Source organism: Blautia faecis (assembly GCF_027662325.1).
In the GTDB taxonomy this organism is placed as follows: domain Bacteria; phylum Bacillota; class Clostridia; order Lachnospirales; family Lachnospiraceae; genus Blautia_A; species Blautia_A faecis.
Genome location: NZ_JAQDKY010000014.1, coordinates 1 through 57,671 on the forward strand (window position 1 = coordinate 1; position 57,671 = coordinate 57,671).

A 57,671-nucleotide genomic window follows, 5' to 3' on the forward strand; every position below is an offset into this window, starting at 1 on the left:
ACAACTTTCAACACACTAAATAGGTTATAAAAAAATCCGACACATTTCAAAAAACGTTGGAAATCCAACTAATGTCGTTTTTCGTCGGTAGCAATTTTTCATTTACACAATTATACTTATTATACAGAGAAAAACAACTACTGTCTAATATCTTTTTATAATGAATGGGAGAGCAAAAACATGGATTTTTACAACTTTTATACAGGAAAAGAATTTGAAGCATATCAGTACCTTGGTGCTCACGTATGGGATGGCGGAACCACCTTCCGTACATTTGCCCCGGCAGCGCAGCGAGTATCTGTAATTGGTGAGTTCAACGGCTGGACAGAGACTCCTATGAACCGCGTTCATGATGGCAATTTCTGGGAATGCACCATGAATAATGTAGGCTCTGACCTGATGTATAAATACAGAATTTACCGTCAGGACGGCTCCTTCGTGGACCACGCAGACCCCTATGCTTTTTATAGCGAGATGCGTCCAGGCACTGCTTCAAAGACCTATGCTCTTGGCGGTTATGAATTTGGCGACAGCAAATGGCTGAAAAACCGCAAAGCAAGCTACGACAAACCAGTAAACATTTATGAAATGCATTTTGGCTCCTGGAAAAAACGAGGCGAAGGACAGGAAGACTGGTACACCTATGAGGAACTGGCACCGATCCTTATCACCTATTTGAAGGAACACGGCTATAATTATGTGGAGATCATGCCTCTCTGTGAGTACCCATGTGACGAATCCTGGGGGTATCAGGATACAGGATATTTTAGTCCAACCTCCCGCTATGGAAAGCCGGAAGAATTGAAAGCATTTGTAGACCAGTGCCACCAGGCTGGAATTGGGGTCATTCTGGATTTTGTTCCAGTGCATTTTGCAGTGAATGATTATGCGTTGGCAGAATATGACGGAACAGCCCTTTATGAATATCCAAACATGGCAGTTGGCCGCAACGAATGGGGAAGCTGCAATTTTATGCATTCCAGAGGAGAAGTTTGCAGTTTTCTGCAGTCCTCTGCCTATTACTGGATGAATGAATTCCATTTCGATGGCCTTCGTATGGACGCAGTAGGAAATCTGATTTACTGGCAGGGGGACGCAAGCCGTGGAGAAAACCTGGCAGCTCTGAAATTTATCCGTACCATGAATCAGGGCTTAAAGGAAAGAATCCCTGACTGCCTCCTTTTTGCCGAGGATTCCACTCCATATCAGGGTGTGACAAAGCCGGTATGGGAGGGCGGACTTGGATTTGATTACAAATGGGATCTTGGATGGATGCATGATACTCTGTCTTATTTTCAGGCAGATGCAAAAGAAAGACAGGAAAAATATCACAAGCTGACATTCTCTATGATGTATTTTTACAATGAGCGCTATATCCTGCCGCTGTCCCATGATGAGGTTGTCCACGGAAAGGCAACCATCGCCCAGAAGATGAACGGTGGTTATGATGGGAAATTTCCACAGGCAAGAGCTTTCTATATGTATATGTATGCGCACCCGGGTGCAAAGCTGAATTTCATGGGAAATGAGCTGGCACAGCTGAAAGAATGGTGCGAAAAGGATGAGTTGGACTGGATTTTGCTGAAATTCCCTGTTCATGAAGCATTTCATAAATTCATGGCAGATCTGAACCAATGCTATCTGAAGAACAGTGCTTTTTCCCAGAGAGATTTCAGCCAGGATGGTTTCTCATGGGTGGATTGCCATCAGGAGCAGAAGTGCATGTATCTGTTTGAAAGAATCAGTGGGGATCAGAAAATTTTGGCTGTGTTCAATTTCTCCGACGAAATCCAGGAATACACTTTGGAAAAAGATTATGCCGGATATGAGCTTCTCCTTGCAAGTGATATGGTGAAATATGGCGGTAAAAAGCGCTACACGAAAAAAGAAAAGGTAATTACAGGCGGAAAAGCAGTATTTAAAATGGGACCATTTTCTGCCAGATATTATCTGGTGAAATAAGGAAAAGTATATAAATAAAAAAGACCTGTATCCGGATAAAATTCTACAATGATGGAACCTTGTCATTGGTTTTATCTGGAGTACAGGTCTTTATGATTGCTGCGTACAGCAGTCAATGAGCTTCTGTAATTGTAAGAAAATGCAATGCAAAAACGCAATGCGTATAATTTATTTACCAGGAGAGAGATGCTCCTTGATAGCGGTAAAGCTCTCTGGACTGATGACATGTTCGATACGGCATGCATCGGAGGTTGCAGTTTCCGGATCAACACCCAGACTGATCAGCCAAGAGGATAAAAATTCATGTCGCTCATAAATCATATCTGCAATCTTCTGTCCGGATTCGGTAAGATAAATATATCCTTCTGGAGTGACAGTGATATGGTTCTTTTCACGAAGGTTCTTCATAGCAACACTGACGCTTGACTTCTTAAATCCAAGTTCATCAGCAATATCAACGGAACGCACAACAGGTTTCTTTTTGCTGAGAATAAGAATGGTCTCCAGATAGTTCTCAGCAGATTCATTAGATTTCACGATAAATCACCTCAATTTCTTGCTTGTGTAGCAGTACAAGTATAATACCTATAGAATACCATAGTTTACCGTTTGGGGCAATTATTTTTTTGAAATAATCCCTGCTGTTCAATTCTGTGTTGCGATTTGTAGTCAACAATCTGCCAGTTGTTTGTTATTGCTTATTGGTAACGTTCCGGTTACTGTTCACTCCGTGACCAGTAACGCGCTTCGCAATGCACAGAAAGACGAACCTTCTTGTGACAAGCACAAGAAGTAGCGTTTGCTGCGCAAACTTAATTCTCGGGTTTTCTGTGAACTTTGTTCTCAAAAACACCTCGCGGAATATTACCAGTGAACAGTAACACGTTCCGAACAGTAATACCATAAACAGTCATATTTTCCAATGACAAATTATTTTCCGGGTAGTATACTAAAACTAATTATCGTTTTCAGGGAGGTTTTTATTATGTACATTGCTTCAAAGGAACGTTACACCACAATGGAATACAACCGTTGTGGTGACAGCGGACTTATGCTGCCGAAGGTGTCACTTGGACTATGGCATAATTTTGGAGATACGTCTAAATTTGAGAATATGAGACAGCTGTGTTTTACAGCTTTTGACAACGGAATCACACAGTTCGATCTGGCGAATAATTATGGACCGGAGCCGGGGAGTGCAGAGATTAATTTCGGCAGGATTCTGAAAGAAGACCTGGGAAAATACAGGGACGAACTGATCATTACTACCAAGGCAGGATATGAAATGTGGGATGGTCCTTATGGAAACTGGGGCAGCCGCAAGTATCTTCTGGCAAGTCTTGACCAGAGCCTGAAGCGTATGGGACTGGAATATGTGGATATTTTTTACCATCATAGAATGGATCCGGAGACCCCTCTGGAAGAGTCCATGGGAGCGCTGGCCAGTGCAGTGCAGAGCGGAAAAGCCCTGTATGTGGGACTTTCCAATTACGATGGAAAAACACTTTCACAGGCAACGTCGATTTTGCATGAAATGCATTGTCCTTTTGTAATTAATCAGAATCGTTATTCTATTTTTGACAGAACTGTGGAGAAAAATGGACTAAAAAAGACCACAGGAATTCTGAAAAAAGGTCTGATCACTTTCAGTCCTCTTGCACAGGGACAGCTTACAGACCGCTATCTTAATGGCATTCCGGAGGACAGCAGAATTCGTACCGATGGCAGATTTTTGAAGGAAAGCAATCTGACTCCAGAGCGTGTGCTACAGATCCGGGAGCTGAATGATATGGCTGCAGGGCGTGGCGAGAAGCTTTCGGAGATGGCTCTTGGCTGGCTGCTTGCACAGCAGGAGGTGACCAGTGTACTCATTGGAGCATCACGACCACAGCAGATCCTTGATAACATAAAAGCAATCCACTGTGCACCATTTACGGAGGAAGAGCTTGTGAGAATTGATGAAATTGCGGCTGAAAAAATACAGCCAGTATGATCATGAAATCCCAGATATATCCAGTAGCCTGACAGTTATGAACAGTATTACAAAGAAGCAGATAGGGATTTTTACGAGACGAAGAAAAACAATTATATTTTGCATAAGGCGAGGGACAGAAAATGATAATTCGAAAGGGAACACAGGCTGACCTTGTATCAGTGGAACAGCTTTACAATGACATTCATACGGCAGAAGAAACAGGTCAGCAGACCATTGGCTGAATCCGTGGTGTGTATCCTACAAGAGCTACGGCACAGGCCGCATTAGATGCCAAGGACTTGTTTGTTCTGGAGGATGCAGGTAAGCTCCTGGGAGCGGCCAGAATCAATAAAGCGCAGGTGGATTCTTATGCAGAAGGCGATTGGGAATTCGCAGCCAGGGATGAGGAGGTTTGCGTCTTCACACTCTGATAGTTTCCCCCTCCGCTTCTGGAAAAGGCTATGGAAAGAAGTTGGTAAAGTTCTATGAGGATTACGTTTTAAGCCACGGCTGTCCGGAACTTCGGATGGATACTAGAGCGTGTTTGAAAAATCATTCCCGCACTCTGCACGCCTCACTTTGCGGTATATTTTGCCCGAATTCGGTTGGCGTAGCCCGCTACGACGCCCTCATCAGGACAAAATCTCCCACAAATTGTGACGCACATCTTGCAGAAAGCCTTTTTCAAACACGCTCTAACGCAAGAAATGCCGCTGCAAGAGGGCTGTATAAAAAGCTTGGATATAAGGGAATCGGGATTGTGCCTACAGAATTTAACGGGATACCGGATGTGCAGCTGGTATTGTTGGAGAAGCACTTGTAATAGTTGAAATTCCCTTTTAGGAAAAAAGAAAAGAGAGCAGGCGAGTTTGTAGAGATACAGATTTGTCTGCTTTTTTTATATAGAGTTCCATCCCCCCGGGGGGCTTGCGGAAGAAAACTGGTTTTGATAAAATTTTAACATTAGAGTTAAATGCGGAGGAATTACAAGTGGATAAATTACTGGATGAAATAGAGAGTTACTGGAGTACCCGGACGGAGGGGTATTCTGAGGTGAATGAAAAAGAGTTGAATGGGATGCAGAAAAGGGCATGGCTGGAGACTCTGGAACGCGGATTTTTTGGAAAAAGGTCTGGGAAAAATGAGGATTCAGAAAACAATTCTGTGGAAAAAAAAGTTTTCGAAGAAGAATTTTCCGAAAAACAACATACAGACAAATATAAGGACCACTTGAGAATTCTGGATATCGGTACTGGCCCAGGCTTTTTCCCTATGATCCTTGCGGAAGCAGGATATCATGTAACAGCCATAGATTACACTCCGGGAATGTTGGAAAAGGCTGCAGAAAATGCAGCGAAATTTATCGGAGAAAAGAGCCGGAATATTGAATTTAAAAGAATGGATGCCCAGGCATTGGAGTTTGAAGATGAGAGCTTTGACGTGATCATTTCCAGAAACCTGACCTGGAATCTGCCTCATCCGGAAATGGCTTATAAAGAGTGGCTTCGGGTGCTGAAAAAAGGTGGAAAGCTTTTGAATTTTGATGCCAACTGGTATGGATATCTCTATGATGATAAGAAGCGTGAGGCTTACGAGAACGACCGTAAAAATGTGGAAAAAGGAAGCCTGGATGACCATTATCTGTGCACAGATATTGACCGAATGGAGAAAATTGCGCTGCAGGTTCCGTTGTCGGAGACCAAGCGTCCGGGATGGGATGTGAAGGTACTGGAAGCGCTTGGAGCAGCGCAGATTCAGGTAAATGAGGATATATGGCAGCAGGTGTGGAGCGAAGAAGAGAAGCTGAATTATGGATCTACACCTATGTTTATGTTGGAGGTGAAAAAATAATGAGTGAAATAATAAATATAGGTGGCTTAAGTGCGGCACCAGGGCAGCGTGTCCATGGTTTTATTTCCATTGGAAATGGAGAATTTTCTCTTCCCGCAACAATTGTCAGGGGCGAAAAACCAGGTAAAACAGCTCTCATTACAGCTGGTATCCACGCTGGTGAATATGTGGGAATACAGAGTGCAGTAGAGCTTGGAAGAGACCTGAAAATTGAGAAAATGACAGGAACGGTAATTATTGTAAAGGTAGTGGCGAAAGAAGAATTTGAAAATCGGCACGGTTCTCTTTGCAGGGCGACAGGTGAGAATCTGAACCGCCTTTTTCCAGGAAAAAAAGAAGGTACTACATACGAAAAACTGGCGTATGCAGTAGTTGAAGAGTTACAGAAGGTGGCAGATTTTTATATTGATCTTCACAGTGGTGATGACTATGAGAAGCTGACTCCCTATGTGTATTATGCAGGTAAAGCAGCCCCGGAAGTGATGAAAATTTCCCGTCAGATGGCAGAACAGGTGGATGTTCCTTACATGGTAAAATCGGAGGTATCATCGGGTGGAAGCTATAATTATGCAGCATCCTGCGGCATCCCTTCCGTGCTTCTGGAACGGGGCGGAATGGGAGCCTGGGAGACAGAGGAAGTGCGTTCTATGAAGCGTGATGTACGCAGTATTTTACGGTTCCTCGGTATTTATGACGGACATAGAAGTATGCGGAAATATTATCCATTAAACGTAACGGATGTGCAGTATCAATCCGCCTCTTATACGGGACTCTGGTATCCCCAGAAGAAGGCAGGAGACCTGTTTACAGAAGGAGAAATTCTTGGCTATGTAAAGGATTACGAGGATAATATTCTGGAAACCTGTACCTCCTATGGGGACGGAGTAATCCTGTATCAGACTGGTTCCCTGCAGGTGATTAAGGATGGTCCGATGGTAGCTTATGGCCGGATCAGTTATGAGGAAGACGACCGAAAAGAGAAGATTGCGGCCTACTGGACCAAGCGAAGCGACAGCTTTCTGGAGCAGAGAAGGGCAGAGTTACATAGTCCGCTGGCAAAGAGATGGCTGGAAGAAATTGAGAAATACCTACCTAAAAAGGCATTAAGTCCTGAAAAAAAAATTGAGGATGAAAGCAAGGAAAGAAAAGATGCAGTTGCAAAAATTAAGGAAAAAGAGACTGGTAATGGTAAACTTAAAATCCTGGATGTGGGCTGTGGAACCGGTTTCTTTACAATCCTTCTTGCAAAACAGGGACACCAGGTAACAGGCACCGACCTTACTCCGGATATGATCACAAACTCCCGGATCCTTGCCAAAGAAGAGCAGGTAACATGCGACTTCCAGGTGATGGATGCGGAGCATTTAACTTTCCAGGACGAGAGCTTCGACGTAGTCATTTCCCGAAACCTGACCTGGACCTTACCAGAAGCAGCCCAGGCTTACAAAGAGTGGTCCAGAGTATTAAAACCAGGCGGACTTCTCCTGAATTTTGATGCCAACTACGGCGCCACAAACTTCGCCGAAACCTCCGATCTCCCGGAAAACCATGCCCACAACCAGCTTGGAAATTCCCTGATGCAGGAATGCGAAGACATCAAACGCCAGCTTCCAATCAGTTCCTACCTCCGCCCCGCCTGGGATGTGGAAGAGCTTGGGAAAAATGATATGGAACAGATTTCCATTGACCTTGGACTTAGCAAAAGGGTATATAAAGAAAGAGATGAATTTTATAATCCGACGCCGATGTTTGCTATTGCGGCGAGAAAACAGAGCAATTCATAAAATTTTAAATAATATAAACGAAAATGTGCTTGAAAAATATTATTCAGGCACATTTTTTATGCTCTTTATGGAAGAACGGAAACATATTAAATTTCAGAAATAAGGGGATTGGGAAAAATTTTAATGGCATGTCCCTTTTTTGCCCCATGCCATGAGTTATACTATGGGACAGAAGCAAAAGTGAAGGAGCTATAGGAGGAATACTTATGTTAGCGTATAGAATTGAGGGAATTATTGGGGAGAGTCTGTGCAAAGATGAGAATGATAGAAATGCTGTTGCGGAGATGAAACATAAGTATGCAAATAGAAGTGAGGTATTTAACAACAGATTTGGTAAAAATGCGTATATATTTATTGCAGATACTTCAGAAGGAAGTATTACGTTGGGAGCGTTTGTGACGGATTTGCAGAAAATATCGGCTATTGTAGATTCCTATGCTCAGCATATGGGAATACAAATGACAGATATTGTCATATCAGAAGTAACATTAAAGAAATTATACGGACTTCTAAGTAAGGCTGAAAGTCAGAATTTTATCCAGGATACAAATGAAATTCTGGAGGAATTTGGGCTTGATGAGATTGTGGGGGATTATGTCCGGTATTTGGAATATAAAGAATATATTGTAAAGAAGGGCACTGCCAATCTGCTGCGATGCAATGAGGCTAAATATTGGATGAGTGATACCTTCCATTTGGAATTACAGAGAATATTTGCAGGAAGCGGCCATGAATCGGCATTGGGACATCCTGTTCACTATATCATTGAAACTGATGATGAGAGTACTAGGCGAATTATGCAGATTTATCTGCTGCGAAGCCTGTATACTCAAATGAGAATTAGAAGTGGGAGATTTAGTTGTATTGAAGTTGAAACAAGCCGAACTTTAAATGATGGGACATATGAATTGTTGTATAAAGCTTCTTTCGGTGGAAGTGTTGTGGTGAAGGTTCTTATGGAGGATAGTGAGGAAACAGACTATGCTACAGAGTTAAATGAGCAGATACAGCTTATTTGTAAAATGCTTAAAAAATATCGTAATCAGGTACTGACGATTATCTGCCTGCCAAGAGAATGCCAGCGGTTGAAGGAACTGTTCTATGAAGAATTGTCAAATGTATCTATTGTGGAATTAAAGGAGAAATTTGTGAAAGAAAAAGAGGCTGAACGGTTTCTTGAGAATCTGGCAGAAGAAAAGCAAATATCTGCTGATGCAAAGCTTGCCAATAAGATACAGGAAGGAAAAGGATACTTGGTACCAGAGCTTAGAGGAATTTTTGATTCCTGGTATGACCAGAAGCTGAAAACAGAGATTTATCCTCAGTACCAAGATGTTTTAACTATAAAGGCAGAGGAAATAAAGGCGATACCGAAAGGCACTGCCTATGAAAGATTGCAGAAAATGGTGGGAATTACCCAAATTAAAGCGGTAATAGAGAAAGCTCTTAATTATAATAAACTTCAGAAGATATATAGAGAAAAAGGAATAAAAACAGGACGTCCTGTTATGCATATGGTATTTACCGGAAATCCAGGAACTGCGAAAACTACAGTGGCAAGGCTGCTGGCTCAGATTATGCAGGATAACGGTTTACTTTCCAGAGGACATCTGGTGGAAGTTGGAAGATCTGATCTGGTGGGAAAATATGTAGGATGGACAGCAAAATGTGTAAAAGAAAAATTTAAAGAAGCGAAAGGTGGTGTATTATTTATTGATGAAGCTTATTCGCTTCTGGATAATCGGGCAGGTTCCTATGGAGATGAAGCAATCAATACAATTGTACAGGAGATGGAGAATCATCGAGAGGAACTGGTGGTTATATTTGCTGGATATCCTGAAAAAATGGAAGAATTTATTCAGAAAAATCCAGGACTCAGATCAAGAATAGCATTTCATGTTTCGTTTCCTGATTATAATGAATTGGAGCTTTGTCAGATTGCACAGCTTATGGGAAAAGAAAAGGGAATCGAGTTTACTCAGGAAGCTATGGGAAAACTACGGACTGTATTTAGATATATGGGAAAGAAAGATGACTTCGGAAATGGGCGATATGTACGAAGCATGCTGGAGCAGGCGCAGATGAATCAGGCGGAAAGGTTATTAAAAAAAGATATTTCTACTATTACGGATACGGAACTCTTTACAATAACGGCAGAAGATATTGAAATCCCCCTTATGGAAAGGGAAGAAAGAAGAGTGATTGGCTTTGCGTGTTAATGAGATAAGGCTTGCTTTCGCTCTGGGCGATAATTATAATTTAACTAATAATAGAGCTTACTGAAGGCATGCTCTGGAGCTGATTGGAGGAGAAAAATGGGTACAGCATATTCCAAGAAATTATTAGTTCTTTATATTCTGGATATTTTGCAGAAGTATACAGATGAAGAACACAGGCTAAGCCAAAAGGAGATACTGGAAATTCTGCGCAAAGAATATGAAATGATAGTTGATCGGAAAACTGTGCGAAGAAATCTTCTGAATCTGATGGAGTATGACTGTGAGATTGAGTGCAGGGAAGTGCTCAGGAAAAAAACTGATAGAAGTGATTCTTCTTATTTAGGAGAATGTGAAGAGGAAGAAGCGATTTGGACAGATTTCTATCTGAAACATAAATTTACAGATGAAGAACTGAGATTGCTGATTGATAGTGTGCTATTTTCCAGGCACATACCGTACCGTCAGGTAAAGGATCTGGTTGAGAAGCTGGAATCTTTATCAAATGTATATTTCAAATCCCAGTCCCAGTACATTTATCCTCCTTCTGAGAACCGCACAGATAATAAGCAGCTGTTCTATAATATTGGTGTATTGGATGAGGCTATTCGTAAGAATCAGAAAGTTTCTTTTGAATATGTGGAATATCACACAGATAAGAAACTTTATTCCAGAAAGAGAGAGGATGGAACGATTAGAATATATATTGTAAATCCATATCAGATGGCAGCACAGCAAGGCAAATATTATTTGATCTGCAACTATGATAAGTATGACGATATTTCCAATTATCGCATTGACAGAATCCGAAATATTCAGCTTTTGGATGAGAAATGTAAGCCCTTCGAATCCCTGACACAGTCAGGACATCAGCGTTTGAATCTTGCAGACTATATGAAAGAACATATCTATATGTATTCAGGCGAGAATTCGTTTGTAAAATTCCGAATTGCGAGGGTAATGCTTTCTGATGTGATCGATATGTTTGGAAAAGAAGTTGTCTTTTCTGACGAAACAGACACTCATGTGTCAGTAAGTGTAAAAGTAAATGAACGCGCTGCTGAGCAATTCGCCAAAAGCTACGGCCCGGATGTGATTATTCTTCAACCAGAACGATTGAGGGAGAAGATGAAGAACGATATGAAAAGATTGTGGGAAGCGTATAGGGATATGCAGGAAAGCGGGGAAGCTTGATGGATATTTATAAATTTGTAGTTTCAAATTCTATTCGAAATTATTTGAAAAGAATAAATTATAAGTTCAGTACGCAGGAAGCAGCATTTTTGGTTTGGTATTGTGAAACAGCAACTTTAGAAGAAAAATTTGGGGCATGGGAAGAAATTATTAATACTATGCCGAATTGCTCTATGCAGGAACGAATTGACATGGAGGCTATCCCAGATTTCCATAAATTTCTAATAGATTATATAAAGTTGCAAAAAAAGTTGTTGAATAAGTTTAAGACAGCAGAAAAAAGTATATATTCTTGCGAAATGTATCAAAGAAAATATACTGGTATTCATTATGAGTATAAAGTATTTAATCAGTATGATGAATGCGTTGCTTATGGTATAAAAGAATTTGATTCTGAATTGTGTGATAGAGCTGTTATTACCAAACACAAATGGGGGTGCAAAGAAGGGGAACGGCAAGACGAAAAATGCTATATTAACTCTTCTGGAGCTGTGTTGAGTATGGATTGTATGGTTAAAAATGTTCAGGAGAGAAAGATAAATGCTGCATTTGATGGAATGTGGTTTGATTTTCCAACACCGTTTCATGCTGGAGATATAGTGTGCTCTCATTATAAACAGGCAGAACCATATGTACTGACTGGAATTTGTACATGGAATGCGAGCAGAATAAAACAAGAGTTGCCCAAGACAGAGTATACGGAAAGATATCTTTCAATGCGTGGGGAAATTCAGAAAAGAATTTATAAAGATGGAGATACAAGTGATATGGAGTGCCGTGGTTATGGTATTTCAATGGATGAATGCGTGGGGATATCTGTATGGAAAGAAATTCTGCCAATGCGTAGTTATTTAGACTTGGAGTATTATAGTTTGTCTCTAAGCGGAACAAACGATGTATTGGCATTGATAAGTGGGACTCTAAGAGGAGAATATAATATAGAATTCTTGCTTAATGCATACAGTATGCTTATATTTAAAAATAGCTTCGAAAAGAAATTGATGGAGCTTCAAACGAACTTTGGGAAAGATCAGGTGGCAGATATAGGAATATTTAAATAAGAGCATTTTTATATCTGCGATACATAGGAAGGGGAAAATAGAATATGGAAATAAAAAAGTTGGATGAAGATAAGTGTAAGAATTTGAAAGATTTATTTATTGAGTGGCATGAAAGACACGAAGAAGATGTTAATGAATTACGTATAGAAGTAAATAAATTAAAAGAAAGAGAATATAGTTGTCCTTCACCAAGAAAACTTACTAAGCTTTTAAAGGAGTTTGGGATTCCTGGATGTTTTTCTGAATGGTTTATAAAAGATGTTGATATGGGGAATGTTCCTAAAGCAGAGAATTGGGAATATGTTTTGAAAAATGCTTTTAATCTAGATGGTGGAAAGAAAAATTTTGAACCTGAACCCGGAGATTATCAAAATATTTTCCTTTTTAAGGAAGCAAATGATTCAGATAAAATAAGTTCAAATAGTAAAGATAGCTATCCATGTTTTGCAAGTGAGTTGGAAAAGGGAAATGTAAATCCATGGATTTATGAATGGAAAGATAAAACTTTTAAAAGCGGAATTCCGCGTAAATTACCTAAAGCGCTTTCTAAATATTTGACTGGAACAACTCAGGATGAGATACATAATAATTTTTTGAAATATGCTGCTTATATGAATATAAATAAACGAGGTGGGGAAAGTCGTACAGATGAACGGACTTTATTGAATTATGCATATTATTATAGAAATTATATCTTGAAAGAAATTGAATTGCTTGGAGGTGAGCAGAAACATATTAAAGTTTTTGTGTGTGGTAGCAGATATTATTTCGAAAATCTAATTAAAAATCTTGGGCTTGGGTTCAATGCCAAAGACATACAGCATGCGAAGTATTGTTTCATTAATATTACACACCCTTCGGCAAGAATAGGGGCTGATAAATTGTTTGAAGAAATGAACATGGAGGAAGTATTTGGTGCAAGATTAAAAAAAGGAAATCCCGTTTGTGTGGATAAATTTGTTTACTATTAAATTTTTATTTGAAAAGGATAAAACTACATGAATTATGTGATATCAGATATCCATGGATGTTACAAGGAGTTTAAGACACTTTTAAAGAACATAGGGTTTTCTTCAGCAGATACATTATTTGTTCTAGGAGATATGGTAGATCGCGGACCAGATCCAATCGGAGTACTGAGATTGATGGCTTCTTATCCGAACATCTATCCACTTGCAGGAAATCATGAATTTATTATGATGAGTATTCTTCAAAAGTTAATGCAGGAAATTAGCGAGGATAATATTGAATCTACTCTTACAGAAGAATTTTTGCATAAATATAATTTATGGATAGAAGATGGTGGTGCCACTACTATAAATGGATTTAAAAAGCTCCCAAAAGAAGAACAGGAATTTTTATTAGATTATTTGAATGACTTGTCTGTTTATGAAAGGATAACAGTAAATAACCAAAACTATATACTTGTTCATTCTTTGCCAGATAATTTACAGAATGGAAATGATTTAAATTATCAGATTGAAGAAATTATATTTGGAAGACCTGATTTTACAGCATCGTGGAATCAGGAGGATATCTATATTATTGGACATACTCCTACTTTCAAAATTCCAGGAGCAGAATCTGGAAAAATATATAGAAGAAATAATTTGATTGATATTGACTGCGGATGTGTTACCGGACATGCATTATGTGCGTATTGTATTGATACAGGAGAAACGTTTTATGAACCGTTTTTTGTCTGAAACTGGTAATAAAGTACAGGCGCATAAGGGAGTATTTTGGCTTATTGAGGATAAATTGCTTACTTTTCCTTTCGAGAAAAACAGATATCAATCCTCAGTTTCAAAATCGGGCGATACATATGTTCACAAATATTTGTGGAAAGAGATTTCTAATTCAAAAGTTTCATACAACTTTTATCCAAGAGGCAGAGTTGAAATTAAGAAATGTGGAAGTTCAATTGTTTATATGAATCCCAATATTGCAGAGGAGTATGTGAAGCAAATTATGGATGATTTTGGACTATATGAGTATCCTAAAATAATATATGATAATAGCTTGCATTATAAATGTTATCTGGATGATGGTTGGCGAGCAGAGTGAATACAAATGTATTTTTGTGATAAACAAAAGAAATCTCATACTATTTATAAATAGCAAGAGATTTCTTTGATGAAAACTTATAAAAGAATTACAGGAAATTCAAATCACATAATCCGAACTTGTCATATGGAGGAATGCCATTGTTTTCTCACTCTTGGGCTGTGAGAAGAACTCTTTGGATGGTCCCTCTTCTACGATAACACCGTCCTCCATGTAGACTACCCAGTTGGCAACTTTTCTGGCAAAATCCATTTCGTGGGTGACTACGACCATGGTGGTTCCTTCGTCGGCAAGCTTTCTCATAACATCCAGAACCTCGCCGGTAAGTCTGGGGTCAAGGGCGGAGGTGGGTTCATCAAAGAGAACTACTTCCGGATTGTAGGCAATGGCTCTTGCGATAGCCACACGCTGCTGCTGACCACCGGAAAGCTGGTCCGGATAGAAGCTGGCGCGGTCTGCCATGCCTACTTTTTCCAGCATTTCCATAGCTTTTTTCTTCGCTTCTTCCGGAGAATTCTTACGGGCAATGGTAAGACCCTCCAGTACATTGTCAAGTGCTGTTTTGTTGCGGAAAAGATTGTATCCCTGGAAGACAAAGCCCATTTTCATTCGTAACTGCCGGATCTCTTTCCTGGTAACAGCAGTGATATCTTTGTGGAAATCATCGAAGGTGATTTCTCCTTTATCTGCCTGCTCCAGAAAGCTGATACAGCGGAGAAGGGTTGTCTTTCCAGAACCGCTGTTTCCTAGAACTGCGATCACAGAACCTTTTTCAACTTTGAAATCAACACCTTTTAATACTTCGTTTGATCCGAATTTTTTATGGATATTTTTTACTTCCAGCATATTTTTTTCTCACATTCTTATATAGAAATTTGGTAATTGATAACAGGGTATTATGAAGAAGCTTAAAAGTCTTTCTTCTGTAGTAAATGATATAAAATACGAGTTGTTCACATATGGTGATGCTGCCGAAGGCGACATTGATTATACTTCGATCTTTAAAATATCATTAAAGTAGTTATTGGCAACCATCAGCACACCCATAGCTGTGATAACTACGATTTCTTCTTCTGTGAATTCTTCTTTTAATTCAGTATAGATTTCATCCGGAATGTTTTTCGGATCTTTTGCAAGAGCGCGGCCAAAAGAAATAAGTAATTCTTCCTTCTTTGTAAATTGAAAATTGTCGAAATCAATACCATTATCTTTCAGAAGCTTTCTAAAATAAGTACTGCATACCAGGCAGTCATTTTCTTCGGAAATTGCATATTCAAAGAAGTCACCAGCTCTTTTTCCAATCAGTCTCTGCAGTTCCCGGTCGAGGGAGTAGGAGCTGTCTTCAATGGCTTTAAAGGCTTCTGCATTATGGAGAAGAGTAAGCTTTTCATTAGTGAGCCTGTATCCTTGTGCAAGATGGTCCCTGATTACTTCTTTCTCTTTTTCGCCTGCTGTTTCCGGGTCGATTTTTGAAATATAAGACATGATTATTCTCCTTTCACTGGTGCTGGAGCATTCCATACCAGCTTTTTCTCAAAATAGTTTTGTACCCATGTAAGGACGGTACAGATCATAAGGTAAATAACAGCAGCCTCGCAGTACAGGGCGAAGGGCTCGTAGGTTCTGGCGGCAATCTGCTGTGCGGTGGTGAACAGCTCCACAACTGTGATACTGGAGGCAAGGGAAGTGTCCTTGGTAAGTCCGATCAGTGAGTTAAATAGTGGTGGAAAAGCGATTCGGAATGCCTGGGGCATTACAATCCTGGTCATGGTCTGGCGGTAACTCAGACCCACCATATAAGCAGCTTCTGTCTGTCCTTCTGGTACCGCCTGGATCGCAGATCGGAAAATCTCAGCGTTGTAAGCGCCAAGGTTTAGGGCAAAGGCAATCACAGCGGATGGAAAAGCGTCCAGGATAATTCCGACAGACGGCAGGCCAAAGAAGATGATGAAAAGCTGTACAATAAGTGGGGTTCCGCGGAAGACCCATATGTAAAATCTTGCGAACTGCTTCAGTCCTTTTACATTGGCAATCTGTACCAGGGCCAGAAAAAGGGCGATGATGCAGCCAAAAACAAAGGATAATAAGGTAAGGGGGATTGTAACTTTAATTCCGGGTATGAGAATCCTGGTGAAAGAAGATACCAGAATCCCTGCTAAACGTTCACTCATAATTGTTTCCTTTTACTTTCAATTGTTGGATGATAGTCTGTTGTTCTGGACAACAGCTGTGGAAAAGTAATTAGTTTTCATCAGTGCTTTCTGTTGTTGCATCCTCAGAAGCGGTGTCTGTATTTGCTGCATTTTCATCCTGTGGCTGTGTGAAGTCTGTGCCGAAGTAATCCTCAGAAAGCTTGCTTAAAGTTCCGTCTTCTTTCAGTTCGTCAATAGCGTTCTGAACTGCATCATATAAAGCTGTTTCCCCTTTTTTGATGGGAACCGCATAGGTATCAACCACATCTGGAATCTCAAATGCAACCTTCAGATTTGCGTCAGGGTGCTGTTGGAGATACTCGTTAAATACAACGGAATTGAAGGTGGTGAAATCGGCACGTCCGGATTCAATCAGGGAAACCGCTTCGTCTGCTGTGCTGATCTGTACAAGAGAGGCACCGGCGTCTTCCAGAATATCAAGGTAAGCGGTTGTGGCAGTGTTTGCTACTTTTTTGCCATCCAGGGAAGCCATATCTACGATATCATCATTGTCCTTGGCTACTACGATCTGCTGTGTGATGTAGAAATATGGTCCTGCGAAATCGTATTTCTCTTCACGCTCAGGTGTGATACTTACTGCATTGATAACTGTATCAAGACGTCCACTGTCGATTCCTGCAAGAAGGGAATCCCAGTCAGATTCTGTGAAATCTGCTTCCACACCAAGCTTGTCTGCAATTGCCTTTGCTACCTCCACGTCAAATCCGGTAAGCTCTCCGTTGTCGTCATGATAGGTGTATGGAGGATAGGTTCCTTCCACACCGACTTTCAGTTTTCCTGATTCCTGAATCTGTGCAAGCTCGTCATCAGCTGCATAAGCCATACTGCATGTTGCCAGAACTCCTGTTAATACTGCTGCAATTCCTAAAGTCAAGATGCTTTTTCTCATAATTGTATCCTCCTCTTATTTTGTTTCCTATTTAGCAACTAGGATTAATATGAATTGAATGATAGCATAGAAATCTGGCCTTGTCTAATATGGAATAAAGATAGCTGGCTATAGGAAATGACTATAACATGCTTAAATTGAAAGTACACAGCTTGACTTAATAGGAAGATATGGTAAAGTGGAAGAAAGAAATCTGGTGGGAGTGAGGCTTGATAATTCTCTTTGGGGCAAGGGCGCGTGGAGATTTCAAAAGGACGAGTGACATTGATCTTGCAGTCAGTGGAGGGGATTTTTGCAGATTTGCACTGGATGTAGATGAGGAAACATAAAAACAGAACGAAAGCAGATGTAAAAAGACTGAAGCTTTCGCCAGAGAGGGAATAGCTATGTTAGATCTGAAGCAACTGAAATATTTTATAGTGTGTGCTGAAACTGGCTCTATCAGCGAGGCTGCCAAGCTGCTTTATACAACCCAGCCCAGTGTGAGCAAGGCAATCAAAGCGCTGGAGGAGGAAATGGGAATTGTATTGTTTGAGCGTATGCCAAGGGGAATTGCGCTTACGGCGAAAGGCCGGGAGGCATACCGATATGCGTGCAGGATTATAAATGATTCCCGGATACTGGAAGAGATGAGCCATGGGAATATGGCAAAATATCTACGGATTTCATTGAATCCCAGTTCCTGGTTTACGAATCAGTTTGTGGAGTTTTATAAGGAAAATTATGACAAGGATTATCATTTTGAAATCTATACAGCCGGTGTGCGCACGGTCATGGAACGTGTGCGGGATTACCTTTCAGACATTGGCTTTGTATACGTGATGGAACAGCAAAAAAAGGAATTCCAGTATGAGCTGGCGAAAAACAAGCTGGTTTTTACCGTTATGCAGGAAAGTACGGCGACATTTTATCCGGGAAAGTTGAATATATTGGATCAGGAAGCAGCTGACAGAGAGAATGCACAGACCGTAAATATGGAAGCGATGAAGAACTTCCGATTTATCCAGAACTTCCGTGATGAGTTTCTGGAATTGGGAGAGAAAGAAAAACGTAGTGTGTTCAGCTGGGAAAATCTGAATGTTTCCATTATTACAAACAGCGACTACATTATGGAAAAGATGCTGAAAGAGACCGGACTTTGCAATATCAGCGGCAGTTATCTTTCCAATGATAAAAAGGCAGCAAACAAAGGCATTCCGCTGGAATTCAAAAAGAATAAGGTGGTTTTCGGATACATCAGAAGAAAGAATGACGAGACGGATGAGCTGATGGAGGAATTGCTGGGATTTTTAAGGGAAAAATTGAAGCTGGAGAATGGCAGCTGAATATGAGAGGGATAAAAGAAAAACGGAAGCAGAATCGGCTAAAGGAACGTGTGCCGGTCTGCATAAATAGAGAAAAGGTATTCCTGAAAATTGAAAATATATTCCAAATAAGAATAGCTTATAACCCCCTGGGCGGGTTGTAGGCTGTTTTTTATTTTGCTAAACTACACCAAGGGATGAAAGAATGAGTAAAAACCTACTTGTACAGTATGGAATGGAGACAATTAAATGAAAAAATATGCAATCAAACGTATCCTTCAGCTGATTCCCATTCTGTTTGCAATTACTTTTCTTTCTTATGGAATGATGCGTATTGCAGGAAGTGATGTTGTAACGCGGAAAATGGAGAATACAGGAGGGGTAGTGTCAGAAGCTGCACTGGATGCGGCAAGAGAAGAGCTGGGGCTGGATAAGCCATTTTTAACCCAGTATTTTGTATGGCTTGGAAAACTGCTGCGTGGAGATATGGGAAACAGCTATGTATCAGGAGTTTCGGTCTTTGATACTTTTATATCAAAACTGCCGGCAACCCTGCTTCTTACGGCTACTTCCATTCTGCTTACTATTATTATTTCGATTCCTTTGGGAATTTTGTCTGCGGTGAAGCAGAATACAATTGCTGATTACCTGATTCGTTTCTGCAGTTTTATAGGAAACAGTCTTCCTAATTTCTTTGTATCACTTTTGCTTATGTATTTTCTTGCAATCCGGGTCAGGATTTTCCCTGTTATTGCCAAGGATGTGAGTCTGAAAAGTGTTGCAATGCCGGCCATAACCCTGGCCATTGCCATGTCTGCGAAATATCTGCGGCAGGTAAGGGCTACTGTGTTAGATGAGCTGAGTAAGGATTATGTAGCAGGCGCCCGTGCCCGTGGGGTGAAGTTTTCTGTTACCTTATGGAAAAGTATTATGAAAGCATCCCTGGTTACGGTCATTACCCTGTTAATGCTGTCAGTGGGAAACCTCCTTGGCGGTACGGCAATTGTGGAGTCCATCTTTATGTGGGACGGTGTTGGAAAAATGGCAGTAGATGCTATTTCCATGCGCGATTATCCCATTATTCAGGCGTATGTTATGTGGATGGCGATCATTTATGTGCTGGTGAATCTGCTCACAGACCTGTCTTACCGGTTCCTTGATCCGAGAATCCGTCTGGGAGGTGCGAAGCAGTGAGTGTAAAAAAAATGGACGAAGTGCCAGAAAAGAAAACGGAAAGTAAAATACTGGCAAAGATGGGTAAGAAAGAACAAGGTAGATGTCAAAAAGAAAGTGTAGTGCTGAAAAATGGGCAAAGCACAGATAATGGAAAGCACGTAACCGTGCGTGTGCAGAGGATTAGAAAGATCCATATAAAACAAAAGCTGATAATTTTCAGCGTTCTGGCTGTCTGTCTTGTAGTCCTGGCAGTTTTTTCAGACCATCTCTGTCCTTATGACCCTTACGCCCAGGATCTTTCCAGCGCCCTTCAGGCACCCAGTCTTCAGCATCCAATGGGGACAGATACTTATGGCAGGGATATGCTGTCCCGGGTGATCAGCGGAGCAAGAGCCAGTATTTTTTCCACTTTTATACTGGTGGCTGTGATTTCCATTTTTGGTACGATTGTGGGATTATGCTGTGGCTATTATGGCGGAATTCTGGATTCTGTTATGATGAGAATTTCTGATGTCTGTCTGGCATTTCCAGGGCTGGTGTTTGCAATGGCGATCGCGGCCATTCTTGGGGGAGGTATCCAAAATGCTATTATTGCGCTGGCAGTGGTCAGCTGGCCAAAGTATTCACGTATAGCCAGAAGTCAGACACTGGCTTTGAAAGAGGAACCTTACATCCATGCGGCGATATTGGCTGGGGACAGCTCTGCTCAGATCCTTGTTAGACATGTTCTTCCCAATATGATCGGACCGGTACTGGTAACAGCTATGCTGGATATTGGAACCATGATGATGGAGCTTGCAGGACTTTCCTTTCTGGGTCTTGGAGCGCAGATTCCAATGGCTGAGTGGGGAAGCATGATGAGCGGTGGACGAAGTATGATCCAGACATATCCATGGGTGGTTCTGTCGCCGGGAATTGCGATTTTTATATCGGTGGTTATTTTTAATCTGCTGGGAGATACCGTCCGGGATTACCTGGATCCGAAGAATAGCCGGATCAAGTGATGCGAGACAGTCAGAGGCTGAAATACGCGGCTTCCAAAACACAATTTTGGACTCTTTTGTGCTGGCAAAGCGGAAATGAAATATGTAAGCTTTGGAAAAAAACATGTTAAATATAAGAGTATGAATAAACACGAGGAGGAATGTAAATGAAAACAAAGAAGATTCTTGGAATTGCACTGGCTGTCTGTATGACAATGGGATTAACTACAGTGCCCGCAATGGCGGAAGATAAGAAAACATTTGTATTTGGTGATACCACCTTTAATGCGGAGAATGAAGAAGCGGATATCAATCCACAGAACACCTACGCCGGCTGGGCCTGCATCCGCTATGGTGTCGGCGAAACCCTGTTCCGCTATTCTGATACCATGGAAATTGAACCATGGATTGCCAAAGAATATGAAAATGTAGATGAGCTGACCTGGAAAATTACTTTGAACGATGGTGTTGTATTTTCCAATGGGCGTGTCTGTGATGGACAGGCGGTAAAGGAAAGCCTGGAGTCTCTGGTTGAAAATCATGAAAGAGCAGCGGGTGACCTTTGCATTGACAGTATTGAGGCAGATGGAAATGTGGTTATCATTAAGACTACAGAGCCGAAACCGGCACTGATTAACTATTTAAGTGATCCCTATGGCTGCATTATTGATGTACAGGCTGGAATTACGGACAATGGAATTGTAATCGGTACAGGCCCTTATGTGGCTACAGATCTGGTAACGGACGATCATCTTACACTTGTAAAAAATGAAAACTATTGGAACGGTGATGTAAAGGTAGATGAAATCACTGTTCGCACGATTTCCGATGGTGATACACTGGCATTTGCACTTCAGGCAGGTGAAATCAATGCTGCCTATGGTATGGCATATGCAAGCTATCCTTTATTTGAGAATGATGATTTTACGTTCTCCAGTGCTGCAACAAGCCGCGCATTCTATGCATGGATGAATTTTGAAAGTACGGTAACTTCTGATCCGGCAGTCCGCAAGGCAATTGCCATGGGAATTGACAAAGAGAGCTTCGTATCCGTACTTCTGAATGGATACGGATATCCGGCAGTTGGTGCATTCCCGGATACTTTTTCATTTGGCGGACAGAATCTGACTACAGAGAGCTATGATCCGGATGGAGCCAAAAAGGTTCTGGAGGATGCAGGCTGGGTTGATTCAGATGGTGACGGAATTCGTGAAAAGGATGGCGAGAAGCTTGTAATCCGCTGGCTTACCTATCCAAGCCGTCAGGAGCTTCCGCTGCTGGCAGAATCAGCCCAGGCAACTCTGAAAGAGATTGGTATGGATGTTCAGGTTAACTGCACATCTGACAGCAATACCATCCGCAAAGATCCTGCGCAGTGGGACGTATACGCAAGTGCCATGGTAACAGCCCCAACAGGAGATCCGGAGTATTTCTTCACAACCTGTGCTCTGGATAACTCTGTTTCCAATAATGGACATTATCACAGTGATAAGCTGGAAGAGCTTGCAAAAGAGATGGGAAAAGAATTTGATGTGGAAAAACGTTCCGAACTGGGAATTCAGATGCAGCAGACCGTTCTGGACGACAACGCTTATGTGTTCTGTTCTCATCTTAAAATGAGCATGATCATGCAGTCAAATGTAACCGGTCTTGTGTCCCATCCTTGTGATTACTATGAGTTGACAGCAGATCTGGATATTAACTAAGGAAAAATATGCTTTGTGAGTTTGACCTGCCTATGGTGTAAATGAGAGCCAGCTGCCATGTATGGATAATACAGGCAGCTGGCAGAAATATTTTTTGGATATCAAGGAGGAGTTTGCACGACAATGGAGAATAAAATACTGACCTATGATTCGGTGGAGATATCCTTTGACGGGGAAGCGGTAGTCCATGATGTAAGCTTCTCACTCACACCGGGCGAAATCCTGGGGCTTGTAGGAGAATCCGGAAGTGGTAAAAGTACACTGATCAAAGCTGCTATGGGACTTCTTGGTTCAGGAGGCCTGGTAACCAGAGGCGACATCTGTTATATGGGACAGAATATTCTGGATATTTCAGAGAAGGAAAAAAGAAAAATCCGGGGATCAGGAATCGGCATGATTTTTCAGGATGCAGGAGCCTCTCTTTGCCCCATCCGTACGATTGGTGACCAGATTTATGAGAGTATGCGCGCCCATAAGAAAGTGAGCAGAAATGAAGCAAAGGATCGTGCCATGGAATTGTTTGAAAAGCTGAATTTTAAAGACAGCCAGCGCGTGTGGGACAGCTATCCCTTTGAATTATCCGGTGGAATGAATCAGAGAGCAGGGATTGCCATTTCCATGCTGATGAATCCACCGATTCTTTTGGCAGACGAACCTACAAGTGCACTGGATGTATCGGTTCAGCGTCAGGTAGTAAGAGAAATGTTAAAGCTCAGGGAATTGTTTGGAACAGCAATTATAATTGTAACCCACGATATTGGTGTAGTTCGGGCAATGGCGGATACCGTTCTGGTTCTGAAGAATGGAAAAATGGTGGAATATGGAGAGGCAAAAAAGGTGTTGAACCATCCACAGGATCCCTATACGAAGAAGCTGCTGGCAGCAGTTCCAAGGCTTAAGAGAAAGGAAAGATCATGAACACACTTTTGGAAGCTGAACACTTAACGAAGGTATTTGCGCAGAGGGGAAAAGAGCCTTTTAAAGCTGTGGATGACGTAAGCTTTTCTTTGAAGGCAGGAGAAACACTTGGAATCGTTGGCGAATCCGGCTCCGGAAAAAGTACACTGGCGAAGATGATCACAAGGCTGACGGATATTACAGATGGTACTTTGAAATTCCAGGGAAAAGACATTACGAAATTGAAACAGAGCCAGTTGAGGGACGTATATGGAAATATCCAGATGGTTTTTCAGAATCCGGCAGGTTCCTTTGACCCGAGAAGAACTTTGGGGGATGGAATCGGAGAGAGCCTTCGAAATCGCGGCATGAAGAAGGCCGATATCGCAATAAGGGTGAAAGAACTGCTGGAACAGTGCGGACTTGAAGAAGAACTGGCTAAAAGATATCCACATGAGGTCAGTGGAGGACAGTGCCAGAGAGCTGCAATTGCAAGGGCACTGGCAGTGGAACCGAAGGTGCTGATCTGCGATGAAGCTACCAGCTCACTGGATGTGACCATTCAGAAGCAGATCATGGAGCTTCTGGAAGAGCTGAAGGATACACATGGCTTATCCTTTATATTTATCTGCCATAATCTTGCACTTGTACAGAGCTTCTGCGATAAGGTGCTGGTTCTGTATGACGGAAAAGTGGTGGAGAGCGGGAAGCCGGATGATATTATCAATGAGCCGAAAGAGGCGTATACAAAGAAGCTGGTGGATGCAGTATTTGAGTAAAATAAGCACAGAAGAAAGCCCTGCCGGGCAGGATTGCACTGCGATGAAAGGGGAGTTGCCGTTCGAGGCAACCCGCCGCAGTCGGAGAATCCTGCAAGCAGGATTTTTTTTTCTTGAAATTTCCTTGTAAGATATTCCATAAAAGCAGAAAAATATGCAAAATGGGAATGGGTAAATATCCCCCTGGGGAGCTTGTGATACCTGTTGATTTTGATACAATAGGTTTCAGCAGCAAGGCAGAAAACGCCTGAAATGCGAATTTTTATACATAGTTACATGTAACACCTCCACTCATTATTACATGTAAATACAGACCTTCTATAGAAAGACAGTTATAGGACAAAAGCTTATAACTGCCTTTCTTATCTGGAGCGTATTTGAAAAAAATTCCGCAGTCTGCACGCCCCACTTTGCGGTATATTTCACCCGGATTCGGGAAAAATCTCCACAAATTGTGATGTGCATCTTGCAGAAAGCCTTTTTCAGACACGCTCTGAGAAGAAATGAGGGATGGAGAAAAAAGAGTCAGTAATCTTCAGAAAATAATATTTCTGCTGATAATAAAAACAAGAGGGAGAACTGCTATGAAAATCAAGAAAGTAATCAGTTTATTATGTACAGCGGCCATGCTGCTGGCTGTACCAGCCGGGAATGTTTATGCGGGTGCGGAGGATCAGTCTGTGGTAGTTACAATGCCAACCACATCAGAACCGGAATCCGGTTTTGATCCGGCTTACGGATGGGGAGCCGGAGAGCATGTTCATGAGCCATTGATCCAGAGTACCCTGGTTCGTACCACCAAGGACCTTGGAATTGAAAATGACCTTGCCACAGAGTATTCCTGTAGTGACGATGGTCTTACCTGGACTGTAAAAATCCGTGATGATGTGAAGTTTACAGATGGAGAGCCATTGACCGCCTCTGATGTTGCTTTTACCTTTAATACCTGTCGTGATGAAAGCTCTGTAAACGATTTTACCATGTTGAAGGAAGCGGTTGCAGTGGACGATACGACGGTAGAGTTTCATATGAATGAGCCATATTCCATTTGGCCATACACCATGGCAATTGTGGGAATCGTACCAGAGCATGCCTATGATGAAAATTATGGACAGAATCCAATTGGTTCCGGACGCTATATTATGAAGCAGTGGGACAAAGGACAGCAGGTTATTTTTGAAGCAAACCCGGATTACTACGGAGAAGAACCAAAGATTAAAAAACTGACCGTGCTGTTTATGGAAGAAGACGCAGCCATGGCAGCGGCAATGTCCGGACAGGCAGATGTAGCTCACACAGCAGCATCTTACAGTGATCAGAAAATTGACGGATATGAACTCCTGAGTGTGGCAACTGTGGATAACCGTGGCTTTAATCTTCCATGTACAGAACCAGAAGAAAAGGACGGTATCACATATGGAAACAGTCTGACTTCCGATGTGAAGGTACGACGTGCAATTAATCTTGCTATTGACCGGGAAGAGATGATCAAAAATGTACTCAATGGTTATGGAACAGTAGCCTATAGTGTTTGCGACAAAATGCCATGGTACAACGAGGAGGCTGTTACAGAGTATGACCTTGATGCAGCGAAGGCTCTGATGGAAGAAGCAGGCTGGATAGAAGGCGATGACGGAATAAGAGAAAAAGATGGGGAAAAAGCAGAGCTTACCATTATGTTTTCAAATGGAGATTCTGTGCGCCAGGCACTTGCAGAAGACTCTGCGAATCAGCTGCGTGAGCTTGGAATTGATGTAACTACTTCTGGTGTTGGCTGGGATACCGCCTACGATCAGGCACAGTCAGAACCGCTTATATGGGGATGGGGAGCACATAGCCCTATGGAGCTTTACAATATTTATCACACCATCAAAGATACCGGAAGTGCGGAATATTCTCCATATGCAAATGAGACAGTTGACAAATACATGGACGAAGCACTTGCAAGCAGCAACCTGGAAGAATCCTACGATCTCTGGAAAAAAGCCCAGTGGGACGGAACCACAGGAATTACACAGGAAGGGGATATTCCGTGGATCTGGCTGTGCAATATTGATCATCTTTATTTTGTACGTGATGGTCTGAAAGTGGCAGATCAGAAATTACATCCTCATGGCCATGGCTGGTCTATTGTAAACAATATAGACCAGTGGGAATGGGAATAAAGAGTAAGAAAAAACGAAACGGATAAATTAAGATGAAACGCATAGGTATTTACGCAGGAAAGAACCTGCTACGAATCATATTACTGCTTTTTGCAGTAAGCATTCTTACCTTTGCCCTTGTATCAGCTTCCCCCATTGACCCGTTACAGGCCAATGTGGGGCAGGCTGCTCTGGGCAGTATGAGTGAAGAACAAAAAGAAAAGCTGCGCTCCTACTGGGGCGTGGATGAACCGCCAGTGCAGAGATATCTGAACTGGCTGAATGCATTTATAAAGGGAGATGGAGGAATTTCTCTGTTATACCGGCAGCCGGTGACAAAGGTCATTGCAGTGAAGCTGGGAAATTCTCTTTTTCTTATGGGACTGGCGTGGGTGGTTTCCGGACTTGTGGGCTTCCTTCTGGGAGTACTTGCAGGGGTGTTTCAGGGCAGGCTGCCGGATAAGATCATAAAAGGCTATTCGCTGGTGATTGCCAGCACTCCTTCTTTTTGGCTGGCACTTTTGCTGTTGATCATTTTTGGAGTCTGGATGAAAATCCTTCCCATTGGACTTAGTGTTCCTATTGGAGTAGAAGTCAGCGGTGTTACCTTTTTGGACAGAGTGCGTCATGCCATTCTTCCGGCAGTCACTTTAAGCATAACCGGAATTTCGAATATCACATTACATACCAGGGAAAAAATGATTGATATAATGGAAAGCGATTACATCCTTTTTGCAAAGGCGCGGGGAGAGCAAACCGGAAGCATCATTTTTCACCATGGCATTCGTAATGTGCTGCTTCCGGCCATGACCCTGCAGTTTGCATCTGTCAGTGAGATCATAGGAGGTTCCGTTCTTGTGGAGCAGGTATTTTCCTATCCGGGACTGGGACAGGCGGCTGTAGCGGCGGGAACTGGCAGTGATGTGCCTCTCCTTATGGGGATTACATTAATAACAGCAGCCATTGTTTTTCTGGGAAATTTCCTGGCAAATGTACTGTATGGAGTTGTTGATCCCAGAATCCGGAAGGGAGGGCTGGGGCTATGAACGAAGGTGTAATGAGAAACAGTTGTTCAAAGGGCAGCCCGGGAGCCGTGGAAAAGCAGAGGAAAAGGCTGAATCAGCGGCAGAAAGCAAGGATTTTGCTGATTTTTTCTGTAGCTTTTCTGGCGGCGACAGCCATATTTGGAGTGGTGCTTCATGATGCCGCTATGGTGACTGATTTTTCCAGAAAAAATATTGCTCCCTGTCTGAAATATCCTTTTGGTACGGACTGGCTGGGCAGAAATATGTTTTACCGTACTCTTACCGGTTTATCTATGAGTATTCTTATTGGCGTGCTGGCAGCAGGTGTAAGCGCAGTTATGGCACTGATTCTTGGAATTTGTGCAGCAACTCTTGGGAAAAAGGTGGACTCTGCCATCTCTTTTGCAATTGACACTGTTATGGGAATTCCGCATATTCTGCTGTTGATCCTGATTTCCTATGCTATGGGAAAAGGGCTGAAGGGAGTGATCGCAGGTGTGGCGCTGACGCACTGGACATCTCTGGCAAGGCTGATCCGAGGAGAGGTTATGCAGCTTCGGGAAAGTGAATATATTCAGATTGCAGGAAAGCTTGGGCTGGGCAAATGGGAGATTGCGAAAAAACACATAGTTCCCCATGTTCTACCCCAGTTTATTGTTGGATTGGTATTGCTTTTCCCGCATGCAATTCTTCATGAGTCCAGTATTACATTTCTGGGCTTTGGGCTTTCCACAGAGCAGCCGGCGATTGGAGTTATTTTATCAGAAAGTATGCGCTATCTGATCATGGGCAAATGGTGGCTGGCTGTATTTCCTGGAATGATGCTGGTTCTTACGGTTGTGCTGTTTGAAAAAGGAGGTACAGCTCTTCGTCAGCTTCTGGATCCGGGAAGTGTGCACAAATAGAGAATAGCAGGAGGGGCTGTCCGGTAAGAGACAGCAGCGTATGAAAAAATATGAGTTGTACAAATAAGAAAAAAATACTGGAAATAGAAGAGCTTTCCGTTTCCTTTCTCCAATATAAAGGAAAAACCAGCAGACAGAGCTGGCTTCCCGTGATTTCAGGCCTATCTGTTGCAGTGAGGGAAGGGGAACTGGTGGCTGTAGTCGGTTCCAGCGGTTCCGGAAAAAGTCTTCTGGCACATACGATTTTGGGAATTCTGCCTTATAATGCAAATGTATCCGGAACTATGAAGTTCCAGGGTGAATTGATGGACGAAAAGAAGATCAGTGAACTTCGTGGAAAGGAAATTGCTTTCGTACCTCAGAGCACCTTATATCTGGATCCGCTTATGAAAGTGGGGAAACAGGTCCGGGGAAAAAGAGGGAGAAAAGGGGCAGAAAAGCAATCGGAATTGTTCCGCAGGTATGGTCTGCCTGAGGAAACGGAAACGAAATATCCTTTCGAGTGTTCTGGAGGAATGACCAGAAGAATTTTGCTGTCTACTGCATTAATGGAAAATCCAAAGCTTATTATTGCGGATGAACCTACGCCTGGCATGGACCTGACACTTGCGAAAAAGTCTATGGAGGATTTCAGAAAATTTGCAGATGAAGGAAATGGAGTTCTTCTGATTACTCATGATATTGAGCTGGCACTGGAAGTTGCTGACAGGATCGTTGTTTTTTATGCAGGAAAAACAGTAGAAGAGGCCCCGGTTTCAGATTTTTGTTCAGAAGAGACCTTGCGTCATCCTTATACGAAAGCATTGTGGCGAGCACTTCCACAGAATGGCTTTACCCCTCTTGACGGAACCCAGCCTTATGTGAAAGACATGCCGCAGGGATGTCCTTTTGGACCAAGGTGCAGCTGGTATCGGGAAGAATGCACAGGGGAGATACCTATGGTGGAGGATGGATGCGGAAGTGTCAGGTGTATCCGGTATTGTATGTAAAACGGAAATACCACCTATCGGCGACATTACTATATAGGAAAGTCAGCTGTTGTGTGCCTGTGGCACTCCCACAGCTGCCGACAGCATTCGTAATCCGGGACTTTCATAGTAAAGTCAGATAGGGGATAACTTTAATGCATATTGCCTACTGAATAGTTATAACAGGAGATGTAAAATGATTCTGGAAGCACGAGATATTTCATTTTCTTATGAGAGAAAAGGCGCAGAACTTTTTTCAAATATAAAATTTAAAGTGGAAAACAACGAAAGAGTGTGGGTGCCAGGACCAAGTGGCTATGGAAAAACCACATTGTGTAAAATTCTGGCTGGCTATCTGGAACCTTGCAAAGGACAGATTTTGCTGGATGGAAAGCCTTTGCCGAAGAAAGGGTATTGTCCGGTGCAGATGATCTGGCAGCATCCGGAAAGGGCTGTGAATCCCAGACTGAAAATGGAAAATATTTTGTCTGATGGAGGGCAGGTTGAAAATCGGATCATAGAGGAGCTGGGGATAGAAGAAGATTGGTTGAACCGGTATCCTCAGGAATTATCCGGTGGGGAATTGCAGCGTTTCTGTATTGCAAGAGCACTGGGAAAAGAGACAAGGTTTCTGATTGCAGACGAGATCAGTACCATGCTGGATCTCATCACGCAGAGCCAGATATGGAATTTCCTGCTGGATGAAGTAAAAAGGCGGGAAATCGGGTTGATCGTGGTATCTCATAGTGAGGCATTATTGAAGCAGGTTGCAGAGCGAAAACTGCCTTTTACGGCAGAGAAGACAACTGCCTGAAAATTTTGAGTGATTCATTTATTTTATACTTCCATTTTCCAAGAAAAACAAGAGCAGATTTTAACAAAAAAATCCCTTAAAAAAAGTTATGTTTGGTTAATCATAATTGAAACAAGTGACTATAATAAGGGACGTAAAAAGAAAAAAGAAGTACTTAACAAAACCTCTTTGTTGAAGGCTGCTAAGCGTTTCAGAATTTTGGAGGAAAAGATAAATGAATACTTTAAAAGCTGAAAAAAGAAGCATGGATGTCAAAGCAAAGAAATTAAGAAGAGAAGGATTTGTAACAGGTAACCTGTTCGGCAGAGAAATTGAAGGTTCCATTCCCCTTAAGTTCACCAAGAAGGAAATTGAAGTTCTTCTGAAGAACAATAACAAGGGCAGTCAGGTAATGCTGGAGCTGGATGGCAAGACCTACGATGCGCTGATCAAGGAAGTTGATTATAATCCACTTGCACATACAGTAGAAGAGGTAGATTTCCAGGCACTGGTTAGCAATGAGATGGTTCATTCCACTGCTGAGATCATACTGGAAAATGAAGAGAAGGTTCTGTCAGGTGTTCTGCAGGATGAGTTGAAAGAGGTTGCATACAAAGCACTTCCGGCAGATCTGGTTGACAAGATCAAGGTTGATGTGGCTGGTATGAAGATTGGTGATACGCTTCGTGTGAAAGACCTTGAAATCGCCAAGAATAAGAATATCCACATCACAACTGATCCGGAAGCAGTTGTCGCAACTGTAACACCAGTTCACAACGTAGTTCCGGAGACTGAGACAGAGGCTGAAGAGACTGCTGAGGAGAAATAAGCTGGCGGCAGTTGCTGAAATTGAATTTTGAATATGTGTGAATGAAATGGGAAGCTGTTCACTGGGAAATTGGTGGGCAGCTTCCTTTTGTCTGGTATTTCTGAAAGCGGTTATTAGAGTGTGTTTGAAAAATCTCCCATAAATTGTGACGCACATCGTGCAGAAAGCCTTTTTTAAACACGCTCTAATAAAAATTTGTTACGAATTTTAAAAACTGCTTCACATGTGGCTTCAGAATCCGGTTCTTACTGTACACAATGTAGAAGGTTCGCATGGCGGATTCGTGATTCAGGGGAAACATGAGAATCTGGTGGGTGTCGGCCAGATCTTTGGCAGAGCAGGCAGAGAGGATGGAGATTCCAAGGCCGCCGGCTACAGACTTGCGGATGGCCTCCAGATCGTTCATGCGGGCTACAATGTGCAGGGAAGAAGCCGGGATATTTCGTTTTTCCAGATAGCGGTCAATTTCCTTTTTGGTTCCAGAACCAGTTTCGCGCATAATAAAGGGTTCTCTTAGAAAATCAGAGAAATCAAGGGTACCGGAATCCATTTTTTGCTGATATTGCAGGTAATGCTGGTTGACCGGGGTGGCAATTACAAGTTTATCTTTGCAAAAAGGGATAAAACAGCAGTCTGGTTCGTCAAAGGTATTTCCCACCAGAGCCAGATCCACGCTGCCATCTAGAACTCTTGCCACAGCGCCGAGACTGTCGGATTGCCAGGAGTGAAAATATACGTCTGGAATCTGGCAGGTGAAGGCACTGAGAATACCTGGCAGAAGGTAGGAGGAAGGAATGGTGGAAACAGCCAGGTCAATGATCTTTTTATTTTGTCCGGTGAACTCTTCTATAATGTTGCTGCGCATGTTCAGCATATTGGAGGCGCAGTCATAGAGCAGAAGACCGCGCTGGGTGATATTCAGCTTCTTGGTGGTGCGGATCAGCAGCCGCGAGTTCAATTCCTGTTCCAGAGAATTGATGTGGGCACTGATGGTGGGCTGGGTCAGGTTCAGCTGGCGGGCGGCTTCGGAGAAGCTTTTATTTTCGACTACGGCTACGAAGGCCTCTAATTGTTTAAATTCCATAGGATAAAAATACTGGTTCCTTTCTCAAAGACTAATTAAGTGTTACTAATGCTGAATTTATAAGTCTAAAATTTTCTTTAATCCCTGGATGGCAAAATCCAGCTCATTCTTTGTATTTTCCGGTCCAAAGGAGAACCGGATAGTTCCGGCAGGATAAGTACCAAGCGTCTTGTGGGCGTTTGGAGCGCAGTGGAGTCCGACTCTGGTCATAACACCATACTCATTGTCCAGCTGCCACGCCACCTGTGACATGTCGATTTCTGGTGTCTGGATCGAAACAACTGCATTTCGGTCAGTGAGATCTTTTTTTCCAATAATACGGATATGTCTGCCAGTATCGTCCAGTGCCTGCAGCTGTTCCAGAAAATAACCAGTGAGAGACAATTCTTTTTCATTTATCGCCTGCAAAGAATGCGTTTTCAAGTACAAAAGTGCTTCATGCAGTCCATAAATTCCAGGCAGATTAGGTGTCCCGGATTCAAAGCGATCCGGCATAAAATCCGGAATTTCTTCCGTATGAGATACACTTCCGGTACCGCCGGAAATCAGTGGTTCCATTTGTTCTGCCAATTCCTGGGAAACCAGGAAACCACCTGTCCCTTGTGGTCCCCGAAGTCCTTTATGTCCGGTAAAAGCTAACGCGTCAATATGCATTTTGTCCATATTAATTGGTACGATCCCAGCCGTCTGTGCAGAATCCACAACAAAATAAAGCTGGTGCCTCTGACAGATTTCCCCAAGGGCATCAAGGGGCATCCTGGTTCCGCATACATTGGAAGCATGTAAAGTGACAATAGCTTTCGTCTCAGGGCGGATCAGTTCTTCTACTTTTTCCAGAATCATAGAGCCGTCCGTTCTGCAAGGAATCCGGTCAAAGGAAATTCCTGAGGAAGCCAGCTGTACTACAGGTCTCATAACTGCATTGTGCTCCATGGCGGATACCAGAATATGGTCTCCTGGTTTTAAGAATCCTTTTAAAATAAAATTGAGACTGGTGGTGACATTCGGTGTAAAAATTACATTTTTGCATTTGGAAAAGTGGAAAAGTTCTGCCAGCAGCTGGCGTGTCTCATAAATAACTTCTTCTGCTGAGTAAGCACTGGAGTAGCAGCCGCGGTTCACGTTAACTCCGTTCATAGTCAGGTAATCCATCATAGCTTGTGCCACACCTGGAGCCTTTGGAAAAGAGGTGCTGGCCTGGTCGAGGTAAATTCGGTTCATGATTATATCCTTTCGCTTGGAAAATGGTTATTTAATATATCTATAATACCACGATTTATCGACGATATCTATAAATGCTTAAAATAATCCCACATAATCAATTAGAGTTTTCTGACAAAAAATGCTAAAATAGAGGAAAGATTTGACAGTTATCTAAGGAGGAAAGAGTATGAAAGAAACATTGTCAAAGAAAGAAACACCCATAATCATCGGAGCCGGTGTCATCATCGGAATCATTGCAGTGGCTCTGGTATATTTCGGAAACCCTGCAAATATGGGCTTCTGCATTGCCTGCTTCCTGCGTGATACTTCAGGAGCACTGGGATTCCACAGTGCAGCTGCGGTTCAGTACATCCGCCCGGAAATTGTAGGACTGGTACTTGGCTCCTGCATTCTTGCTCTTGCAACCAAAGAATTTAAGCCAAGAGGCGGCTCCGCACCTGTTACCCGTTTTGTGATCGGAATGTTCGTTATGATCGGCTGCCTGATGTTCCTTGGCTGCCCATTCCGCATGATCCTTCGTCTGGCTGGCGGCGATTTCAACGCCATCTTTGGTTTGATCGGATTTATTGCTGGAATCCTTGCCGGAGTATTTTTCCTGAAAAAAGGCTATACTCTGAAACGTTCCTATAAAATGCAGCCGGTTGAAGGCGGCATTTTCCCAGTAGTGGAAATCGGAATTCTTCTGCTTCTCATTGCAGCACCTGCATTCATCCACTTCACAGAAGCTGACGGTGGTCCTGGAGCAAAGCATGCAGCAATTGCAATCTCCCTGATCGCAGGGCTTCTGGTAGGTGCACTTGCACAGAGAACCCGCCTGTGTATGGTTGGAGGAATCCGTGACGTGGTACTGTTTGGAGAGTGGAAGCTGCTTCTTGGATTTATTGCAATTCTGGTAAGTGCGTTGATCGGAAACATGATCCTGGGATATTTTAATCCAGGATTTGCAGGACAACCTGTCGCACATACAGATGGTCTTTGGAATGCACTTGGAATGGCGCTTGCAGGATTTGGCTGTGTCCTTCTTGGAGGCTGCCCGCTTCGTCAGCTGGTTCTGGCTGGTGAAGGAAACACAGACTCCGCCATCACAGTATTTGGTCTGATGGCTGGTGCAGCTGTAGCACATAATTTCGGACTGGCATCTTCTGGAGAAGGCCCGACTGCAAATGGCAAGATCGCTGTTGTGATCGGTTTTGTGGTTCTGATCGTGATTGCGACAGTAAATTCCATGCGTAAGAATGAAGCGTGAAGTTGATTAAGGACGCTCATTTATAGTATATCTGTGTAAACAGACAATTCCGTTTAGTTGAAATAATGAAAAATCTAAGGAGATTAAGTGTATGAAAACAATAGATGCAAGAGGGCTTTCCTGCCCGGAACCTGTGATCCGTACTAAGAATGCGCTGGCATCCGGTGAGAAGGCATATACGGTAATGGTAGATAACGTAACAGCCAAAGAAAACGTATCCCGTTTCGCCCTGCATCAGGGATATAAGGTGTCTGTAAAAGAGGATGGGGAAGACTTTGTCCTCACTCTTGAGAAATAATGGGAGATTACATAGCCACATTTTTTTCCCATTTTGGAGCTATGTCTTTCAAGAAAAAATGTGAGAAAGAGGGATATCCGGCTACGATCATGCCGGTGCCAAGGAATTTAAGCTCTTCCTGCGGAACCTGCGTGAAATTCACAGGGGAAGCACAGACTGCGCAAAACTGGAACTCCGATGAAGTGGAGCAGCTGGTAAAAATACTTGAAACAGGAAGCTTTCAAGTTATATGGCATAGCTAAAGGTAAATAGCGGATAAGAGGAGAATGTATTATGCCAGAAAACAGGCAGTCTAATTATGACCAGGTAATCGAGAACTGGAGATTGAAATTCCTGGAAATGGATCAGGAGGAACTGATTCGCAAATTTCAGCTGGAAGCTGATGAGGAGTTTCTTTATATCATCTACTTTTCAAAAAGATTTCGAATTGACCGAAAAAACGGATTCATTACAGAAGATGGGAAAAGCCCTGGATTTGATACGGTGATGAATATTTATAATACGTTTTACTATTCAGCAGCTCATCCTGTGGCATCGGGCAATCTGGTGGCTTTTCGCCAGGTGAAGAGAGTGTATCCTTTTGAGGCTGCTTACAGAAGGACGATTATTTTTAGGCTGCAGGAGCTTTTCGCCGGGAAAACAGAAGAATTAAGAAAAGCCTGTGAGGCTCTTGGGGGAACTTTGCTTCCTCAGGGAGATGTGGGGTATGTGCTTCCGGTATTTCCTTTTTTGAATATTGCAGTTTTGTTCTGGGATAAGGATGAGGAATTTGAAGCACAGGCAAACATGCTTTTTGATTCGGAAATCACAGAGTTTATGCATGAGGAAAACGTAGTGTGTGTGGCGGCGGACGCGGTGTATTATCTTACATTGGCTGCCGGAATGACGCCAGAGAAGATATATGCCCAATAGGGGATTATAATATAAAAAAGGTCGTATATGTCAGCGGCCTTTTTATATTGCAAAAAATACTGACCAAATCTTCTATATCATAAAGAGTTTTGCCAGATGAAATTTTTTTCTTGCAAACTTTATGTGACAACCTTACAACATTGTAAGATTCTGCCTGCATTTTGTAATCTGATTCGATGGCAGCAAGTGACTTTTTTAAGTATACTGTTTTTTGCAAGGAAGCGTATGAAAAAGCTCATTGATAAAGGAGAGGAGTAAAAAATGTCATTACTTGAAGTTACAAATCTGAAAAAAATATATACCACCCGTTTTGGCGGAAATAAGGTGCAGGCATTGACCAATGTGAATTTTTCTGTGGAAAAAGGTGAATTTGTTGCAATTATGGGAGAAAGCGGTTCCGGAAAAACTACACTTCTGAATATTCTTGCAACACTGGATAAACCTACTTCCGGAGACGTACTTCTGGATGGAAAAAGCCTGGGACACCTTTCTGACAAGGAGATTTCTACATTTCGAAGAAAAAATCTGGGCTTTGTGTTCCAGGATTTTAATCTTCTTGATACCTTCAGCCTGAGGGATAATATTTATCTGCCGCTGGTGCTGGCTGGTGAAGATTACCGGGAAATGGGGCAGAAAATCCGCCCTATTGCACAGGCTCTTCATATTTATGAACTGCTGGAAAAATATCCTTATGAGGTCTCTGGAGGACAGAAACAAAGATGTGCAGTTGCCAGGGCTCTGATTACACAGCCGCGCCTGGTCCTTGCGGATGAACCCACAGGGGCTCTCGATTCCAAGGCTGCAAATGCTCTTCTGGACGTTTTCGGAGAGATAAACAGACAGGGACAGACCATTCTCATGGTTACTCACAGCGCCCAGGCAGCTAGCCGGGCATCCAGGGTTCTGTTCATAAAAGATGGTGAAGTTTTCCACCAGATCTATCGCGGCGAGAAAACAAAAGAGGAGATGTATCAGATGATTTCCGATACCTTAACCATTTTGATGACGGGCGGTGAGTATCATGCGTAAGGGATTTTTTGCCAGGCTGGCAGTTGTAAACATCCGAAAAAACAAACAGATCTATGTGCCCTATATTCTGGCGTGTCTGTTCAATGTGGCAATGCTGTATATGATGCTTTTTATCAATCATAATGCAGGAATGAAAACGATCCGTCACAGTGGTGACGTGTTGATGATCACGACTATGGGAGTTGGCGTTATTGTTATTTTCTCCTTTATTTTCCTGTTGTACAGCAACAGTTTCCTCATGAAAAGAAGACAAAAGGAACTGGGACTTTACAACATTCTCGGTTTGGAAAAGAAGCATATCAGCAGGGTTATGATGCTGGAGAATCTGTTTAGTGCCTTGATCAGTTTTGTTGGCGGAATCCTTGTGGGAATTCTGGGAAGCAAGCTGGCGCTTCTGCTGCTCTTGAAACTGATCAAGGTTCCGGCGTCCTTTGGGTTCGAAGTCAGCGTTCCGGCAATCAGAATATGCCTGGAAGTGTTTGGAGCTATTTTTGTTTTGATCCTTCTGGTAAATATCCGAAAGGTTTACAAAACAAACCCGATTCAGCTTCTTCATGCACAAAATACAGGGGAAAAGGAACCAAAAGCAAAATGGCTGATGGCGGTTGCTGGTTTTATCTGTCTGTTTATCGGATATTATATTGCCATTACCACAGAGTCACCTCTTTCGGCGCTGGCGCTGTTCTTTGTGGCAGTGGTTCTGGTAATGGCAGGAACGTATCTTCTTTTTACAGCAGGAAGCATTGTGGTGCTCAAAGTCCTGCGCTGGAATAAGAAATTTTATTATAAAACCAAGAATTTTACTGCTGTTTCCGGTATGCTGTACCGCATGAAACAAAATGCAGTTGGACTTGCAAGTATCTGTATTCTGAGCACAGGCGTACTTCTGATGATCTCTTCTACGGTGTGTCTGAATTCCGGACTGGATGATATTATGAACAAACGCTGTCCGGCGGATGTGAATGTGCTGTACCGGGGAAATTCTTATGAAGATCTGGAAAAAATGAGAGAGAAATTACTGGGAAAAATTGAAAACCAGGTTTCTTATGAGAAAATTAACACCGAAATTGCTTTTTCATCTACGCTTGTGGGAAGCGAAGATGGGAGCTGGAAATTTGCAAATGTTGATGGGAGTTCCCTTATGGCAATGCCAGCCTCATTGGAAACCCTTACCGTGGTTCCACAGGAAGAGTATGCCAGGGTTACGGGAGAAGAGATTTCCCTTGCGCCAGGTGAAGTTCTTGCTTACCACAATGGAAAAACAGACGGTGAGACTCTGGAGATTCATAACAAGGTTTACCAGGTGAAAGAATGGCTGAAAAATTATCAGTATGTGGGAGATAATTTTTCTTCTATGGATTCTTTGAAGCTGGTTGTAAATGACGAAGACTTTTTTGCTTTGTTTTTGCAGCAGGAGGAAGTTTATCAAAGTGCAATGTCTCTGATGGAACTGGAAACGGATGTGTATCTGTCTGGAAGTGAAGAAGAAAAATATGCATCTGCCATCAAAGTAAGCGATCTTGCATCGGAGCTTCTGGATTCCGAAAAAGCAGCTGGAACTATAGAAGTGGGAATGAACTACAGTACTATAAAACAGGAACTGTATAACAGTTTTTACAGTATGTTCGGTGGAATTTTGTTCCTTGGAATTTTCCTTGGACTGCTGTTCCTGATGGGGGCGGCCATGATCATTTACTACAAGCAGGTTTCAGAGGGCTATGAGGATAAGGAACGGTTCGAGATCATGCAGAAGGTGGGCATGACTCATAAAGAGGTGAAATCTTCCATTCACAGACAGATCCTTATGGTATTTTTCCTTCCTCTTGGAATGGCAGCACTGCATATTGCTATGGCATTTCCTATGGTAAAGAGACTGCTGGCGCTGTTTAGCATGACAAACAGCGGTTTGTTTGCCAGATGCACGGTGGTGACATTATTGGTGTTTGCTTTGGTTTATGGCGTGATTTATGGGCTGACAGCGAAGGTTTATTACAAGATTGTAGAGAGAAAGTGAGAATACAAGGGATAATAGTTGAATTTATTAGTGTAAAGTGCTACAATGAGAGAGCCTGGGAGGCCAAAACTGTTTCCCAGGCTCTTTGCGTGACTACAGAAGAAACCGGAGGAAATCTCTCATGAAAAAAGAGAGCTTTAAACAAGGAATTACAGATGGAATCCCCATTGCCCTGGGGTATCTGGCTGTTTCCTTTACGTTTGGTATGATGGCGGTGCAGGGCGGACTGTCTATCTGGCAGGCGGTCTTGATTTCTTTGACGAATCTTACGTCAGCGGGACAATTTGCAGGTCTTGATATTATCATAGCAGGAGGTTCCTTATGGGAAATGGCACTTACTCAGCTGATTATCAATCTGAGATACTGTCTGATGTCGTTTTCCCTTTCACAGAAGCTAAGACGTGATGAAACTTGGGGGCATCGTTACGGAGTTGCATTTGGCGTAACAGATGAGATATTCGGAGTCAGTGCCAGTAAACCGGGGAAAGTCAGTGCGTTTTATAATTATGGTGTAATGAGTGTAGCAATCCCGGGATGGACCATTGGAACCCTGCTTGGAGCTATTTCAGGAAGTATTCTTCCTGATTTTATTATGAGTGCACTTGGAGTTGCCATTTATGGAATGTTTTTGGCTGTCATTATTCCGCCATCCAAGAAAAACAAAGCAGTGCTTCTGGTTGTTCTTGGAGCAATGGCAGTGAGCGCATTATTTGCCTGGGTTCCTGTATTATCGAAAGTCTCATCCGGATTTGTGATTATTATTACTACAATTCTGGTAGCCGGACTGGCAGCATGGCTTTGCCCGGTTGATGAAGAAAATGCCAAGGAGGAAGCTCATGAAGCCTAATGTTTATATTTATATCCTGGTTATGGCTGGCGTTACATATTTGATCCGTATGCTGCCATTGGCACTGGCGAAGAAGGAGATTACCAATCCTTTTATAAAATCATTTCTGTTTTATGTGCCCTATGCCTGTCTGGCAGCTATGACGTTTCCGGCGATTTTGTCGGCAACGGCAAGTGTAATTTCAGCTGTAGTGGGATTTGTAGTGGCGCTGATTGCAGCGTACAAAGAGAAGAGTCTGCTGACTGTGGCGCTTCTTGCCTGTGGTGCAGTATTTATTGTAGAAAGAATAATGGCCTTTGCGGTGTAAGCATTACAAAATGCCTACGGTCCGCAAGGGCCTTTTTATTGAGTCATTCTCCAAGAAATCCCAGATCAATTTCCCCATCAAATACAGTAGTCGCCGCACCAGTCATATAAACCTGATCGTCATTTTCGTCCCAGAAAATATTAAGATCGCCACCAAGAAGCTTCACGGTAACCGGCTGATCACGGTCAACCAGCCCGTTCAAAATAGAAGCAACTGCAACTGCGCAGGCACCTGTTCCACAAGCCAGAGTCTCACCGGAACCGCGCTCCCAGACTCTCATCTGGACAGTGTGTCGGTCGATGACTTTTACGAATTCGGTATTGACGCGGTCAGGGAAATTTATATGGTTTTCAAAAGATGGACCGATCTTTTCGATTTCCAGCCCGTCTACGTCATCCATGTATACGATGGCGTGAGGATTTCCCATGGAAACAGCTGTAAAGTGATAAATCTGTCCGTCTACTTCAATAGGGGCATTTACGACCTGCTCAGATTCAGATACAACTGGAATCAGAGAAGCCTGAAGAATAGGGGCGCCCATATTGACCTTTACCATACTGACTTTTCCGTCACGGATAGAAAGATCCAGATATTTCACGCCGCTTTTGGTCGCTACGCTGATACTGGTCTTGTTTACAATGCCGTAATCGTAAGCATACTTGGCTACACAGCGGATGCCATTGCCGCACATAGCACCCTGGGAACCATCCAGGTTGTACATATCCATCTCACAGTCTGCAATGTCAGACGGCTTAATCAGAATCAGTCCGTCTGAGCCAATTCCAAAATGTCTGTCACTCACAAATTTGGCAACTGCTGATGGATCTTTCACAGTTTCTTTAAAACAGTTCACATATACATAATCGTTGCCGATACCATGCATTTTTGTAAATTTCATAATAAATACCTCCTGTTTGGGCGGTTAACGCCTTGGTCATTCAATTATTTAATTACTCCACACAAATCATATCATAACACAGATCTGTTATCAAAAAGTGAATTTTTCCAAATATTGACAAAGAAGTTGGGGAAATTTATTATTTTCCATAAGAAGTTTTTATTACTGTTCACTGGTAGCATTCCGCGAGGTGTTTTGTGTGACCAAAGGTCACAGGACACCTGAGATTTGTGGCGCGAAATCATGCGAATGCATGATTTCTGTGCATCGCGAAGCGTGTTGCTGTGAACGGAGTGAACAGTAAGAAGTTTTTCATTCATGGTGATGTCTACGTAAGCAGATATGTCCGTTTAGAAAATAATAAAGGAAGGAAAAGGAGTATGAAAAAGAAAAATTTATGGCCCAAAAGAATCATGGCTGTAGCTATTTGCGCAGCAATGGCAGCAGAACCGGCAGTTATTTATGCAGAAGATTTTTCAGACGGATTTTACAGTGAAAATGAAGAGTGGGAAAATCAGGAAGAAACGCAAACAGAACTGCAAGGGGAGGAACAGACAGAGGCACCGTCAGAAGAGAAAGCAGAAGAGCAACCAGAAGAACAAGAGGCGGAAACTAAGAATGCGGTGGATTCGGAGAATCACTGGGATGAATCAGATGCAGACCTGCTTTTAAATGGTGAAAGCGGGGAAGGAAATTTATCCGACTTTTCTTCCGAGGATTCGGCAGAACTGGTTACAGATGAAGAAGGTTTTTATGGCGCAGCTGAGGAAAATGGAGAGACAGATGCTCTTATACTGGCAAAGGATTGGCGTGACGGGAACGGAGAATTATAAGTATGCATTTGAAGTGTTGACGCTTGTAAACAAAGAAAGAAAAAAGGCGGGGGTGAAACCGCTTACAATGGATAAAAGTCTTTTAACAACTGCTATGCTGCGAAGCTTTGAGTGTGCATTGTATTTTGATCATACAAGACCAAGTGGAAGCGACTGTTTTACTGCAAATTCCTTAATGTCGGGAGAAAATATTGCAGCAGGCCAGATAACTCCGGAGATGGTAGTAAATGGTTGGATGAATTCAGAAGGACATAAACGCAACATACTGGATTCTTCGTTTAAATCAATTGGAATTGGATGCGTCAATGTAAATGGACTGTATTGCTGGGTACAGTGTTTTGGAAGAGGATCTGCCAGTGAGGCGAAAGCGGGTTCCTATTCCAATAAAACAAGTACCAGAAAAGTATTGGCTGCAAAGGGGTTAGTAGCTCAGGCTGCTTCCTTTAAGCTTGCAGATACAAAATTAAAAGTCGGAGAATCTACAAGCTTAAAAACCTTGTGGGGAGGAAGTGAACTGAAAAACGCTGGTGCAGTTGCGGTTTCCTCAAACACTTCTGTGTGTACAGTAAAAAATGGAAAAATCAAAACTGTTGGTGCTGGAAAAACAAAGATTACTATGTATTTTGAGGGCTACAAGGAAAAAGGAGTAACTAAGACTATTACAGTTACCGGTGGAAAAGTACAGCAAGTGAAAGCTCCGTCAAAAGGAAAAATCAGTAAGCTTGTTAATAAGAGTGGAAGAAAATGCCAGGTTTCTATTAAGAAAATCAGTGGTGCTTCCGGCTATCAGATCATGTATTTAACAAGCTCTAAATTTAGTGGCGCAAAAACAAAAACTACATCCAAAACTTTATTAACTATTAGTGGACTTAAGAAAAACAAGACCTACTATGTAAAAGTAAGAGCATACAAAAAGGACTCTCAAGGCAAAAAAGTATATGGTTCATACAGTGCTGTTAAGAAAATCAAGATAAAAAAATAAGGAATCTTATGGAAAGTCTTGCATTTTTCAAAAAAACTGATAAAATGAGGAAAAGATAGATGAATGAATATGCAGAAAGCATGAATAATTATGTCCCCATCTTGTGAAGTCGGTTGTTGTGGAAGAAATAAATAGCAACAGCTTACTATGTGGATGAAGATATAAGGAACTGGTTCTGTATATGAGATTAAGAGGAGGAAAAGAATATGAAAAAATTAGTAGCTCTTGCACTTGGCACAGTAATGGCAGTTTCCATGACTGCTGGCGTATCTGCTGCAACTGTTGAGTCAAAGGATGATCTTAAGAATGCAACAATCGGTGTACAGCTTGGTACAACCGGTGATATTGAAGCTAGTGAATATGAGGCTGACGGAGCAACTGTTAAGCGTTACAGCAAAGGAAGCGAAGCAATCCAGGCACTTATGGCAGGCCAGATCGACTGTGTGATCATCGACTCCCAGCCAGCTCAGAAATTCGTTGAGAATGCAGACGGACTGAAGATCCTGGACGAGCCATTTGTTGAAGAAGAGTATGCAATCTGCCTGAAGAAAGGCAATGATGAGCTTCTTGACAAGATCAACGGCGCATTAAAAGAACTGAAAGAGGACGGAACTGTTGATGATATTATGAACAACTACATCGGCGACAACATTGGCGAGACACCATATGAGTCTCCGGAAGATGTAGACCGTTCCAACGGAACTCTTGTAATGGCAACAAACGCTGAGTTCGAGCCATATGAGTACCGTGACGGTGATGAGATTGTTGGTATCGACGCTGATATTGCACAGGCAATCTGCGATAAGCTTGGATATGAGCTTGAGATCGACGATATGGAGTTTGATGCAATCCTTGCTGCAGTGCAGTCTGGAAAAGCTGATTTCGGTGCTGCCGGAATGACCGTTACAGAGGATCGTCTGGAGAGCGTTGATTTCACAGACACCTATGCAAATGCAAGCCAGGTTATCATTGTAAAAGCTGACTGATAGAGAGAACAAAGTATAAGCTGCCGGAACCTGGTACTGGCTGACTGAGTTGCATCAGACAGCCAGTGCTTTTCCGACAGCTTTTCCTATAATGCAGGCATAAACAGAAATGCTTTTTCAAACACGTTCAAGGCTGCGTTATAAAGATATCAGGATAAAAAGGAAAAAAATATGTTTGAAAAATTTGGACACGATTTTTATATCAATTTTATAAAAGATGACAGATACACCTGGCTGCTGGATGGTTTGAAAAATACCATGATCATCACAGTTTTCGCCCTGTTGATCGGTATCTGTATCGGTTTTCTGGTGGCAATTATCCGTTCTTCCCACGATAAATCCGGGAATTTTAAAATTGCCAACTCCATCTGCAGAGTTTATCTGACTGTGATCCGTGGAACACCTACTGTGATCCAGCTTCTGATCATGAACTTTGTAGTTTTTGGTTCTGTAAGTGTCAATGAGATTCTGGTAGGAAGTCTGGCATTTGGTATCAACTCAGGTGCCTACGTTGCGGAGATTGTCCGTTCCGGAATCATGTCAATTGACCAGGGACAGACAGAGGCAGGACGTAGCCTGGGACTTAATTTTACCCAGACCATGCGTCTTATTATCATTCCACAGGCGTTTAAGAATGTACTTCCTGCACTGGTAAATGAGTTTATCGTGCTGATCAAGGAAACTTCTATTATCGGTTACATTGGAATGATGGACCTGACCAAGGGTGCAATGCTGATCCAGAGCCGTACCTACAATGCTTTTATGCCTCTTCTGGCAGCAGCTGCAATTTATCTGATCGTGGTCATGGTATTGACCTTCTTTATGAATAAACTGGAGAGGAGACTGAGAACCAGTGAGCGTTGATAAGAGTAAAGTTTTGATCCAGGTACAGGATCTGAAAAAAGCGTTTGGATCCAATCAGGTTCTGGATGGAATTTCCACAGATATCTGTCAGGGCGAGGTTGTTGCCATTATCGGACCATCTGGCTCTGGTAAATCCACTTTCCTTCGTTCGCTCAACCTTCTGGAGGAGCCTACAGGAGGTAAAATCCTGTTTGAAGGAACAGATATCACAGATCCCAAGGTTGACATAAATCGACATCGCCAGAAGATCGGAATGGTTTTCCAGCAGTTTAATCTGTTTCCACACAAGACGGTAAAGCAGAATATTATGATGGCACCGGTTGCTCTGAAACTGATGACAAAGGAAGAGGCTTCCAGACGTGCGGACGAGCTTCTTGCCCGTGTGGGACTTCCAGATAAGGCAAATGCTTATCCGGATATGCTTTCCGGTGGTCAGAAGCAGCGTATTGCCATTGCAAGATCCCTTGCCATGAATCCGGATGTTATGCTTTTTGACGAGCCTACTTCTGCACTGGACCCGGAGATGGTTGGAGAGGTACTGGAGCTGATGAAAGAGCTTGCAAAGAGCGGCATGACTATGGTTGTGGTTACTCACGAGATGGGATTTGCAAGAGAGGTTGCAACAAGAGTTTTATTTATTGATGATGGCAAAATTCAGGAACAGAATGCGCCGAAGGAGTTTTTTGAAAATCCGCAGAATCCGCGATTGAAGGAGTTTTTGTCTAAGGTTCTGTAAAAAGAAAAAAGACAACCTTTTCCATTGGTTTAAATGGGACTGAGGTTGTCTTTTTTTTGTGTGAAAAAACGCGGTGATTTAAAATCCTATGCGTTTTTCTTCATTTCTTTATAACAATATTTGATGATTTCTTTCCTTGTGACAATTCCGATAAAGTGATCCTGATCATCTATAACCGGAACAAAGTTCTGGTTGATTGCGCGGTCCAGGAGATCCTCCATGTCGCAGTCAACGTGTACCGGTTTGTAGGTGGCTCTTCTGGAGATAGCCATAACCGGTACTTCCTCGGCTGTTTTCATATCCGTGATGTTCAGATTTTTCATTCCCCAGAGAAGGTCACCCTCAGAAATAGTACCTACGTATTTTCCCTCTGGATTCAGAATAGGAATACAGGAAAACTTCCGGTGTTCCATTTTCTCAAGAGTCTGCCTCAAAGTTTCATTCTCGAAAATGTAGGCAATATCACTTTTCGGTGTTAAGAAAAAAAGTATATTCAATTTGATCCCTCGATTCTATTTTACAGAAGTGGAATACCGCCTTTAGCAGCTTCTTCCTGCATTTCCTTAGGCCACAGGGAAACATGTACTTCTCCAATATGAGCCTTGCGCAGGAAGAACATACAGATACGGGACTGACCGATACCGCCGCCGATGGTGTATGGAAGTTCTTTATTCAGAATGGCCTTCTGGAATGGGAGCTCTCTGCGGTCGTCACAGCCGGCTTCTGTAAGCTGTTTGTCAAGTGCTGTCTCGTCTACACGGATACCCATGGAAGAAAGTTCAAGGGCAATGTCCAGTACAGGATAGTATACCAGAATATCGCCGTTTAATTCCCAGTCATCATAGTCTGGAGCACGTCCGTCGTGGCGCTCGCCATTTGTCAGTTTCTTACCTACCTGCATAAGGAAAACAGCGCCTTTTTCTTTGACGATCTTGTATTCTCTTTCCTTAGGGGTAAGATCCGGATACATGTCTACAAGCTCTTCTGTGGAGACAAATGCAATCTCTCTTGGAAGAATTTCTTCTATGTAGTCATACTGTACTGCCATGTATTTCTCTGTCTTGCGGAGTACGCTGTAGATAGTACGGACAGTGTTAATGAGAGTTTCTACATTTCTCTCTTCTTTGGTGATGATCTTCTCCCAGTCCCACTGGTCTACATAGATGGAATGGATGTTGTCAACATCCTCATCACGGCGGATGGCAACCATATCGGTGTATAAGCCCTCACCTACAGAGAAACCATATTTCTTCAGTGCATAACGCTTCCATTTTGCAAGAGAATGTACGATTTCAGCGTTGCAGTCCATGCCTTTGATGTCAAAGCTTACCGGACGCTCCACGCCGTTCAGGTTATCATTGAGGCCGGAACTTGGATCTACAAATATAGGTGCGGAGACACGCAGAAGGTTCAGCTTCTGTGCAAGTGTCTGCTGGAAAAAATCTTTCACAGTTTTAATTGCTACCTGAGTATCATGAAGATTAAGGTCTGCATGATAGCCCATAGGAATTTTTAATTGTTCCATGGGAATCCTCCTTGTTGATTGTGTTAATCTCTGTTTTCTGTTCACGATAATTTCTAGTCAGACCGTGAACAGGAACAATCTTGGTTTATTATAACAGGTATTTTCCCGCTTGGCAATTTAGACCTTGCAAGAAATATGCAAAAAAGATACAATAAAAGACAAAGAATGTGATGATTTTTCCCTGTTGGAGCAAAAACAGGAATTACAGGTTGCAGTGAAACAGAATAACCAGAGAACCGGGAGGATGTCTATGGAGAAAAAGAGGTGCCAGGTCTGCGACGGGCCTGTTGTAAATGGCAGATGTAAGCTGTGTGGAATGCCTTATAGAAATGATGAGACTTTGTATCATCTGAATGAGAACAGAAGTGACCATTACCGTCATGCTACCAGCCGGGCGCGGGCAATCATGCGCCAGGAGGAAATCCCGCTGGGAGATAAGAAGGCTGGAAGTGCTGCATATAAGACCGGGACCGGAACAGGCGTGGCAGGAGCCGGAAATAAATATGATCAGAAAACGGGAACTGGAAGTTCTAAGTCACTGGCTGGTGCAGGCACAGGGAATTTTTATAATAAGGGAAGTGTGAAAGCTGGAAGTACATATGGAGGCAGCACTGGCGCTGCTAAGAATGGAAATAAGGTCTCTGTCCCTGCTGGGAATTATAATTCCAAGAGCAGACAAAGTACAGCTGGAACTTACAGCACTACAGCTAAAAAAAGCAGTGTTTACACCCAGAAACCGGTAAAAAAGAAAAAAGGCTCCCTTTTTGGATGGCTCATGGTCCTGGTGATCATTTGCGCAAGCTTACCGGAAATCCGGGATTCCCTAAAGGACAGCCTTGCTCCGATACTTGAAGAAGAATTTGGAGATATGTTCGGCTCTGGGGCTGATTCAGCCTCTTATAAACTGATGGCGGGAGATGTGCTGGAGGTTGGGGAAAATGTGGATGGAGGCATTGTCCCAGGATATTACATTGCTTCCTGTTCAAATGGTTTTGTGAGTTTTATGATCATGGGAGAAGATGGTGAAAACGGAAGCATGACAGTGACAGATGGCGTGGAGCGTAAGATTACCCTGAAAGAGGGAGATCTGATCGGGATCATAAATATAGAGTCGGAAGATTCCTCACTGCTGCTTACTGCACGCTGAGACTGGGAAAAGAATTGTAAAAAAGAATAGTAAAAAAAGAATAGTAAAAAAAGGAACCTCGTCAGATGAGTACTTATTTCGTCAGAGGTTCCTTTTTGTATGTTTAAAGCGTGTTTGAAAAAGCATTCCCGCAATCTGCACGCCCCATTTTGCAGAAAGCCTTTTTCAAACAGGCTCTAGTACATCGAAAATTAAGCTTCTGCTATATTGACGTAGGATGATTTCTTCATATGCAAGGCGGAGGAAGGAGGCGTAGCGGTGGCTACGGCGACTGACGACAACGCAGCAGATGAAAAATCAGACAAGTCAATATGGCAGTTACTTAATATTCGATGTACTAGCGGATGGTAGTTCCTGTTTTTCCTTCATAGCCCTCTTTGGCATGAGCCATATCGGTAATCACAGTGCTCCGGCCTTCCCCTTTCTCAATAAAGGAAATACCTGCTTCGATTTTGGGAAGCATGGAACCGGAAGCAAACTGGTTCTCTTCAATGTATTTCTTAGCGTCCGCTACAGTGATGCTGCCAAGCTTCTGCTCATTTACCTGACCGTGGTTCAGACTTACGTTCTCTACACTTGTGAGAATCAGAAGAGTATCGGCATTTAATTCTTCCGCAAGAAGTCCTGCAGCAAGATCTTTCTCAATGATGGCACTGGCACCGTGAAGGTTGATGCCCTGCTCAAGCACTGGAATTCCACCGCCGCCGGCTGCGATAACAACCTGGTCTGCATTGAGAAGTGCTCGTATGGTCTCAAGCTCTACAATTCTCTGTGGCTTCGGAGCTGCTACGATTCGTCTGTATCCGCCATCAGCAAGTCTGGTGACAAAGTTTCCTTTTTCTTCTTCTGCTTCAGCTTCTTCCTCAGTGAGAACACGTCCGATAATTTTCTCCGGATCTGCAAAAGCGTCGTCATATGGATCAATAACAGTCTGGGTAAGAATGGTAGCAACAGGTTTGTAAATTCCGCGGCTGATAAATTCAGAGCGGATCGCATTCTGAAGGTCATATCCAATGTAGCCCTGGCTCATTGCGGAGCAGACTGACATAGGAGCGAATGTATAATCCGGGTGTGTCTTTCCAAATTCATTCATTGCAGTGTGGATCATGCCAATCTGTGGGCCATTGCTGTGGGAGATTACCACCTTGGCACCCTCTTCAACAAGATCTGCGATTGCTTTTGCTGCTGCTTTGGTGGCTACTTTCTGCTCTGGAAGTGTGGTGCCGAGAGCTCTGTGACCTAATGCAACTACTACGATTTTTTCACTCATAGGAGATACCTCGTTTCTGTCAAGAATATAATGCGGATATCAGAGTTAAGTGGATTACTGTGAAAGTATTCACAGCAACATGAATGATTTCTCCGGACATCCTTGTGTAATATCTTCCATTATAAAAGCTAAGGGTGGGAATTGCAATAGAAAAGTCCTTGAAACAGGAAAAGCCATCCGCATCAGGCAGATGGCTCATTTCCTATATTTTTGAGGGGGGAGATAGAGAGTGGTTTTTCATCTATCCGAAATTCATTATATCGGCAATTTGTGAGGAAAATGTGTCTCAAATCTAAAAGAAATCGAAAAAATATGAAATGAAAATAAAATCCGACCCTTTATTGCATTTAAAGACCAAGTGTGGTAAAGTAAACCTATCTTGTTTCTGCATTCTGCAGAAAAGAATTTCTACCGCGCCGGTTCGGCGCAAGATAACCCGTTTTTTGAAGGAAACCTGTTAACCTGGGCGTTTTATACGCTTTTTTGAAAATGGATGCATACAATGGCAAGGCAAATTTGCTTCGGAATGCTGTGAATAGAATCTGTTTAAGTGAGAAAGGTGTGATTCCCATGTGCTGTCAGTGACTCATTTATATGGTGATGTCGCCAGTAGGCGGCAAGTCCGTTTTGTAAAATAGTAGTTTAATAACAGAGATTAGTGAAAAATAGGGGTAGAAAAGGAGAAGTTATAATGAAAAACAGAATATGGAAAAAGATACTGGCAGTGGGAGTAAGTCTGCTTGCAGAAGCTGGGATGCTGGTTGGATGCACGGCGCAGCCGGCAGTGGCATATGGAGCAGAAATGGAAGGCGGGTTATCTGTTGCCCAAGATGCGGCATGGACAGATTTACAGAAATTTCAGGCGGTGATTTCTGTAAAGGCAGATGGGCTGGCGTCACTTACGCGGGAAAATGAAAACCAGGAATATGAAAGTGACGATGAAAATTTATTCAGCAGTGGAAATCAGGACGGGAGCCTGGAAAATGATCAATATGATTTTTCGGATGAAACAATACCTCATCCAACATCTTACGAACTGGTAGTCTGGCTTTCTGAATATTTTCAGCCAGATGCTTCGTTTATGGCACCTGAAGGCTGCCTGAAAGAGGAGCTTCCTATCGAGACTGCTGACGGAAGATCCAGCAGTATAACCGGATTCCGCTGGAAAATAAATCCGGGAGAACAGGGCAAACAGCTGAAAATTCCGGTTACCTTGCGGGATGAATATCGTTTTCCAGCAGAAAAACATACAGTTCCTACCTGTCAGGATATTTTGCATGCAAATGGTGCTATAAGCGGAGAAGAAAATGGAGGTGGAGTTTACATTGTAAAAAAAGTGGAAAATGAAAAAACCATTTTGTGTAAAGCTTTATCTAAGAATCTGGAGATACCAGCTGCACACATGGATTTTTCAGTGGAAATGGAAGCCAAGGAAAAGGCGCTTTATACTGGAAAACGCATTCATATGGCAGTGAATCTGACAAATAACGGTCAGGTACCTTTTTATAAAATTTCCCTTCAGGCCAAAGTAAAAGAACAGGAACTGGTACCTGTGTGGGAAAAGGAGCCTGGCCTTGAAGTTTTGGAAAGTGGTGCAGTGCTGGAATGCCTTTCCGCAGGGGAAACACGAACCCTGTCTTTTTATATAGATCCGGACATGAATCAGAAAAGTAATCTGGAGCTGGAGCTTTTTGCAAAAACAGAAAATCCGGTTTCGTTGGAGAAAGCAGCAGAAAAACAGTTAACATTACAGCAGGGAAAAGCCTCTTTTACGGTAAAGAAAACAGCTGACTGCGACAACGCCAGCCCTGGGGAGACTGTGACTTATCAGATCAGTATTCACAATACCGGAGAGGTGACTCTGCATTCCGTAGTTACTACGGAACGTTTCGGGCTTGCCGGAGTAACAGCTACTTTTCAGGAACAGAGAGGTATAACCCTGAATAAAAGCAGAACTCAGGCGAAAATCCAGGAAATCGCACCTGGTGGCTGTGTGAATTTAAAGGCAAAAGTTGTACTTCCAAAAGATCTGAAAGACCAGAATCTGATGAATCAGATTATTGTAGTTACTGACGAGACTGGTGAGGAAAGCGCAGTGCGGGATCAGGCAACCATCCGTGTGGAAGATAAGGAGAAGGATGGAAATGGAAGCGGAAACGGAAATGGGGGTGGAAATGGAGATGGAACTGGCATAGGCAGTGGGAATAATGATGGCAGCACAATGGCTGCGTCCACCTCTCCAAAAACAGGGGATACTTCCCACAAAGAGCTGTTTCAGGTACTGATTCTGCTTTCGTTTCTTTTTTCCGCTGTAGCCGCCAGAAGAATGTTTGGAGGCAATGCTCACAGATGACTCGTGAATGGAAACTATAATGTGAGGTGAACGGTTACTGCTTTTTTAACAGGAAAGATTGAAAACAAATTCTGTGTGTGATATTCTATAAAAGAGTATGCGTTGCTGTATGATGTCACCAGATTAGAGCGTGTTTGAAAAATCATTCCCGCAAATTGTGACGCACATCTTGCTGAAAGTCTTTTTCAAATAAGCTCTGGCGTGATTTTAAAGCAACGTCAATATAGGGAGGCATATATTATGAAATTATCATCCTTATTAGAGAAGTTAGAATACACCTGCGTGCAGGGGAGCACAGAGCAGGAAGTCACTGGTGTTGTTTATGATTCCAGAAAGGTAACAGACGGCTCTCTGTTTATCTGTATCAGAGGTGCTGTTGTAGATGGACATAAATTTATCCCGGATGTAACAGCAAAAGGGGCTAAAGTTCTGATAGTAGAAGAGGAGGTTTCTGCACCGTCAGATGTTACGGTTATCCAGGTGACAGACACCAGATATGCTATGGCATTTATTTCAGCGGCCTGGTTTGGACATCCGGCAGAGAAGCTGAAAACAATCGGAATTACCGGAACCAAGGGAAAAACCACTACTACCTATATGGTAAAATCCATTCTGGAAAATGCCGGATACAAGGTTGGTCTGATCGGTACTATTGAGGCAATTATCGGAAATAAGATAATACCTGCTTCTAATACCACACCAGAATCCTATGTAGTTCAGGAGTATTTTCACGAAATGGTGGAAGCTGGCTGTGATTGTGTGGTTATGGAAGTTTCCTCACAGGGGCTGATGCTGCATCGTACTCAGGGATTTGTGTTTGATTTTGGAATTTTCACAAATATTGAACCAGATCATATTGGTCCAAACGAGCACAAGGACTTCGATCATTATCTGTCTTGTAAAGCTATGCTTCTCAAGCAGTGCCGAGTAGGAATTGTAAACCGTGATGATGAGCATTTTGACAGAATTGTAGAGGGACATACCTGTACTCTGGAAACCTATGGCTTTTCAAAAAAAGCAGACCTTCGCGCTGAGGATGCCAGACTGATTGGCGGAAAAGGCTATCTTGGAATTTCCTATCAGCTGAAGGGACTTATGGATTTCCCTGTTGAAATCGACATCCCGGGTAAATTCAGTATTTACAACTCTCTTACCGCTATTGCAATCTGCCGTCATTTTAAGGTTTCCCAGGAAAATATCCTGAAGGCTCTGAAGGTAGCAAAAGTAAAAGGCCGTATTGAGATGGTGAAAGTATCTGATGAATTTACTCTGATGATTGATTATGCACATAATGCAATGGCTTTGGAAAGTCTTCTTACTACATTGCGTGAGTATCATCCACACAGACTGGTCTGCCTGTTTGGTTGTGGCGGAAACCGCTCCAGGCTTCGCCGTTATGAGATGGGAGAAGTTTCCGGTCGTCTGGCAGATCTGACCATCATTACTTCTGATAATCCGCGAGATGAGGAGCCTCAGGCTATTATTGATGACATCAAGGTTGGCATGGCGAAGACAGAAGGTAAATATGTGGAGATTCCAGACCGCAAGGAAGCAATCGCTTATGCCATCCATCACGGAGAACCAGGGGATATTGTGGTGCTGGCTGGTAAAGGGCATGAAGATTACCAGGAAATCAAAGGTAAAAAATATCCTATGGATGAGCGTGTGTTGATCGCAGATATTCTTGCTGGAAAGTAAAACATGACATATGCAGATATTATTGTAGACATTTCCCATGAGAAGCTGGATAAAAGCTTTCAATATCTGGTTCCGGAGAAACTGAAGGACGAGATACAGGTGGGAATGGTGGTTTCCATTCCATTTGGAAGAGGAAATCATGTGCGCAAGGGATATGTAGTGGGGATTTCTGATGAGCCCAAGGTAAAGGGAATCCAGCTTAAGTCTGTTGCCGGTATTGAAAATGATCAGGAAACCACAGAATCCAGGCTGATCGCGCTGGCAGGGTGGATGAAAGAAAATTATGGCTCTACCATGATCCAGGCTCTGAAAACAGTTCTTCCTATTCAGAAAAAGATGAAAGCCCAGGAAAAAAGGTGGATAACCCTTCTGATTTCCAGAGAAGATGGGGAAAAGCTTCTGGAAGAGCTCAGCATGACCAGATTTAAAGCACGTATCCGCCTTCTGGAAGCACTCTTGCAGAATGAAAATGGGAAAATTGAGACTGCCTGGGCTTCAAAGGAGCTTGGCACTACGGCTTCTGTCCTGAGATATTTTGAAGAACAGGGGATTGCTTCTGTGGAGTCAGATGAAGTGTATAGAAATGCAGTTGCAGATGCAGAGAATATTCCGCATGTGGCACCAGCAGTATTAAGTATATCCCAGCAAATGGCTGTGAATCAGATCTTATCAGAATGGGAACACCCGGATCCGAGACCGGTTCTTCTTCACGGAGTTACCGGCAGTGGAAAAACGGAAGTATATATGGAGCTGATCGATAAGGTGATAAAGGAAGGCGGTCAGGCAATCGTGCTGATTCCGGAAATTGCGCTGACTTATCAGACTGTACGGCGATTTTATGGTCGTTTTGGTGATAAGGTGTCGGTAATTAACTCCAGACTTTCCCTGGGAGAGCGTTATGACCAGTTTAAAAGAGCCAAACAGGGAGAACTGCAGGTTATGGTGGGACCCCGTTCAGCACTTTTTACTCCTTTTGGAAGGCTGAGGCTGATCATTATTGATGAGGAGCATGAATCTTCTTATAAAAGTGAAAACAGTCCAAGGTATCACGCCCGGGAAACGGCTATCCACAGAGCAAAGCTGGAAGGCGCAAGAGTAATTCTTGGTTCTGCAACTCCATCTATGGAAGCGTATTACAGGGCGAAAGAAGGAGAATATGTCCTTGTAAAGCTGGAAGCCAGATTTGAAGAAAGACCTCTTCCCAGGGTATCAATTATTGACATGAGGGAACAACTAAAAAAAGGAAACCGCCTTGCCCTCAGTCTGGAACTGAGAGAAGACCTGAGCCAGTGCCTGAAAAAAGGGGAGCAGGCCATGTTGTTTCTCAACCGCCGTGGCTACGCAGGGTTTGTTTCATGCCGTTCCTGCGGTCATGTAATGAAATGTCCTCACTGTGACGTTTCCTTAAGTGAGCATAATGGCAGAAAGCTGATCTGTCATTATTGTGGTTATGAAACTGTGAAACCGGACAAATGTCCAGTCTGTTCTTCCCCATATATAGGCGGTTTTAAAGCGGGAACCCAGCAGATCCAGCAGGTGGTAGAAAAAGAATTTCCAGAGGCAAGAGTTCTTCGAATGGATTACGACACTACAAGAGCTAAGGGAAGCTATGAAAAAATTCTGTCTGCTTTTTCCAGGCATGAGGCCGATATTTTGATTGGAACCCAGATGATCGTCAAGGGACATGATTTCCCGGATGTTACGCTTGTGGGGATCCTTGCTGCAGATTTATCCCTGAATGCTGATGATTATCGCAGTGGTGAGCGCACTTTTCAGCTTCTTACCCAGGCGGTGGGACGAGCAGGAAGAGGAAGGAAAGAAGGCCATGCCTTGATCCAGACTTATAGTCCGGATCATTACAGCATACAGACAGCTGCAAAGCAGGATTACGAAGAATTTTACCAGGAAGAGATGGGATACCGTCTTCTTATGGATTATCCCCCGGCTGCCCATATGATGGCAGTGCTTGGTTCTTCGGAGGATGAGAAGCTTCTTGAGACAGCCATGCACTATCTTGGTCTGTTTACAGGAAAAATATATGCGGGAAAAGATCTTCATGTGATCGGTCCCGCCCCTGCGTCTGTAGGGAAAGTAAAGGATGTATACAGAAGAGTACTTTATCTGAAACATGAGAATTATGATCTGCTTGTCCGAATAAAGGACAGGCTGGAGGAATATATAGAAATCAATTCCGGCTTCAGAAAAGTTAATATACAATTTGATTTTTCATAAGGCGAAATACCGGAAATAAAGGGCTGCGTTAAGGTGCAGGGCTTTGAAACAACGGGTATTTCCAAATTCAAAGATAAAGGAGATAACACAGAGATGGCACTTAGAACAATCAGAACAGAGGGAGATTCCGTTTTAGAAAAAATCTGCAGACCAGTAGAGAAAATCGACAAACGTACAAAGGATCTGGTAGGAGACATGCTGGAAACCATGTATGACGCATGCGGTGTTGGCCTTGCAGCTCCCCAGGTGGGTATATTAAAGAGAATCGTAGTGATCGATATTGGAGATGGTCCAATTATTCTTATCAATCCGGAAATTCTTATGACATCCGGTGAGCAGACAGGCGAGGAGGGATGTTTAAGTGTTCCGGGAATGTCCGGTCAGGTTACCCGCCCAAATTATGTGAAGGTAAAAGCTCTTGATATGGATATGAATGAGCAGATATATGAAGGAGAAGGACTCCTTGCCCGTGCATTTTGTCATGAGCTGGATCATCTTGACGGAAAAATGTACACACGTCTGGTTGAAGGTGAATTACATCATGTAAGTTATGACAATGAGGAGGAAGAGGAATAAATGAAAATTGTTTATATGGGAACGCCGGATTTTGCAGTTAATCCCCTTCATGCACTGGCTGAAGCTGGCTATGAGGTGGCAGGTGTTATAACCCAGCCGGATAAGCCGAAGGGAAGGGGAAAGACTATGCTTCCCACTCCTGTAAAGGAAGAGGCAATGAAACATGGGTTCCCGGTTTACCAGCCTGTGAAGGTACGCGATCCGGAATTTTTACAGGTTCTGGAGAAACTGGATCCCGATATTATTGTGGTAGCTGCCTTTGGACAGATCATTCCCAAAAGCATTCTGGAGCTTCCGAAATACGGATGTATTAACATCCATGCATCCCTGCTTCCGAAATACCGCGGTGCAGCTCCTATTCAGCAGGCAGTTATTGATGGGGAAAAGGAGTCAGGTGTTACGATCATGAGAATGGGAACAGGTCTTGATACAGGAGATATGATCTCAAAGATCGTAGTGCCGATTGCAAAAGATGAGACGGGCGGAACTCTGTTTGATAAGCTTGCAGAAGCAGGAGCGAAGCTTCTTGTTGAGACATTGCCTCACATTTTTGATGGCACAGCTGTTTACGAGAAACAGCCGGAGGAAAGCCCTACTCCCTATGCCGGTATGATCACCAAACAGATGGGATTGATCAATTTCGGGAAATCAGCCGAGGAACTGGAAAGACTGGTGCGAGGTTTAAATCCGTGGCCAAGTGCATTTACTTTCTGGAATGGAAAAACTTTGAAGGTATGGGAAAGCTTTGTAGTAAAAAGTGAAGAAGCTGGCGCAGAAAAGTCAGAACCTGGAACGGTAGTAAAAACAGACAAAAAAGGAATTTACGTGGCTTGCGGTGAGGATGTTCTGGTACTTTCACAGGTACAGCTAGAAGGAAAAAAGAGAATGGATGCGGATGCATTCCTTCGAGGATGTCATATAGAAACCGGAAGCAGATTCACAGATAAAAAGGAGTGATCTTATGTACGGATATGGGTATCCTTATGGATTTTATGTTGATCCTACTTATGTATTGCTGATCATTGGAATGGTGCTGGCACTGGCTGCATCTGGAAAGATGAAAAGCACTTTTGCACGTTATCAGCAGGTGCGCAGCCATTCAGGTCTTACAGGAGCTCAGACTGCCCAGAGGATTTTAAATGCAGCCGGAATTTACGACGTAACGATTGTTCCAATTTCCGGAAGCCTTACAGATCATTATGATCCGAGAACAAAGAGGCTGGCACTTTCACAGGACGTATATGGAAGAACTTCTGTGGCAGCTGTATGTGTCGCTGCCCATGAGTGTGGTCATGCCATTCAGCACAATATAAATTATGCACCGCTGAATATCCGTTCAGCTATTGTTCCGGTGGCAAATATCGGATCTTCCCTTTCCTGGCCGATTTTTCTTCTGGGACTGATCCTTTCCATACCGGCACTTACAACTGTAGGAATTGTGCTGTTTTCACTGGCGGTACTGTTTCAGCTTGTAACACTTCCGGTAGAATTCAATGCTTCCTCAAGAGCTTTAAAAATGCTGGAAAGCACAGGAATTTTAAGCCGCGAGGAAAACAAAGGTGCGAAGAAGGTTCTTACAGCGGCAGCCCTTACTTATGTAGCAGCTCTTGCTTCTTCCATTTTACAGCTTCTGAGACTGATCATACTTTCCGGAGGTAGAAGACGGGATGATTAACGGAATCAATTCCAGGGAGATGATCCTGGAAATTTTACTTGAAATCGAAGAGGGCGAGCACAGCCACGTGGCAATTCGGAATGCCCTTTCCAAATATCAGTTCCTTCCCAAACAGGACCGGGCATTTATCACCCGTGTCTGTGAAGGAACGCTGGAATACCGGATCCAGATTGATTACATTATCAATTCTTTTTCCAAGGTGACAGTTGATAAG

General features: G+C 42.9%; 56 protein-coding genes and 3 pseudogenes (1 of these 59 running past the window's edge). 46 read left to right on the top strand and 13 right to left on the bottom strand.

What is annotated here, in order from left to right; all coding sequences use genetic code 11:
- Positions 1–180 precede the first annotated feature (180 nt).
- Positions 181–1,962: a 1,4-alpha-glucan branching protein GlgB gene (gene glgB, locus PGQ38_RS08510; protein ID WP_187565079.1), complete on the top strand. Its 1,782-nt coding sequence runs from the start codon at positions 181–183 to the stop codon at positions 1,960–1,962.
- Positions 1,963–2,130: 168 nt separating this feature from the next.
- Here glgB and PGQ38_RS08515 read toward each other — a convergent pair whose 3' ends face one another.
- The gene (locus tag PGQ38_RS08515; protein WP_118578152.1) at positions 2,131–2,499 is read right to left on the bottom strand and encodes a metal-dependent transcriptional regulator; all 369 of its coding nucleotides are present in this window, start codon (positions 2,497–2,499) and stop codon (positions 2,131–2,133) included.
- A 448-nt stretch (positions 2,500–2,947) separates the two neighbouring features.
- On the opposite strand from PGQ38_RS08515, the gene PGQ38_RS08520 reads away from it, so the two are divergent.
- The 11 genes and pseudogenes from PGQ38_RS08520 (at position 2,948) to PGQ38_RS08570 (ending at position 14,110) form a co-directional block, all read left to right on the top strand.
- On the top strand, positions 2,948–3,955 hold the full coding sequence (locus tag PGQ38_RS08520; RefSeq protein ID WP_207758496.1) for an aldo/keto reductase: 1,008 nt from the start codon (positions 2,948–2,950) through the stop codon (positions 3,953–3,955).
- A gap of 233 nt (positions 3,956–4,188) precedes the next feature.
- Entirely contained in the window at positions 4,189–4,368 is a 180-nt protein-coding gene (locus PGQ38_RS08525) for a hypothetical protein (RefSeq protein ID WP_270431330.1), read from the top strand.
- A 41-nt stretch (positions 4,369–4,409) separates the two neighbouring features.
- Positions 4,410–4,583, top strand: a pseudogene (locus tag PGQ38_RS20565) (DUF6783 domain-containing protein); the annotation flags it as partial.
- A 344-nt stretch (positions 4,584–4,927) separates the two neighbouring features.
- Entirely contained in the window at positions 4,928–5,788 is an 861-nt protein-coding gene (locus tag PGQ38_RS08535; protein WP_226854648.1) for a class I SAM-dependent methyltransferase, read from the top strand.
- Positions 5,788–7,572, top strand: a complete 1,785-nt coding sequence (locus PGQ38_RS08540; RefSeq protein ID WP_204452674.1) for a methyltransferase domain-containing protein — start codon at positions 5,788–5,790, stop codon at positions 7,570–7,572. The genes PGQ38_RS08535 and PGQ38_RS08540 overlap by 1 nt, the downstream gene beginning before the upstream one ends.
- Positions 7,573–7,778: 206 nt before the next feature.
- Positions 7,779–9,791 carry an AAA family ATPase gene (locus PGQ38_RS08545; protein ID WP_204452676.1) on the top strand — a complete coding sequence of 671 codons (2,013 nt, stop codon included), beginning with the start codon at positions 7,779–7,781 and terminating at the stop codon, positions 9,789–9,791.
- A 96-nt stretch (positions 9,792–9,887) separates the two neighbouring features.
- Positions 9,888–10,982, top strand: a complete 1,095-nt coding sequence (locus PGQ38_RS08550) for a helix-turn-helix transcriptional regulator (RefSeq protein WP_195700395.1) — start codon at positions 9,888–9,890, stop codon at positions 10,980–10,982.
- Complete coding sequence (locus PGQ38_RS08555; protein WP_204452678.1) at positions 10,982–12,043, top strand: hypothetical protein; 1,062 nt, start codon at positions 10,982–10,984, stop codon at positions 12,041–12,043. Before PGQ38_RS08550 ends, PGQ38_RS08555 begins: the two co-directional genes overlap by 1 nt.
- A gap of 44 nt (positions 12,044–12,087) precedes the next feature.
- Positions 12,088–13,014 carry a hypothetical protein gene (locus PGQ38_RS08560; RefSeq protein WP_204452679.1) on the top strand — a complete coding sequence of 309 codons (927 nt, stop codon included), beginning with the start codon at positions 12,088–12,090 and terminating at the stop codon, positions 13,012–13,014.
- 27 nt (positions 13,015–13,041) lie between these two features.
- Complete coding sequence (locus PGQ38_RS08565) at positions 13,042–13,749, top strand: metallophosphoesterase (protein WP_195700398.1); 708 nt, start codon at positions 13,042–13,044, stop codon at positions 13,747–13,749.
- Complete coding sequence (locus PGQ38_RS08570) at positions 13,730–14,110, top strand: hypothetical protein (protein ID WP_195700399.1); 381 nt, start codon at positions 13,730–13,732, stop codon at positions 14,108–14,110. Before PGQ38_RS08565 ends, PGQ38_RS08570 begins: the two co-directional genes overlap by 20 nt.
- Before the next feature lie 99 nt (positions 14,111–14,209).
- Here PGQ38_RS08570 and PGQ38_RS08575 read toward each other — a convergent pair whose 3' ends face one another.
- The 4 genes from PGQ38_RS08575 to PGQ38_RS08590 all read right to left on the bottom strand — a co-directional run bounded on the left by PGQ38_RS08575 (position 14,210) and on the right by PGQ38_RS08590 (position 17,212).
- On the bottom strand, positions 14,210–14,956 hold the full coding sequence (locus tag PGQ38_RS08575) for an amino acid ABC transporter ATP-binding protein (protein WP_204452681.1): 747 nt from the start codon (positions 14,954–14,956) through the stop codon (positions 14,210–14,212).
- Between the two features lie 141 nt (positions 14,957–15,097).
- Positions 15,098–15,595 carry a carboxymuconolactone decarboxylase family protein gene (locus PGQ38_RS08580; RefSeq protein ID WP_195991824.1) on the bottom strand — a complete coding sequence of 166 codons (498 nt, stop codon included), beginning with the start codon at positions 15,593–15,595 and terminating at the stop codon, positions 15,098–15,100.
- A gap of 2 nt (positions 15,596–15,597) precedes the next feature.
- On the bottom strand, positions 15,598–16,281 hold the full coding sequence (locus PGQ38_RS08585; RefSeq protein WP_148461103.1) for an amino acid ABC transporter permease: 684 nt from the start codon (positions 16,279–16,281) through the stop codon (positions 15,598–15,600).
- A gap of 70 nt (positions 16,282–16,351) precedes the next feature.
- The gene (locus PGQ38_RS08590; protein ID WP_195991826.1) at positions 16,352–17,212 is read right to left on the bottom strand and encodes a transporter substrate-binding domain-containing protein; all 861 of its coding nucleotides are present in this window, start codon (positions 17,210–17,212) and stop codon (positions 16,352–16,354) included.
- A 212-nt stretch (positions 17,213–17,424) separates the two neighbouring features.
- Between PGQ38_RS08590 and PGQ38_RS19885 the strand changes: the two are divergent.
- The 7 genes and pseudogenes from PGQ38_RS19885 to PGQ38_RS08625 all read left to right on the top strand — a co-directional run.
- Positions 17,425–17,538 (top strand): annotated as a pseudogene (locus PGQ38_RS19885) (nucleotidyltransferase domain-containing protein); the annotation flags it as partial.
- A gap of 60 nt (positions 17,539–17,598) precedes the next feature.
- On the top strand, positions 17,599–18,537 hold the full coding sequence (locus tag PGQ38_RS08600; protein WP_148461105.1) for a LysR family transcriptional regulator: 939 nt from the start codon (positions 17,599–17,601) through the stop codon (positions 18,535–18,537).
- Between the two features lie 228 nt (positions 18,538–18,765).
- Entirely contained in the window at positions 18,766–19,710 is a 945-nt protein-coding gene (gene nikB / locus PGQ38_RS08605; protein WP_173716039.1) for a nickel ABC transporter permease, read from the top strand.
- Positions 19,707–20,696 carry a nickel transporter permease gene (nikC, locus tag PGQ38_RS08610; protein WP_226814808.1) on the top strand — a complete coding sequence of 330 codons (990 nt, stop codon included), beginning with the start codon at positions 19,707–19,709 and terminating at the stop codon, positions 20,694–20,696. The genes nikB and nikC overlap by 4 nt, the downstream gene beginning before the upstream one ends.
- A 146-nt stretch (positions 20,697–20,842) precedes the next feature.
- Positions 20,843–22,381: an ABC transporter substrate-binding protein gene (locus tag PGQ38_RS08615; protein WP_204452683.1), complete on the top strand. Its 1,539-nt coding sequence runs from the start codon at positions 20,843–20,845 to the stop codon at positions 22,379–22,381.
- A gap of 123 nt (positions 22,382–22,504) precedes the next feature.
- A complete protein-coding gene (locus PGQ38_RS08620; protein ID WP_195391971.1) occupies positions 22,505–23,299 on the top strand; it encodes an ABC transporter ATP-binding protein in 795 nt (264 codons plus the stop codon).
- Positions 23,296–24,057, top strand: a complete 762-nt coding sequence (locus PGQ38_RS08625) for an ABC transporter ATP-binding protein (RefSeq protein WP_204452684.1) — start codon at positions 23,296–23,298, stop codon at positions 24,055–24,057. The genes PGQ38_RS08620 and PGQ38_RS08625 overlap by 4 nt, the downstream gene beginning before the upstream one ends.
- Before the next feature lie 318 nt (positions 24,058–24,375).
- Here the strand turns inward: PGQ38_RS08625 and PGQ38_RS19890 are convergent, their stop codons facing one another.
- Positions 24,376–24,543 carry a DUF6783 domain-containing protein gene (locus PGQ38_RS19890; protein ID WP_334284955.1) on the bottom strand — a complete coding sequence of 56 codons (168 nt, stop codon included), beginning with the start codon at positions 24,541–24,543 and terminating at the stop codon, positions 24,376–24,378.
- A 140-nt stretch (positions 24,544–24,683) separates the two neighbouring features.
- Between PGQ38_RS19890 and PGQ38_RS08630 the strand changes: the two genes are divergently transcribed.
- The 6 genes from PGQ38_RS08630 (at position 24,684) to PGQ38_RS08655 (ending at position 30,721) form a co-directional block, all read left to right on the top strand.
- Positions 24,684–26,222, top strand: coding sequence for an ABC transporter substrate-binding protein (locus PGQ38_RS08630; RefSeq protein ID WP_270431367.1), 1,539 nt, complete (start codon positions 24,684–24,686; stop codon positions 26,220–26,222).
- A gap of 32 nt (positions 26,223–26,254) precedes the next feature.
- On the top strand, positions 26,255–27,247 hold the full coding sequence (locus PGQ38_RS08635; protein WP_204452687.1) for an ABC transporter permease: 993 nt from the start codon (positions 26,255–26,257) through the stop codon (positions 27,245–27,247).
- A 47-nt stretch (positions 27,248–27,294) separates the two neighbouring features.
- Positions 27,295–28,131 carry an ABC transporter permease gene (locus PGQ38_RS08640; RefSeq protein ID WP_173734892.1) on the top strand — a complete coding sequence of 279 codons (837 nt, stop codon included), beginning with the start codon at positions 27,295–27,297 and terminating at the stop codon, positions 28,129–28,131.
- A gap of 50 nt (positions 28,132–28,181) precedes the next feature.
- Positions 28,182–29,120 (top strand): ABC transporter ATP-binding protein, encoded by a 939-nt coding sequence (locus PGQ38_RS08645; protein ID WP_204452689.1) that lies wholly within the window; start codon positions 28,182–28,184, stop codon positions 29,118–29,120.
- 175 nt (positions 29,121–29,295) lie between these two features.
- A complete protein-coding gene (locus PGQ38_RS08650; RefSeq protein WP_195409800.1) occupies positions 29,296–29,913 on the top strand; it encodes an ABC transporter ATP-binding protein in 618 nt (205 codons plus the stop codon).
- A 214-nt stretch (positions 29,914–30,127) separates the two neighbouring features.
- A complete protein-coding gene (locus PGQ38_RS08655) occupies positions 30,128–30,721 on the top strand; it encodes a 50S ribosomal protein L25 (protein WP_195700086.1) in 594 nt (197 codons plus the stop codon).
- 184 nt (positions 30,722–30,905) lie between these two features.
- Here PGQ38_RS08655 and PGQ38_RS08660 read toward each other — a convergent pair whose 3' ends face one another.
- On the bottom strand, positions 30,906–31,805 hold the full coding sequence (locus PGQ38_RS08660; protein WP_118578168.1) for a selenium metabolism-associated LysR family transcriptional regulator: 900 nt from the start codon (positions 31,803–31,805) through the stop codon (positions 30,906–30,908).
- A 57-nt stretch (positions 31,806–31,862) separates the two neighbouring features.
- Positions 31,863–33,026, bottom strand: coding sequence for an aminotransferase class V-fold PLP-dependent enzyme (locus PGQ38_RS08665; protein WP_118578169.1), 1,164 nt, complete (start codon positions 33,024–33,026; stop codon positions 31,863–31,865).
- 169 nt (positions 33,027–33,195) lie between these two features.
- Between PGQ38_RS08665 and yedE the strand changes: the two genes are divergently transcribed.
- From yedE to PGQ38_RS08705, 8 genes are all read left to right on the top strand, one after another.
- The gene (yedE, locus tag PGQ38_RS08670; protein WP_118578170.1) at positions 33,196–34,275 is read left to right on the top strand and encodes a YedE family putative selenium transporter; all 1,080 of its coding nucleotides are present in this window, start codon (positions 33,196–33,198) and stop codon (positions 34,273–34,275) included.
- Positions 34,276–34,366: 91 nt separating this feature from the next.
- Positions 34,367–34,573 (top strand): sulfurtransferase TusA family protein, encoded by a 207-nt coding sequence (locus PGQ38_RS08675; RefSeq protein ID WP_148461112.1) that lies wholly within the window; start codon positions 34,367–34,369, stop codon positions 34,571–34,573.
- Positions 34,573–34,815, top strand: coding sequence for a putative Se/S carrier protein (locus PGQ38_RS08680; RefSeq protein ID WP_148461113.1), 243 nt, complete (start codon positions 34,573–34,575; stop codon positions 34,813–34,815). Before PGQ38_RS08675 ends, PGQ38_RS08680 begins: the two co-directional genes overlap by 1 nt.
- 31 nt (positions 34,816–34,846) lie before the next feature.
- Complete coding sequence (locus PGQ38_RS08685; protein WP_173718159.1) at positions 34,847–35,485, top strand: DUF3786 domain-containing protein; 639 nt, start codon at positions 34,847–34,849, stop codon at positions 35,483–35,485.
- A 261-nt stretch (positions 35,486–35,746) separates the two neighbouring features.
- Positions 35,747–36,514: an ABC transporter ATP-binding protein gene (locus tag PGQ38_RS08690; protein WP_173716048.1), complete on the top strand. Its 768-nt coding sequence runs from the start codon at positions 35,747–35,749 to the stop codon at positions 36,512–36,514.
- Positions 36,507–38,528, top strand: a complete 2,022-nt coding sequence (locus tag PGQ38_RS08695; protein ID WP_204452690.1) for an FtsX-like permease family protein — start codon at positions 36,507–36,509, stop codon at positions 38,526–38,528. The genes PGQ38_RS08690 and PGQ38_RS08695 overlap by 8 nt, the downstream gene beginning before the upstream one ends.
- Positions 38,529–38,649: 121 nt before the next feature.
- Positions 38,650–39,375: an AzlC family ABC transporter permease gene (locus PGQ38_RS08700; protein WP_118578175.1), complete on the top strand. Its 726-nt coding sequence runs from the start codon at positions 38,650–38,652 to the stop codon at positions 39,373–39,375.
- Positions 39,365–39,682, top strand: a complete 318-nt coding sequence (locus PGQ38_RS08705; RefSeq protein ID WP_118578176.1) for an AzlD domain-containing protein — start codon at positions 39,365–39,367, stop codon at positions 39,680–39,682. The genes PGQ38_RS08700 and PGQ38_RS08705 overlap by 11 nt, the downstream gene beginning before the upstream one ends.
- Before the next feature lie 43 nt (positions 39,683–39,725).
- Here PGQ38_RS08705 and dapF read toward each other — a convergent pair whose 3' ends face one another.
- Positions 39,726–40,580 (bottom strand): diaminopimelate epimerase, encoded by an 855-nt coding sequence (gene dapF, locus PGQ38_RS08710; protein ID WP_195991840.1) that lies wholly within the window; start codon positions 40,578–40,580, stop codon positions 39,726–39,728.
- Positions 40,581–40,960: 380 nt separating this feature from the next.
- Here dapF and PGQ38_RS08715 point away from each other — a divergent pair, with 380 nt between their 5' ends.
- The 5 genes from PGQ38_RS08715 to PGQ38_RS08735 all read left to right on the top strand — a co-directional run bounded on the left by PGQ38_RS08715 (position 40,961) and on the right by PGQ38_RS08735 (position 44,981).
- Positions 40,961–41,413 carry a hypothetical protein gene (locus PGQ38_RS08715; RefSeq protein ID WP_204452692.1) on the top strand — a complete coding sequence of 151 codons (453 nt, stop codon included), beginning with the start codon at positions 40,961–40,963 and terminating at the stop codon, positions 41,411–41,413.
- Positions 41,364–42,395: a CAP domain-containing protein gene (locus tag PGQ38_RS08720; RefSeq protein ID WP_204452694.1), complete on the top strand. Its 1,032-nt coding sequence runs from the start codon at positions 41,364–41,366 to the stop codon at positions 42,393–42,395. Before PGQ38_RS08715 ends, PGQ38_RS08720 begins: the two co-directional genes overlap by 50 nt.
- 206 nt (positions 42,396–42,601) lie before the next feature.
- Positions 42,602–43,381: a transporter substrate-binding domain-containing protein gene (locus PGQ38_RS08725; RefSeq protein WP_148461118.1), complete on the top strand. Its 780-nt coding sequence runs from the start codon at positions 42,602–42,604 to the stop codon at positions 43,379–43,381.
- A gap of 171 nt (positions 43,382–43,552) precedes the next feature.
- The gene (locus PGQ38_RS08730) at positions 43,553–44,245 is read left to right on the top strand and encodes an amino acid ABC transporter permease (RefSeq protein WP_118578179.1); all 693 of its coding nucleotides are present in this window, start codon (positions 43,553–43,555) and stop codon (positions 44,243–44,245) included.
- Complete coding sequence (locus tag PGQ38_RS08735; RefSeq protein ID WP_270413264.1) at positions 44,235–44,981, top strand: amino acid ABC transporter ATP-binding protein; 747 nt, start codon at positions 44,235–44,237, stop codon at positions 44,979–44,981. Before PGQ38_RS08730 ends, PGQ38_RS08735 begins: the two co-directional genes overlap by 11 nt.
- An 86-nt stretch (positions 44,982–45,067) precedes the next feature.
- Here the strand turns inward: PGQ38_RS08735 and PGQ38_RS08740 are convergent, their stop codons facing one another.
- Entirely contained in the window at positions 45,068–45,478 is a 411-nt protein-coding gene (locus PGQ38_RS08740) for a CBS domain-containing protein (protein WP_118578180.1), read from the bottom strand.
- 20 nt (positions 45,479–45,498) lie between these two features.
- Entirely contained in the window at positions 45,499–46,506 is a 1,008-nt protein-coding gene (asnA, locus tag PGQ38_RS08745) for an aspartate--ammonia ligase (RefSeq protein WP_118578181.1), read from the bottom strand.
- A gap of 250 nt (positions 46,507–46,756) precedes the next feature.
- On the opposite strand from asnA, the gene PGQ38_RS08750 reads away from it, so the two are divergent.
- Positions 46,757–47,653: a hypothetical protein gene (locus tag PGQ38_RS08750; RefSeq protein WP_204452696.1), complete on the top strand. Its 897-nt coding sequence runs from the start codon at positions 46,757–46,759 to the stop codon at positions 47,651–47,653.
- Positions 47,654–47,734: 81 nt separating this feature from the next.
- Here PGQ38_RS08750 and PGQ38_RS20570 read toward each other — a convergent pair.
- A pseudogene (locus tag PGQ38_RS20570) lies at positions 47,735–47,803 on the bottom strand (DUF6783 domain-containing protein); the annotation flags it as partial.
- Between the two features lie 187 nt (positions 47,804–47,990).
- On the bottom strand, positions 47,991–48,923 hold the full coding sequence (gene arcC / locus PGQ38_RS08755) for a carbamate kinase (RefSeq protein ID WP_148461122.1): 933 nt from the start codon (positions 48,921–48,923) through the stop codon (positions 47,991–47,993).
- A gap of 691 nt (positions 48,924–49,614) precedes the next feature.
- Here arcC and PGQ38_RS08760 point away from each other — a divergent pair.
- The 7 genes from PGQ38_RS08760 to rsmB all read left to right on the top strand — a co-directional run.
- Positions 49,615–51,276: a DUF7507 domain-containing protein gene (locus PGQ38_RS08760; RefSeq protein WP_187565064.1), complete on the top strand. Its 1,662-nt coding sequence runs from the start codon at positions 49,615–49,617 to the stop codon at positions 51,274–51,276.
- 240 nt (positions 51,277–51,516) lie between these two features.
- On the top strand, positions 51,517–52,974 hold the full coding sequence (locus PGQ38_RS08765) for a UDP-N-acetylmuramoyl-L-alanyl-D-glutamate--2,6-diaminopimelate ligase (protein ID WP_195477675.1): 1,458 nt from the start codon (positions 51,517–51,519) through the stop codon (positions 52,972–52,974).
- Between the two features lie 3 nt (positions 52,975–52,977).
- Positions 52,978–55,206: a replication restart helicase PriA gene (priA, locus tag PGQ38_RS08770; RefSeq protein ID WP_118578187.1), complete on the top strand. Its 2,229-nt coding sequence runs from the start codon at positions 52,978–52,980 to the stop codon at positions 55,204–55,206.
- A 93-nt stretch (positions 55,207–55,299) separates the two neighbouring features.
- Positions 55,300–55,782, top strand: a complete 483-nt coding sequence (gene def, locus PGQ38_RS08775) for a peptide deformylase (RefSeq protein WP_118578240.1) — start codon at positions 55,300–55,302, stop codon at positions 55,780–55,782.
- On the top strand, positions 55,783–56,739 hold the full coding sequence (fmt, locus tag PGQ38_RS08780) for a methionyl-tRNA formyltransferase (RefSeq protein WP_204452698.1): 957 nt from the start codon (positions 55,783–55,785) through the stop codon (positions 56,737–56,739).
- Positions 56,740–56,743: 4 nt separating this feature from the next.
- Positions 56,744–57,457: a zinc metallopeptidase gene (locus tag PGQ38_RS08785; protein WP_173718149.1), complete on the top strand. Its 714-nt coding sequence runs from the start codon at positions 56,744–56,746 to the stop codon at positions 57,455–57,457.
- A protein-coding gene (gene rsmB, locus PGQ38_RS08790; RefSeq protein WP_204452700.1) for a 16S rRNA (cytosine(967)-C(5))-methyltransferase RsmB crosses the window boundary here: on the top strand, positions 57,450–57,671 show its beginning. 1,128 nt of this gene lie beyond the right edge of the window; only the first 222 of its 1,350 coding nucleotides appear in the window; the start codon lies at positions 57,450–57,452; its stop codon lies beyond the right edge, outside the window. Before PGQ38_RS08785 ends, rsmB begins: the two co-directional genes overlap by 8 nt.

Coding starts and splice junctions, on each gene's coding strand:
- PGQ38_RS08620 (WP_195391971.1), top strand. CDS start 22,505: ATGGAGAATAAAATACTGACCTATGATTCGGTGGAGATATCCTTTGAC.
- PGQ38_RS08575 (WP_204452681.1), bottom strand. CDS start 14,956: ATGCTGGAAGTAAAAAATATCCATAAAAAATTCGGATCAAACGAAGTA.
- PGQ38_RS08655 (WP_195700086.1), top strand. CDS start 30,128: ATGAATACTTTAAAAGCTGAAAAAAGAAGCATGGATGTCAAAGCAAAG.
- PGQ38_RS08690 (WP_173716048.1), top strand. CDS start 35,747: ATGTCATTACTTGAAGTTACAAATCTGAAAAAAATATATACCACCCGT.
- PGQ38_RS08565 (WP_195700398.1), top strand. CDS start 13,042: ATGAATTATGTGATATCAGATATCCATGGATGTTACAAGGAGTTTAAG.
- def (WP_118578240.1), top strand. CDS start 55,300: ATGGCACTTAGAACAATCAGAACAGAGGGAGATTCCGTTTTAGAAAAA.
- PGQ38_RS08550 (WP_195700395.1), top strand. CDS start 9,888: ATGGGTACAGCATATTCCAAGAAATTATTAGTTCTTTATATTCTGGAT.
- PGQ38_RS08760 (WP_187565064.1), top strand. CDS start 49,615: ATGAAAAACAGAATATGGAAAAAGATACTGGCAGTGGGAGTAAGTCTG.
- PGQ38_RS08600 (WP_148461105.1), top strand. CDS start 17,599: ATGTTAGATCTGAAGCAACTGAAATATTTTATAGTGTGTGCTGAAACT.
- PGQ38_RS08715 (WP_204452692.1), top strand. CDS start 40,961: ATGAAAAAGAAAAATTTATGGCCCAAAAGAATCATGGCTGTAGCTATT.
- PGQ38_RS08685 (WP_173718159.1), top strand. CDS start 34,847: ATGCCAGAAAACAGGCAGTCTAATTATGACCAGGTAATCGAGAACTGG.
- PGQ38_RS08665 (WP_118578169.1), bottom strand. CDS start 33,026: ATGAACCGAATTTACCTCGACCAGGCCAGCACCTCTTTTCCAAAGGCT.
- nikB (WP_173716039.1), top strand. CDS start 18,766: ATGAAAAAATATGCAATCAAACGTATCCTTCAGCTGATTCCCATTCTG.
- PGQ38_RS08705 (WP_118578176.1), top strand. CDS start 39,365: ATGAAGCCTAATGTTTATATTTATATCCTGGTTATGGCTGGCGTTACA.
- PGQ38_RS08700 (WP_118578175.1), top strand. CDS start 38,650: ATGAAAAAAGAGAGCTTTAAACAAGGAATTACAGATGGAATCCCCATT.
- fmt (WP_204452698.1), top strand. CDS start 55,783: ATGAAAATTGTTTATATGGGAACGCCGGATTTTGCAGTTAATCCCCTT.
- priA (WP_118578187.1), top strand. CDS start 52,978: ATGACATATGCAGATATTATTGTAGACATTTCCCATGAGAAGCTGGAT.
- PGQ38_RS08650 (WP_195409800.1), top strand. CDS start 29,296: ATGATTCTGGAAGCACGAGATATTTCATTTTCTTATGAGAGAAAAGGC.
- PGQ38_RS08560 (WP_204452679.1), top strand. CDS start 12,088: ATGGAAATAAAAAAGTTGGATGAAGATAAGTGTAAGAATTTGAAAGAT.
- PGQ38_RS08545 (WP_204452676.1), top strand. CDS start 7,779: ATGTTAGCGTATAGAATTGAGGGAATTATTGGGGAGAGTCTGTGCAAA.
- PGQ38_RS08630 (WP_270431367.1), top strand. CDS start 24,684: ATGCTGCTGGCTGTACCAGCCGGGAATGTTTATGCGGGTGCGGAGGAT.
- PGQ38_RS08590 (WP_195991826.1), bottom strand. CDS start 17,212: ATGAGAAAAAGCATCTTGACTTTAGGAATTGCAGCAGTATTAACAGGA.
- PGQ38_RS08765 (WP_195477675.1), top strand. CDS start 51,517: ATGAAATTATCATCCTTATTAGAGAAGTTAGAATACACCTGCGTGCAG.
- PGQ38_RS08680 (WP_148461113.1), top strand. CDS start 34,573: ATGGGAGATTACATAGCCACATTTTTTTCCCATTTTGGAGCTATGTCT.
- PGQ38_RS08615 (WP_204452683.1), top strand. CDS start 20,843: ATGAAAACAAAGAAGATTCTTGGAATTGCACTGGCTGTCTGTATGACA.
- PGQ38_RS08660 (WP_118578168.1), bottom strand. CDS start 31,805: ATGGAATTTAAACAATTAGAGGCCTTCGTAGCCGTAGTCGAAAATAAA.
- glgB (WP_187565079.1), top strand. CDS start 181: ATGGATTTTTACAACTTTTATACAGGAAAAGAATTTGAAGCATATCAG.
- PGQ38_RS08570 (WP_195700399.1), top strand. CDS start 13,730: ATGAACCGTTTTTTGTCTGAAACTGGTAATAAAGTACAGGCGCATAAG.
- PGQ38_RS08730 (WP_118578179.1), top strand. CDS start 43,553: ATGTTTGAAAAATTTGGACACGATTTTTATATCAATTTTATAAAAGAT.
- PGQ38_RS08725 (WP_148461118.1), top strand. CDS start 42,602: ATGAAAAAATTAGTAGCTCTTGCACTTGGCACAGTAATGGCAGTTTCC.
- PGQ38_RS08520 (WP_207758496.1), top strand. CDS start 2,948: ATGTACATTGCTTCAAAGGAACGTTACACCACAATGGAATACAACCGT.
- PGQ38_RS08750 (WP_204452696.1), top strand. CDS start 46,757: ATGGAGAAAAAGAGGTGCCAGGTCTGCGACGGGCCTGTTGTAAATGGC.
- PGQ38_RS08585 (WP_148461103.1), bottom strand. CDS start 16,281: ATGAGTGAACGTTTAGCAGGGATTCTGGTATCTTCTTTCACCAGGATT.
- PGQ38_RS08695 (WP_204452690.1), top strand. CDS start 36,507: ATGCGTAAGGGATTTTTTGCCAGGCTGGCAGTTGTAAACATCCGAAAA.
- PGQ38_RS08675 (WP_148461112.1), top strand. CDS start 34,367: ATGAAAACAATAGATGCAAGAGGGCTTTCCTGCCCGGAACCTGTGATC.
- PGQ38_RS08580 (WP_195991824.1), bottom strand. CDS start 15,595: ATGTCTTATATTTCAAAAATCGACCCGGAAACAGCAGGCGAAAAAGAG.
- PGQ38_RS08625 (WP_204452684.1), top strand. CDS start 23,296: ATGAACACACTTTTGGAAGCTGAACACTTAACGAAGGTATTTGCGCAG.
- PGQ38_RS08635 (WP_204452687.1), top strand. CDS start 26,255: ATGAAACGCATAGGTATTTACGCAGGAAAGAACCTGCTACGAATCATA.
- PGQ38_RS08720 (WP_204452694.1), top strand. CDS start 41,364: ATGCTCTTATACTGGCAAAGGATTGGCGTGACGGGAACGGAGAATTAT.
- PGQ38_RS08540 (WP_204452674.1), top strand. CDS start 5,788: ATGAGTGAAATAATAAATATAGGTGGCTTAAGTGCGGCACCAGGGCAG.
- PGQ38_RS08645 (WP_204452689.1), top strand. CDS start 28,182: ATGAGTTGTACAAATAAGAAAAAAATACTGGAAATAGAAGAGCTTTCC.
- asnA (WP_118578181.1), bottom strand. CDS start 46,506: ATGGAACAATTAAAAATTCCTATGGGCTATCATGCAGACCTTAATCTT.
- arcC (WP_148461122.1), bottom strand. CDS start 48,923: ATGAGTGAAAAAATCGTAGTAGTTGCATTAGGTCACAGAGCTCTCGGC.
- yedE (WP_118578170.1), top strand. CDS start 33,196: ATGAAAGAAACATTGTCAAAGAAAGAAACACCCATAATCATCGGAGCC.
- dapF (WP_195991840.1), bottom strand. CDS start 40,580: ATGAAATTTACAAAAATGCATGGTATCGGCAACGATTATGTATATGTG.
- PGQ38_RS08785 (WP_173718149.1), top strand. CDS start 56,744: ATGTACGGATATGGGTATCCTTATGGATTTTATGTTGATCCTACTTAT.
- PGQ38_RS08555 (WP_204452678.1), top strand. CDS start 10,982: ATGGATATTTATAAATTTGTAGTTTCAAATTCTATTCGAAATTATTTG.